General features: G+C 63.3%; 50 protein-coding genes (2 of these 50 cut by a window edge). 23 read left to right on the forward strand and 27 right to left on the reverse strand.

Translation table 11 applies throughout. The annotated features are described in order from the left end of the window. Both Q0J57_RS04580 and Q0J57_RS04585 read right to left on the reverse strand, forming a co-directional pair. Positions 1-932 carry the 5' portion of a glycosyltransferase gene (locus tag Q0J57_RS04580; RefSeq protein WP_297217544.1) on the reverse strand. It extends 532 nt beyond the left edge of the window, so only the first 932 of its 1,464 coding nucleotides appear in the window; it begins with the start codon at positions 930-932; its stop codon lies beyond the left edge, outside the window. Continuing rightward, entirely contained in the window at positions 932-2,998 is a 2,067-nt protein-coding gene (locus tag Q0J57_RS04585) for an amylo-alpha-1,6-glucosidase (RefSeq protein ID WP_297217546.1), read from the reverse strand. Before Q0J57_RS04585 ends, Q0J57_RS04580 begins: the two co-directional genes overlap by 1 nt. A 500-nt stretch (positions 2,999-3,498) precedes the next feature. Between Q0J57_RS04585 and Q0J57_RS04590 the strand changes: the two genes are divergently transcribed. Beyond that, the gene (locus Q0J57_RS04590; RefSeq protein ID WP_297217548.1) at positions 3,499-6,318 is read left to right on the forward strand and encodes an EAL domain-containing protein; all 2,820 of its coding nucleotides are present in this window, start codon (positions 3,499-3,501) and stop codon (positions 6,316-6,318) included. 273 nt (positions 6,319-6,591) lie between these two features. On the opposite strand, the gene Q0J57_RS04595 is transcribed toward Q0J57_RS04590, so the two are convergent. The 3 genes from Q0J57_RS04595 to Q0J57_RS04605 are packed head-to-tail and all read right to left on the reverse strand — an operon-like array spanning position 6,592 to position 9,200. Then, complete coding sequence (locus Q0J57_RS04595; protein WP_297217550.1) at positions 6,592-7,455, reverse strand: metal ABC transporter permease; 864 nt, start codon at positions 7,453-7,455, stop codon at positions 6,592-6,594. Beyond that, positions 7,448-8,278 carry a metal ABC transporter ATP-binding protein gene (locus tag Q0J57_RS04600; RefSeq protein WP_297217552.1) on the reverse strand — a complete coding sequence of 277 codons (831 nt, stop codon included), beginning with the start codon at positions 8,276-8,278 and terminating at the stop codon, positions 7,448-7,450. Before Q0J57_RS04600 ends, Q0J57_RS04595 begins: the two co-directional genes overlap by 8 nt. After that, positions 8,268-9,200 (reverse strand): metal ABC transporter substrate-binding protein, encoded by a 933-nt coding sequence (locus Q0J57_RS04605; protein WP_297217554.1) that lies wholly within the window; start codon positions 9,198-9,200, stop codon positions 8,268-8,270. Before Q0J57_RS04605 ends, Q0J57_RS04600 begins: the two co-directional genes overlap by 11 nt. Positions 9,201-9,319: 119 nt before the next feature. Between Q0J57_RS04605 and Q0J57_RS04610 the strand changes: the two genes are divergently transcribed. Continuing rightward, complete coding sequence (locus tag Q0J57_RS04610; RefSeq protein WP_297217555.1) at positions 9,320-10,066, forward strand: molybdenum cofactor guanylyltransferase; 747 nt, start codon at positions 9,320-9,322, stop codon at positions 10,064-10,066. Here the strand turns inward: Q0J57_RS04610 and Q0J57_RS04615 are convergent. From Q0J57_RS04615 to Q0J57_RS04625, 3 genes are all read right to left on the reverse strand, one after another. After that, a complete protein-coding gene (locus Q0J57_RS04615; RefSeq protein ID WP_297217557.1) occupies positions 10,050-10,505 on the reverse strand; it encodes a YkgJ family cysteine cluster protein in 456 nt (151 codons plus the stop codon). The two genes, Q0J57_RS04610 and Q0J57_RS04615, sit on opposite strands and share 17 nt — an antisense overlap. Before the next feature lies 1 nt (position 10,506). Next, positions 10,507-10,947, reverse strand: a complete 441-nt coding sequence (locus tag Q0J57_RS04620; RefSeq protein WP_297217559.1) for a CoA-binding protein — start codon at positions 10,945-10,947, stop codon at positions 10,507-10,509. Between the two features lie 149 nt (positions 10,948-11,096). Further along, positions 11,097-13,124: a cation:proton antiporter gene (locus tag Q0J57_RS04625; RefSeq protein WP_297217561.1), complete on the reverse strand. Its 2,028-nt coding sequence runs from the start codon at positions 13,122-13,124 to the stop codon at positions 11,097-11,099. A 275-nt stretch (positions 13,125-13,399) separates the two neighbouring features. On the opposite strand from Q0J57_RS04625, the gene Q0J57_RS04630 reads away from it, so the two are divergent. After that, positions 13,400-13,909 carry a nitroreductase family protein gene (locus Q0J57_RS04630; protein ID WP_297217563.1) on the forward strand — a complete coding sequence of 170 codons (510 nt, stop codon included), beginning with the start codon at positions 13,400-13,402 and terminating at the stop codon, positions 13,907-13,909. Between the two features lie 134 nt (positions 13,910-14,043). Here Q0J57_RS04630 and gdhA read toward each other — a convergent pair whose 3' ends face one another. Beyond that, positions 14,044-15,396 (reverse strand): NADP-specific glutamate dehydrogenase, encoded by a 1,353-nt coding sequence (gene gdhA / locus Q0J57_RS04635; RefSeq protein WP_297217564.1) that lies wholly within the window; start codon positions 15,394-15,396, stop codon positions 14,044-14,046. Between the two features lie 548 nt (positions 15,397-15,944). On the opposite strand from gdhA, the gene Q0J57_RS04640 reads away from it, so the two are divergent. The 7 genes from Q0J57_RS04640 to Q0J57_RS04670 all read left to right on the forward strand — a co-directional run bounded on the left by Q0J57_RS04640 (position 15,945) and on the right by Q0J57_RS04670 (position 24,809). Beyond that, entirely contained in the window at positions 15,945-17,426 is a 1,482-nt protein-coding gene (locus tag Q0J57_RS04640; protein WP_297217566.1) for a phosphotransferase, read from the forward strand. After that, positions 17,423-18,763, forward strand: coding sequence for a CDP-glycerol glycerophosphotransferase family protein (locus Q0J57_RS04645; protein ID WP_297217568.1), 1,341 nt, complete (start codon positions 17,423-17,425; stop codon positions 18,761-18,763). Before Q0J57_RS04640 ends, Q0J57_RS04645 begins: the two co-directional genes overlap by 4 nt. Next, complete coding sequence (locus Q0J57_RS04650) at positions 18,760-21,300, forward strand: YidC/Oxa1 family membrane protein insertase (protein WP_297217570.1); 2,541 nt, start codon at positions 18,760-18,762, stop codon at positions 21,298-21,300. Before Q0J57_RS04645 ends, Q0J57_RS04650 begins: the two co-directional genes overlap by 4 nt. 53 nt (positions 21,301-21,353) lie before the next feature. Beyond that, positions 21,354-22,427 carry a hypothetical protein gene (locus tag Q0J57_RS04655; protein WP_297217571.1) on the forward strand — a complete coding sequence of 358 codons (1,074 nt, stop codon included), beginning with the start codon at positions 21,354-21,356 and terminating at the stop codon, positions 22,425-22,427. After that, the gene (locus tag Q0J57_RS04660; RefSeq protein ID WP_297217573.1) at positions 22,428-22,709 is read left to right on the forward strand and encodes a hypothetical protein; all 282 of its coding nucleotides are present in this window, start codon (positions 22,428-22,430) and stop codon (positions 22,707-22,709) included. Between the two features lie 603 nt (positions 22,710-23,312). Next, the gene (locus Q0J57_RS04665) at positions 23,313-24,083 is read left to right on the forward strand and encodes a DUF4198 domain-containing protein (RefSeq protein WP_297217575.1); all 771 of its coding nucleotides are present in this window, start codon (positions 23,313-23,315) and stop codon (positions 24,081-24,083) included. A 69-nt stretch (positions 24,084-24,152) separates the two neighbouring features. Beyond that, positions 24,153-24,809, forward strand: coding sequence for a cobalamin biosynthesis protein CbiL (locus tag Q0J57_RS04670; protein WP_297217576.1), 657 nt, complete (start codon positions 24,153-24,155; stop codon positions 24,807-24,809). A gap of 85 nt (positions 24,810-24,894) precedes the next feature. On the opposite strand, the gene Q0J57_RS04675 is transcribed toward Q0J57_RS04670, so the two are convergent. Both Q0J57_RS04675 and Q0J57_RS04680 read right to left on the reverse strand, forming a co-directional pair. Then, positions 24,895-25,842 (reverse strand): P1 family peptidase, encoded by a 948-nt coding sequence (locus Q0J57_RS04675; RefSeq protein ID WP_297217577.1) that lies wholly within the window; start codon positions 25,840-25,842, stop codon positions 24,895-24,897. After that, positions 25,835-26,281 carry a pentapeptide repeat-containing protein gene (locus tag Q0J57_RS04680; protein WP_297217579.1) on the reverse strand — a complete coding sequence of 149 codons (447 nt, stop codon included), beginning with the start codon at positions 26,279-26,281 and terminating at the stop codon, positions 25,835-25,837. Before Q0J57_RS04680 ends, Q0J57_RS04675 begins: the two co-directional genes overlap by 8 nt. Positions 26,282-26,423: 142 nt before the next feature. Between Q0J57_RS04680 and Q0J57_RS04685 the strand changes: the two genes are divergently transcribed. Both Q0J57_RS04685 and Q0J57_RS04690 read left to right on the forward strand, forming a co-directional pair. Next, positions 26,424-27,722, forward strand: coding sequence for a Na+/H+ antiporter NhaC family protein (locus Q0J57_RS04685; RefSeq protein WP_297217581.1), 1,299 nt, complete (start codon positions 26,424-26,426; stop codon positions 27,720-27,722). Positions 27,723-27,969: 247 nt separating this feature from the next. Then, complete coding sequence (locus Q0J57_RS04690; RefSeq protein ID WP_297217583.1) at positions 27,970-28,710, forward strand: GntR family transcriptional regulator; 741 nt, start codon at positions 27,970-27,972, stop codon at positions 28,708-28,710. A 323-nt stretch (positions 28,711-29,033) separates the two neighbouring features. Here the strand turns inward: Q0J57_RS04690 and Q0J57_RS04695 are convergent, their stop codons facing one another. From Q0J57_RS04695 to Q0J57_RS04715, 5 genes are all read right to left on the reverse strand, one after another. Next, positions 29,034-29,714 (reverse strand): phosphoribosylaminoimidazolesuccinocarboxamide synthase, encoded by a 681-nt coding sequence (locus tag Q0J57_RS04695; protein WP_297217585.1) that lies wholly within the window; start codon positions 29,712-29,714, stop codon positions 29,034-29,036. Positions 29,715-29,909: 195 nt separating this feature from the next. Next, positions 29,910-30,743, reverse strand: coding sequence for a lysophospholipid acyltransferase family protein (locus tag Q0J57_RS04700; protein WP_297217587.1), 834 nt, complete (start codon positions 30,741-30,743; stop codon positions 29,910-29,912). A 2-nt stretch (positions 30,744-30,745) separates the two neighbouring features. Then, on the reverse strand, positions 30,746-32,014 hold the full coding sequence (locus tag Q0J57_RS04705) for a replication-associated recombination protein A (protein ID WP_297217589.1): 1,269 nt from the start codon (positions 32,012-32,014) through the stop codon (positions 30,746-30,748). Beyond that, on the reverse strand, positions 31,978-32,736 hold the full coding sequence (locus Q0J57_RS04710; RefSeq protein WP_297217590.1) for a 16S rRNA (uracil(1498)-N(3))-methyltransferase: 759 nt from the start codon (positions 32,734-32,736) through the stop codon (positions 31,978-31,980). Before Q0J57_RS04710 ends, Q0J57_RS04705 begins: the two co-directional genes overlap by 37 nt. Further along, complete coding sequence (locus Q0J57_RS04715) at positions 32,733-34,454, reverse strand: hypothetical protein (protein WP_297217593.1); 1,722 nt, start codon at positions 34,452-34,454, stop codon at positions 32,733-32,735. The genes Q0J57_RS04710 and Q0J57_RS04715 overlap by 4 nt, the downstream gene beginning before the upstream one ends. Positions 34,455-34,645: 191 nt before the next feature. Between Q0J57_RS04715 and Q0J57_RS04720 the strand changes: the two genes are divergently transcribed. From Q0J57_RS04720 to Q0J57_RS04730, 3 genes are read left to right on the forward strand one after another with little or no spacing between them, the layout of a single operon-like run. Further along, positions 34,646-35,692 (forward strand): GAF domain-containing protein, encoded by a 1,047-nt coding sequence (locus Q0J57_RS04720; protein ID WP_297217594.1) that lies wholly within the window; start codon positions 34,646-34,648, stop codon positions 35,690-35,692. Beyond that, entirely contained in the window at positions 35,692-36,717 is a 1,026-nt protein-coding gene (locus Q0J57_RS04725) for a rod shape-determining protein (protein ID WP_297217596.1), read from the forward strand. The genes Q0J57_RS04720 and Q0J57_RS04725 overlap by 1 nt, the downstream gene beginning before the upstream one ends. Positions 36,718-36,726: 9 nt before the next feature. Beyond that, positions 36,727-37,527 carry an inositol monophosphatase family protein gene (locus tag Q0J57_RS04730; protein ID WP_297217598.1) on the forward strand — a complete coding sequence of 267 codons (801 nt, stop codon included), beginning with the start codon at positions 36,727-36,729 and terminating at the stop codon, positions 37,525-37,527. Between the two features lie 230 nt (positions 37,528-37,757). On the opposite strand, the gene Q0J57_RS04735 is transcribed toward Q0J57_RS04730, so the two are convergent. Then, on the reverse strand, positions 37,758-38,330 hold the full coding sequence (locus Q0J57_RS04735; RefSeq protein WP_297217600.1) for an NUDIX hydrolase: 573 nt from the start codon (positions 38,328-38,330) through the stop codon (positions 37,758-37,760). On the opposite strand from Q0J57_RS04735, the gene rimI reads away from it, so the two are divergent. The 6 genes from rimI to Q0J57_RS04765 all read left to right on the forward strand — a co-directional run bounded on the left by rimI (position 38,329) and on the right by Q0J57_RS04765 (position 42,937). After that, entirely contained in the window at positions 38,329-38,802 is a 474-nt protein-coding gene (gene rimI / locus Q0J57_RS04740; protein ID WP_363315458.1) for a ribosomal protein S18-alanine N-acetyltransferase, read from the forward strand. The two genes, Q0J57_RS04735 and rimI, sit on opposite strands and share 2 nt — an antisense overlap. Before the next feature lie 84 nt (positions 38,803-38,886). Next, complete coding sequence (tpiA, locus tag Q0J57_RS04745; protein ID WP_297217601.1) at positions 38,887-39,648, forward strand: triose-phosphate isomerase; 762 nt, start codon at positions 38,887-38,889, stop codon at positions 39,646-39,648. 188 nt (positions 39,649-39,836) lie between these two features. Then, positions 39,837-40,289: a preprotein translocase subunit SecG gene (secG, locus tag Q0J57_RS04750; protein ID WP_297217604.1), complete on the forward strand. Its 453-nt coding sequence runs from the start codon at positions 39,837-39,839 to the stop codon at positions 40,287-40,289. 68 nt (positions 40,290-40,357) lie between these two features. Next, positions 40,358-41,401, forward strand: coding sequence for a Smr/MutS family protein (locus Q0J57_RS04755; RefSeq protein WP_297217607.1), 1,044 nt, complete (start codon positions 40,358-40,360; stop codon positions 41,399-41,401). A gap of 88 nt (positions 41,402-41,489) precedes the next feature. Continuing rightward, the gene (locus Q0J57_RS04760; RefSeq protein ID WP_297217609.1) at positions 41,490-42,110 is read left to right on the forward strand and encodes an ABC transporter ATP-binding protein; all 621 of its coding nucleotides are present in this window, start codon (positions 41,490-41,492) and stop codon (positions 42,108-42,110) included. Continuing rightward, positions 42,107-42,937, forward strand: coding sequence for an ABC transporter permease (locus Q0J57_RS04765; protein WP_297217611.1), 831 nt, complete (start codon positions 42,107-42,109; stop codon positions 42,935-42,937). The genes Q0J57_RS04760 and Q0J57_RS04765 overlap by 4 nt, the downstream gene beginning before the upstream one ends. A gap of 144 nt (positions 42,938-43,081) precedes the next feature. On the opposite strand, the gene Q0J57_RS04770 is transcribed toward Q0J57_RS04765, so the two are convergent. The 6 genes from Q0J57_RS04770 to xerD all read right to left on the reverse strand — a co-directional run bounded on the left by Q0J57_RS04770 (position 43,082) and on the right by xerD (position 51,300). Then, a complete protein-coding gene (locus tag Q0J57_RS04770; protein ID WP_297217613.1) occupies positions 43,082-43,510 on the reverse strand; it encodes a DnaJ family domain-containing protein in 429 nt (142 codons plus the stop codon). Positions 43,511-43,558: 48 nt separating this feature from the next. Further along, positions 43,559-46,348 (reverse strand): DNA mismatch repair protein MutS, encoded by a 2,790-nt coding sequence (gene mutS / locus Q0J57_RS04775; protein WP_297217615.1) that lies wholly within the window; start codon positions 46,346-46,348, stop codon positions 43,559-43,561. 65 nt (positions 46,349-46,413) lie between these two features. Then, the gene (locus Q0J57_RS04780; RefSeq protein ID WP_297217617.1) at positions 46,414-46,893 is read right to left on the reverse strand and encodes a LapA family protein; all 480 of its coding nucleotides are present in this window, start codon (positions 46,891-46,893) and stop codon (positions 46,414-46,416) included. A gap of 24 nt (positions 46,894-46,917) precedes the next feature. Next, complete coding sequence (locus Q0J57_RS04785) at positions 46,918-47,391, reverse strand: HIT domain-containing protein (RefSeq protein WP_297218132.1); 474 nt, start codon at positions 47,389-47,391, stop codon at positions 46,918-46,920. Positions 47,392-47,575: 184 nt separating this feature from the next. Next, positions 47,576-50,350, reverse strand: coding sequence for a CBS domain-containing protein (locus tag Q0J57_RS04790; RefSeq protein ID WP_297217619.1), 2,775 nt, complete (start codon positions 50,348-50,350; stop codon positions 47,576-47,578). After that, positions 50,347-51,300 (reverse strand): site-specific tyrosine recombinase XerD, encoded by a 954-nt coding sequence (gene xerD, locus Q0J57_RS04795; protein ID WP_297217621.1) that lies wholly within the window; start codon positions 51,298-51,300, stop codon positions 50,347-50,349. The genes Q0J57_RS04790 and xerD overlap by 4 nt, the downstream gene beginning before the upstream one ends. 75 nt (positions 51,301-51,375) lie before the next feature. Between xerD and folK the strand changes: the two genes are divergently transcribed. Beyond that, on the forward strand, positions 51,376-51,894 hold the full coding sequence (folK, locus tag Q0J57_RS04800) for a 2-amino-4-hydroxy-6-hydroxymethyldihydropteridine diphosphokinase (RefSeq protein ID WP_297217624.1): 519 nt from the start codon (positions 51,376-51,378) through the stop codon (positions 51,892-51,894). A 69-nt stretch (positions 51,895-51,963) separates the two neighbouring features. Continuing rightward, complete coding sequence (locus tag Q0J57_RS04805; protein WP_297217626.1) at positions 51,964-52,257, forward strand: transcriptional regulator; 294 nt, start codon at positions 51,964-51,966, stop codon at positions 52,255-52,257. Between the two features lie 169 nt (positions 52,258-52,426). Here Q0J57_RS04805 and Q0J57_RS04810 read toward each other — a convergent pair whose 3' ends face one another. The 4 genes in view from Q0J57_RS04810 to Q0J57_RS04825 are tightly spaced (at most 32 nt apart) and all read right to left on the reverse strand, a layout consistent with a single transcriptional unit that may run on beyond the window. Then, complete coding sequence (locus tag Q0J57_RS04810) at positions 52,427-53,650, reverse strand: aspartate kinase (RefSeq protein WP_297217629.1); 1,224 nt, start codon at positions 53,648-53,650, stop codon at positions 52,427-52,429. A gap of 32 nt (positions 53,651-53,682) precedes the next feature. Continuing rightward, complete coding sequence (tsaE, locus tag Q0J57_RS04815) at positions 53,683-54,183, reverse strand: tRNA (adenosine(37)-N6)-threonylcarbamoyltransferase complex ATPase subunit type 1 TsaE (protein ID WP_297217631.1); 501 nt, start codon at positions 54,181-54,183, stop codon at positions 53,683-53,685. After that, complete coding sequence (locus Q0J57_RS04820) at positions 54,168-55,859, reverse strand: NAD(P)H-hydrate dehydratase (protein WP_297217633.1); 1,692 nt, start codon at positions 55,857-55,859, stop codon at positions 54,168-54,170. Before Q0J57_RS04820 ends, tsaE begins: the two co-directional genes overlap by 16 nt. A 1-nt stretch (position 55,860) precedes the next feature. Continuing rightward, positions 55,861-55,978 carry the final stretch of a holo-[acyl-carrier-protein] synthase gene (locus Q0J57_RS04825; RefSeq protein WP_297217635.1) on the reverse strand. Its footprint extends 260 nt past the window's final position, so 118 of the gene's 378 nt are visible here — the last part of the coding sequence; its start codon lies beyond the right edge, outside the window; it ends in the stop codon at positions 55,861-55,863.

Raw genomic sequence — 55,978 nt, forward strand, 5'->3', positions numbered from 1 at the left:
CGTTTTTCCTGCCGGCAGCGTTCCGGCACCTGATAGTTGCGGCAGAATTCGCTGCGGGAGACGGCATTGTGCACCACCTCGATCTTGCTGCCGGGGATGCCGTACTGCTCCATGATGCGCTGCCGGGTGTAGTGGCTCACGGCAATGACCAGGTCCGCCGCCTCCATGCCGGCCCGTTCCAGGCGGGCGATGGTCTCGTTCTGCTGCTGTTGTCCGCTGCGGTCGCATTCCAGGGCGTGTACGTGGGCCACCAGCGGTCTGCCCGTTACCCGGGCGGCCATCATGCCGGCGGGGTAGGTCATCCAGTCGTGCATGTGGATGACATCGCAGGGGGTCCGCCGGGCGATGACGGCTGCGGCGCAGGCATAGCGGAAAACCTCGCTCATGAGGTCCTGCCCGTAGCCGCCGTGCAGGGTCAGCACGGAGGACGGGGCCTGCCTGAGGGAAGCGGGGGCTGCCGGCGTGTGCCCGGGGGCTGCGGTAGCAGACGGGCAGATGGTCTGCCGGCGAAGCGTTGTACGTTGCTGCGACAGCGCTTCCAGCTCGCGAAACTGGACATGGTACTGTTCCGCATTGAGATAGGGGCGCAGGGGCGAGTCAATGGCGGTCATGTGCAGATGCTCCCGCCAGAGGGTTTCCGTCTCCTGCCATACGTCCGTGACGTCGGTCCGCTGAAGGGTGGCATCTGTCTCCCGGCCGGTGGCCTGCCCGGCATCCCGGGACGGCAGATCGTCATCCAGGCAGGTGCCGGAGGCGGAGAGCAGGTTCAGACCGTCCCGCAGGGACAGCGGCCCGGCCCTGCCCGTCTGCGGCAGCACAAAGAAGACTTCGGTGCCCCTGCGGGCCAGTGCCGTGGCCATACCCTCGCAGGCCGTGCCCAGCCCGCCGCTTTTGAAGGGGGGAAATTCCCAGCCAAACATGAGTACGCGCATCAGCGACCTCCCTGCAGCGTTGCTTCCCACTGGGCATAGACGGCGGGTGCGGCCTTTTCCAGCGTGCGCAGCAGGCGCAGGCATTCAGCCACGCTCCAGGCCTGGGCAATGCAGCCGTCAGGCTGGTGGGGCGGGTCCCCGTCAAAGATTTCCGAAAGGGAGCCGACGCCCGCTTCGCCCAGATGGCGGGAAAAGAGGGGCGTCAGCTGGTGCAGCAGCTCGCGCACGGCATTGTCTTCGTCCCAGGCGGCCCGCAGCAGGGCATCGCCATAGGCCCCCAGCAGCCACGGCCACACGCAGCCCTGGTGGTAGGCGCTGTCGCGTTCATCCGGGCCGCCCTCGTAAACCGGCCGGTAGTCCGGTGCGCTGGGCGCCAGGGTGCGCAGGCCATAGGGCGTCAGCAGGCAGAGGCGCACCCGCGAGACCACGGCAGCCTGCCATTCCTCGCCCAGAAGGGGATTGGGCAGCGAAACGGCAAAGAGCTGATTGGGGCGCACGCGCATGTCGCGTTCTCCGTTGCACCAGACATCGGCCAGATAGTCCCCCTGCGCGGAACTTGTCCAGTGCCGGTGCACAAAGACCGTGCGCATGCGCTGGCGCAGGGCCTGGCTGTTCTGCCAGCCGGCAGCGTCAAAGCGCCGGGCCAGCTCGTCGGCAAAGGTCAGGGCATTGTACCAGAGGGCACTGATCTCCACCGGCTGCCCCCAGCGCGGGGTCACGGGCCGGCCATGCACTGTGGCATCCATCCAGGTGAGCTGGGTCTGGGCATTGCCCACGTCAAGAAAGCCCTCTTCATCAGGATGCACGTGGGGTATGCGGCCGCTGCCATAGGCCCGCACAATTTCCTGAATGGCCGGCCAGCAGTGTTCCCGCACAAAGCCCAGGCGGGAGGCATCCACCCGCAGCAGCATCTGCACGGCCCAGATATACCAGAGGGAGGCGTCCACGCAGTTGTAGGCATGCTGGCCGTCTGCCGAAAAAACATTGGGAATGCGCCCGTCCTTCAGGGCCGCTGCCATGATGGCGAGGATGTGCTCCCCGGCGGTCTGGCGTCCGGCATAGAAGGTCAGCCCCGGCAGGGAAATGAGGGTATCGCGCCCCCAGGCGCCGAACCAGTGATAGCCGGCCACCACGCTGTCCGCCTGCGGCTGGTCCGGGGCCGGGGGAAGCGGCGCCGCGGACACGGAAGGTGCCTTGATGAGAAAGCGCGTGCCCTGGCTGACCAGATGGCCCTGCAGGCCGGGGTGCTCTTCTTCCTCGTGCTGGCGGCGTGCGCATTCCGCATCCCAGAGCGAGGGCAGGCTGTTGCGGCAGAATTCCCGTTGCAGCGTTTCCGTGGAAACGGCCAGAATGACGGCTTTGCCCGGCTCCAGCGTTATGGTGAACACGCCGGGCATGAAGAGATTTTCCAGGCAGGGGAAGCCGCGTTCGCGCTCCACCATATATTCGGCATTGTAGTACCAGTCGGGGGCCGGGGTGTAGGTGGCGCCGGCCATTTGCAGAAAGAGGGGGGGGAGGTCGGGTTCAGGCTGGAGAGAGGCGCCGTAGAGCGTGGCGGAAGAGGCTGTGGAAATGTGGTCGTTCTGGCGGAGGCTGTGCATGTTCCGGAAGGCCAGCAGGGGTTTGAGCCGCAGCGTCATGGGCGGCGTTTCCGGATGTGCTGTCCGGGCCGTGTAGCGGATGAGCAGCACATGGCGCCCGGGCAGCATGAGCAGCTCGCGCAAGAGCAGCACATCACCGAAGCGATAGGAGAAACAGGGCCACGGCAGCGGATCGGCAGACTGCATGTATTCGTGCCCGCGGGGATAATAGACGCCAGGATGCTTGCGGCAGGAGAAGAAAAATTCCTTTCCGGCCATGCACAGGGATTCCTCGATGGTGGAGAGCAGCACATGACGCCCAGGGGGGACGGCTGTTTCCGCCACAAAAAGGCCGTGGTATTTCCGCGTGTTGCAGCAGATGAGCGTGCTGGAGGCATAGTCGCCGAGACCATTGGTTTCCAGCCACTCCCTGCGCAGAATCCTGCGCAGATTCTGGCAGGCGCTTTTGTCAAAATGAAAGCGCATACTCACTCTCCTTTGGCTATGCCGCCCTGTGGTGTCCCGCCTGGGGGCGGCAGGTGCGTGTACGGGGGGTGTCGAGGAGTCCGCAACGGGTTTTCTTTGTGTTTTGTATAGCACAATATACGGTTTTCTGTCGAGTCTGCTTCCTGTCTGTGCGGCGAAAATGAACGCCCATGTCAACATGCTGCAGAAGAAGAGCCGCCCGTCACACCAATCATCACGGCATGCCGGCAGGTGGAACGGCATCTGCCGGTGACGGTGAAAAAACGGGATGGCATCCCCCATGCCGTGGCCGGGGTGCGTCAAATGGCGTTCTGCCTTGCCTGTCAGCCTGTATCTGGTGTAAAGAGGGTATTCATTGGTTGTGCTGGCGTTTCCCGGCCTGCACCCTTTCCCCTGTTGCCGGAGTTTTCGGTGTGTCGGCTGTACGAAGCATACTTGTCGCTTTGTTGATTCCCCTGTTCTGCCTTGCCCTTCCGGGAACGTCCCGCGGCGAGGCCCGGATGTCGATTGCCCAGGGCGGGGACAGTCCCTTTTTCTTCTTTGCCCCGTCAGGGGAAAGGGCGGCGTCGCCCCTGCCCCGCGTGGTCCGCGTGGGCTGGTTTGAGCAGCATGGCGTCTTCATGGAGCAGAAGGGGCAGGTCTATGGCTATGCGCCGTCCCTGCTGGAGGGCATTGCCCAGTATACGCACTGGCGTTTCGAATGGGTGCCCATCCTCTTTGAGGAGCTGGAAGCAAAGCTGGCCAGCGGGGAGATAGACATCTCCTGCGGCATCTCCTGGACGCCGCAGCGTGCCCGGAACATGACCTATTCCCGCCTGTATGCGGGGGTGGAAATCACGACCCTGCATGTCTGCCCCGACAGCAATTTTCATTACATGGATTTTCACGATCTTGACGGCAAGACCTTTGGCTTCTTTGCCGGTGCCTATGAGCAGAGCGTTTTCCGGCGTCTGGCCAAACAGTACGGCTTCCGTTTTTCGATGAAGGAGTTCGAACAAAGTGCCGCCATGCTCCAGGCCCTGAAGGACGGCCAGGTGGACGGCTATGTGGACGGCTGTCCCGCCGGAGATGCACAAACCATGCTTGCCGGCACCTTCAGCATCGAACCCTTCTTTTTTGTCAGTGCCCGGGGGGATACGGTCTTCATGCCGCAGATCAATGAGGCCATGCGGCAGCTGCAAATGCGGAATCCCCAGTTCATGACCTCGCTGTTCAACAGCTTTCTGAATGTGGACAACGAGGTCACCATGGCCCTGTCACGTGATGAGGAGGCCTGGCTGAAGGGACAGCCCGTTTTGCGCATGGCCTACAGCGTGCGCCAGAAGCTCATGCGGAAGCATCTGGGCAATCCCTTTCTGTACCGCATGGCCAGCACACTGGCGCAGCGTGCCGGCATCCGTCTGGAATTTGTGCCGGCGGCCAGTTATGAAGACGCCCTGGCCCTGCTGGAGAGCGGCAAGGCCGATATGATCAGTGATATCTTTCCCGGCATGGACGCGGTGCAGACGTACGGCATACGGGTGGGGCATCCCTTTTATAATGCCCCCATCAGCCTGGCCGTGAAGCGGCACGTGTCTCCCGGAACGGGTCTGCGCATTGCTGCCACGCGGGAGATGGTGGGGGTATCCGAGGCCTACAAGCAGACCTATCCTGCGGATCACTTCATTTTTTTTGAAAGTCTGGAACAATGCCATGATGCCCTGAAGGATGGCAGCGTGGACGGCTATGTGGCGGACTATCCGGGGGTTTCCATAGAAAGCAGCCAGCTCAGCCCCTTTATCATGCAGATCACGCAGGCCTTTTATCCCATGGCCTTCGGTTTTGCCCGCCAGGTTTCGCCCCATGCCATTACGGTGCTCAACAAGCGCATCATGTCGCTTTCCGGCGGCGAGGTGGAAACCATGGTGGCCGAGTATGTGGCGGCCTCCTGGATGGTGATTTTTCTGGACCATGTGCGGCGCAATATCCACTGGTACGGGCTGGCGCTGGTGCTTCTTGGCGGGCTGCTGCTGCATGTGCGGCACCGCCGCGAGATGCAGCACCTCCACGAGCTGGAGCGCGCCGCCTATACGGATGACGTGACGGGCGGCAGTAATCGCCGCGGCTTCTTGCAGCAGGCAGAGGAAGCCCTGAAGCAGAAAGGACCGTGGTATGTCATCAGCATCAACATTCGCAGGCTTGCCCAGATAAATCGTTCGCTGGGCTACAACAGCGGGACGGAAACCATACGGGACTGCTACCGGATACTGTGCTCCCTGTCGGCGTCGGAAGAGCCGACGGCACATGTGGGCGGCGGGCACTATCTGTGCCTCTGGCGCTGTGACGGCCGCGCGGCTGTGGAGCAGCGCATGCAGGAACTCTTCCGCCGCTGTTCGGCCAGAGAGCGGGCGCTGGAACATGCGCTGGTCCTGTCCTGCGGCATTGCCCCGGTGGTGGAGGGGGATTCCGTGGCCTCGCTCATGGGGTGCGCCGAAACCGCCAGAAACAGCATGGCCGCCCAGGACTACCATTCGGGCTTTGTCTTCTTTGATGCGGAAATGGGCGCCATTGTGGCGCGGGTGGCTGCCCTGGAAAATCGCATGCAGGCGGCGCTGGATGCCGGGGAGTTTCAGGTGCTTGCCCAGCCGCAGATACATCTGGCATCGGGGAAGGTCTGTGGTGCGGAAGCGCTGGTGCGCTGGCTGCCCGCCGATGGGACAAAAATCTATCCCGATGAATTCATTCCCCTTTTTGAGAGAAACGGCTTTATCCGCGAGCTGGATATGTATGTGCTGGAGCAGGTCTGCCGCTGGATTCGGCGCAGGCTGGACGGCGGCCTGCCGGTGGTGCCTGTGGCCGTCAATCAATCCCGGTCGCTTTTTCTCATGGAATCTTACAGCGAACATCTGACTGCCCTGCTCAGGCAGTATGCCATCCCGCAGCATTTTCTTGCCGTGGAGATCACCGAATCCCTTGCCGCGCTGGACGAGGAACTGGTCATCGGCAATCTGCGCCGTCTGCGGGAGTTTGGCGTCAAGACCGCCATGGACGACTTTGGCACGGGCTATTCCTCGCTTGCGGTCCTCCAGAAATTTCCCATTGATACCATCAAGCTGGACAGAGCCTTCCTGGCCGACAAGAAGAATGCCCCGCTGGTGCGTTCTCTGGTGCATCTGGGGCATGACATGCACCTGACGGTGCTCTGTGAGGGAGTTGAAACCGAACAGGAATGGCACTTCCTGCTGGAGACGGGCTGCGATCTGGGGCAGGGCTACCTCTTTGGTCGCCCCATGCCGCTGTCGTCCTTTGAGGCATATCTGGAGGAAAAGCCCCTGCTGTAGTTCGGGCGGTGCAGGCGTGTCCGGCACGGGACAAAAGGCCGCGCATGCCCGTTGTCCTGCCCTGGGGGAGGAGGAGCGCGTCTGACCATCCGGGCGTGGTGCGGCAGAGTTGCGGCTCTGCCTTCCTGCCTTGTGGGGGGAGGAGAGGGCTGTGCCGCCTGCGGCCGGGCAGTCATCATATCTGTCCGTATCTGTCCGGTCCGGCGGGGGCTGTCTTGTCGGACGGGAATGAGAACCGGCCCTGTGATCGTGTGACGCTGGCAGCGCGCCGGCCTAGCCGGGACGGTGCCGCTGCCGGCGTGCCACCGGGACGCTGCACAGAAAGCAGAAGCAGGACAGCAGGATGATGGTGGCCCCGCTGGCCGTTCCCAGCCATTCCTGAGCGGAGAGCAGCAGGCCGCCCACGCCGGAGCACAGGGACACGGCCTGCGCCCACCAGAACATGCTGCCCGCTGTCCGGGCCAGATTGCGGGCTGTGGCGGCCGGCACGATGAGCAGCGCCGTTACCAGCAGAACCCCCACCGCCCGCACGGCAAACATGACCACCAGAGCCAGCAGGGCCGCAAAGGCATACTGCCAGGCAGCCACGCGCACGCCATGCGCCCGGGCCATGACCGGATTGAGGGCAATGAAGAGCAGCCGGTTATAGCCCACCCAGGCAAAGACGACCAGCACCCCAAAGAGCAGCAGCAGAAAGCCCAGTTCGGTATTGCTGACAGTGAGAATATCGCCATAGAGGAACTGCTGCATGTTGCGGGCCATGCCGGGCGCCCGGCTGACCACCGCCAGGCCAAAGGCCACCACCGCCGAAAAGACAATGCCTATGGACGTATCGGCCGACAGGGTACTGCCCCGGCGGACGGCCATGATGCCCAGGCCCACCAGTACGCCAAAGGCCGGCATGGTGAACAGGGGATTGAGCGACAGCAGCAGCCCCAGGGCCACGCCGGCAAAGGCCGAGTGGCCGATGGCATCGGAAAAGAAGGCCATGCGAAAACTGATGACGCTGACCCCCAGGGCGGCGGTCATGGGGGCCAGCAGAAGAATGGCCAGCAGGGCCTGCTGCATGAAGGAGAGTTGCAGGCAGTCCAGGGGAATATGGCCCAGCAGGCTGTAGAGAGGGGCAAGATCAGGCATGGTCACGGCGTTCCTTGGGCGAAACGGGGCAGTCCCCCAGGGTGGCATGGCAGTGCGCGCCGCACTGGGCGCAGGTTTCGTCGGGTTCCTCGCACTGGTCGGGGTAGAGGTGGATGGGGATGCCGAAAAGCTGGCGCAGGGTCTGGCGATTCATGGCAACATGGGGCGGCCCCTGGCGCAGCAGGGTCTTGTGCAGGCAGAGCACATGCGTGGCATAGTGCGCCGTCAGGGAAAGATTGTGACTGACCATGATCTGGGTAAAGCCCTGGTAAAGGCGGGCGGCATCCAGCACCTTCCAGAACAGGCGTTCGCCCGTGGCATCCACGCCGGCGGCGGGTTCGTCCAGAATAAGCAGTTCCGGCTGGCGGGCCAGGGCCATGGCCAGCAGCACACGGCGCAGCTCGCCGCCGGAAAGATCGCCCATGCGGCGGTTTTCCAGATGGTCAGCGGCCACCAGCGTCAGAAACCGGCGTGAGGCGGCGCGCACGGCGGAGGAAATTCCCAGCCACAGGGGCCGGCGCTGCTGACCAAGGGCCATGAAGCCGGCCACGGTCAGCGGCAGGCCCGCATCCAGCTGCACATGCTGGGGAACATAGGCCATGCGGGGCGGACGGCCGAAGGCCGGAAAGCTGATGTGCCCGCTGAAGGGCATTTCGCCAATGAGGCAGAGCAGAAGAGTGCTCTTGCCGGCGCCATTGGGGCCGATGAGCACCGTGCTGCCGTGCAGGGGCAGGTCCGCCGTGATGTCGTGCAGGATGGTCAGATTGCCCCGCCGCACGCCGACGGACGAAAAGCGGACAGCCACCTGGGCATCAGTGGTCAAGGGACGCCTCGAGCTGTTGTACATTGTGCTGCATGACCCGCAGGAAATGGTCGGCGGGTACGTCTTCCGGTCCAGAAGCCAGGGTGTCCAGCATGAGCAGCGGCACGCCCGTTTCCCCGGACAGGGTCTGCATGGCCCGCGGCGAAAACTGGGGTTCGCCCAGCAGCAGCACGGGCTTCTGGCTGCGGATGGTCTTCAGCAGCGACAGCAGACGGCTGGCGGACGGTGGTTCGTCATCCGCAGTCTGCACCACGGCAGCAATGCGCAGGCCCGCGTCCAGGGCCAGATAGGCCAGGGAATCGTGCTGGAGCACCACTGCCCGCTGGCCGTTGCTCGCGGCAGACAGCGCCTCCAGGCGGTGGTGCAGGGCCAGGAGAGCCTGTTGCAGCTGTGCGGCATTGGCCGCATAGAGCCGGGCATGCGCCGGATCGCGGCGGGCCAGTGCATCGGCAATACCCGCGGCCAGCTGTGCGGCCAGACGCGGACTGGCAAAGATATGCGGATTGACGGCATCCGCCGGATGGTGGTGCCCGTCAGGCGCCGCCGTCGCATGGGGCAGGCGGTCGGCATAGTCGCGCAGGGGCACGGCCAGCAGCGCTCCCCCGTCCAGCACGTCTTCCCGGCGGTGTTCCAGCGTCTGCCGCAGGGCCGCTTCCATGCCAAGGCCGTTGGCAATGATGCACTGGGCCTTTTCCAGCTTGAGCATGTCGGCCGGTGTGGGGGCATAATCATGCGGGCATCCCGTGCCGGCGGGGATGACCAGACTGACCTGCACGTCAGGCACCTGATGGGTGACGGCCCGGGCAAGCAGCCAGAGCGGATAGGTGGTGGCGGCCACGGAAAGGGAGGCAGCCCCTGCCCGGACAGGCAGAAGCAGCAGGAGCAGCAGAAGCAGAACGATACGGAAACGGGCGGGACGCATGCGATGCCTCCTTGCGGTGCGCAAAAGGGAAGCCATTACTCTTAGAAGCGGGAAGGGCGGGTGTCAAGCCGGCTTCTCCGGGACTTGGCAGGATGACGGGGCGGGACTATGCTGGCGGCATGAGCATACGTGCCGACATCGTTCCTTCCCGCCGTTTTGCGGGCGTGGTGCTGGCCGGCGGGCGTTCCCTGCGCATGGGGCGGGACAAGGCCCTGCTGCCGCTGATCTGTTCCGGCAGGCAGACAAGCCTGCTGGACAATGCCGTCTCCCTGCTGTCGGGCCTTTGTGCCACGGTACTGGTATCCTGTGCGTCCCGCGCCGGCTATGCCGGCCATGACTGCATCCCCGACCTGGTGCTGCCCCGGCAGGATCACCAGGGACCGCGGCCGCCGCACCTCGGGGAGGGGGACACGTCGCCGGGGCCGCTGCTGGGCCTGGTATCGTCCCTGCACTACGCCCGGGCGCGGGGATGGGAAGGCATACTGACCCTGCCCTGTGACATGCCCCTCATGCGCCCGGCATTGCTGGCCGGTCTCTTGAAGGCTGCCCGCGAACATGTCCAGGCGCAGGTGCTGTTTTACCGCACTGCCGGCGGCTGGGAAGAACCGCTGGTGGGCATCTACCGGTGTACGGCCCTGCCCGGTCTTCAGGCCGCCCTGTGCTGCGGCAACCGCCGGGTGCGTGCGGCCCTGCCGGCTGCGCAACGCTGCTGTCTGCCCCTGGCAGAAGCCGACCATGCCTGCTTTGCCGGCTGCAATACCCCGGAGCAGGCGGTGGCACTGGGCGTGCCCCGTTCAGCCGTGGAACAGGGGCGGACGGGAGCGCATGCCGTCGGAGCGGACGGGGGGGTCAGTCCTTCAGAATGAGGGCATTGGCCTCGCAGGAGGGGTCGCTGGCCAGCAGGTTCTGCTCGCGGAGATAGCGCCGCCCCTGGGCGGCAAAGTCCTCGTGGCGGGCATGGCGGTCAATGCCCGGGCAGAAATCCTGCGCCAGTTCCCAGCTGAGGGGGTCTTCCAGATTGCCGCGAAAGAAGGGCCAGGCCCGGCAGATGGCGGGTTTGCCCTCATGCACGGCACAGCCTTTGCCATCGCGGAAGAAGATGCAGCGGCCGTCATCGCCGCAGCGCACCTGCCATTTGCCGCCCATGCGTTCGCAGTAGCGATCCAGCACGGTCTGCGGGGTCAGCCCCATGTGGACGGAAAGGCGCTGGAGGTCCTTGGGGCTGACAATGATGCCCCCTCTGCCGGTGCAGCAGTGGCCGCACATACGGCACGCAAAAACAGTAAGTTGGGATTCGTTGGTCATATCAAAGCAGGGGCTGCAGGGGGCTGTTGATGAGCTGGTGCTCCACCATGATGCAGGCATCCTCCACCACAAGAATGCCTTCCGGTTCCAGCAGACGGCGGGCGGCCTCGTTGCGGATGCCTTCCTGCATCCAGAAGCAGCGGGGGCGCCACGGCAGGGCCAGGGTTTCCCGCGCATGCTCCAGGCAGGCTTCCGATGCGCGGAAAAGATTGATGATATCCACAGGGCCGGGCAGATCGGCCAGCGTCCTGAAGGTGGGCAGCCCCCAGACCTGGCGCCGAACGGGATGCACGGGCAGCACGGTGAAGCCGTGGGCCAGCAGATAGCGGCCGATGCGGTCCACAGGCTGGCCGGCCTTGTCCTTGGCGCCCACGATGGCAATGCGCCGCGCATCGCGCAGCAGGGTGCGGGCGGTTCTTTCCCTGAAGGGGGTGTCTGTCATGCGGTGTTCTCCAGCCATGGCGCCTCCGGTACGGGACCGGGAGCGGCGTGCAAAGATTTCGTATACCGTCTTGCCGCGTGTGCCGCAAGCCATGCAGGCCGCCGGCGCAGGACCGGGGGCCGGTGCGGCAGGGGCTGGCCGGTGCGGCATCAATGCTGCGTTGCCTGTGGCGCGGGGCTGTGCTGATCTTCCTGCTCTGGCAGGCTGCCGGTGAGCAGGGGGGGCAGGCCCAGCAGCTTGTCCGTCTTGCCGAAGAAATAGAGCAGGTCCCCGGCCTGCATGACAAAATCCGGGCCGGGCGAGGCTATGATGCCGTCCTTGCGCAGGGCGGCCACCAGCGTCACGCCATAGCGCTTGCGCAGGGCGCTTTCCTGCAGGCTCTTGTCGCAGAGGCTGGATGCTGCATCCAGGCGCAGAGCCTGTACCCCCATGTCGGGCAGGCGGTGCACCACCTCGTCCAGATTGGTGGCTGTGGCCGCCGCCTTGCGGATCATGCGGTAGTTGTCCTGACGCACGCGGGCCGTGAAGGCATCGATGTCCTGCCGGGGGACAAGATACTGGGTCAGCACCTGATTGAAGACCTCGATGGAAGTTTCGAATTCTTCGGCAATGACGGAATTGGCCCCCAGGCGGCGCAGGGGGGCCACCTCTGTTACAAAGCGGGTGCGGGCCACAATGTAGATATTGGGGTTCATGCGCCGGGCTTCCAGCGTGATGGCGCGCACGGCCGAAGGATCGGAAATGATGATGGCCATGACGCGCGCCTTGGCGATGCCCAGATGCTCCAGAATGATGGGCTGGGTGGCATCGCCGTGCATGATGGGTTCCTTGCCCCGGTAACGGTTGACGGTTTCGGGGTTCATTTCAAGAATATTGTAGGGAATGCCGGAATCCTTGGCCACGCGGGCCAGGTGCTTGCCGCTGATGCCAAAGCCCACAATGATGAGATGGTCCTGCAAGGGACAGGACTCTGCCTGCTTGCGGGCATCGTCCTCGCCGGGGATGCGGTGCTGCCAGCGGGTCAGAAAATCAGCCACGCGCGGCGCCACGGCAATGAGCGAGGGGGTGGCCATCATGGTCAGGATGCTGACAGCCAGAAAGCCCTGGTAGGCATTCTTGGTGAACAGCCCGGCAGAAACGGCCAGAGCAGCCAGAACAAAGGAAAATTCGCCTACCTGGGCCAGGGAAAGACCGGATTCGATGGCCGTGCGCAGGGGAAAGCGCTGGATGAGCACGGCAGGCAGGGTCAATATGGTCTTGATGAGGATGAAGAGCACCGTATTGATGATGGTGAAGACAAAGTGCTCGCTCAAAAAGGTGATGTCCAGCATCATGCCCACGGACATGAAGAAAAGACACATGAAAACATCACGATAGGGCAGAATGCCGGCAATAACGCTCATGCTGTACTGGGAACGTGCCAGCATGAGGCCCGCCAGAAAGGCCCCCAGGGAAAGGGAAAGGCCCAGCTTCTGGGTGAGAAAGGCCATGCCGAAACACAGCCCCAGGGTACTGAGCAGCAGCACTTCGCGGGAGCGGGTGCGTACAACGGCTTCCATGAGGCGGTTCAGCCCGAAATAGGCCAGACCAAGCACGGCCCCCAGAATCACGACTACCTTGCCCACGGCCAGCAGCATTTCCATGCCGCCCACATGCAGGGTGCCGGCCAGCAGGGGAATGCAGAGTACCATGGGCGCCACCATGATGTCCTGAAAGACAAGAATGGCCAGTGAAAGGCGCCCCATGGGCGTGCTGGTGATGCCCTTCTGCTGGAAAATCTGCAAGACGATGGCCGATGAGGACATGGCCACCAGACATCCCCAGATGATGCCCTCGGACCATTCCTTTCCCTGCAGGTACATGAGGCCGGCAATGATGGCTACGGTACAGCCTATTTGCAGGCTTCCCCCCAGAAAAACCGGTTTTTTCAGACGGTTGAGGGCCTCGCCGGACAGTTCCATACCAATGGTGAACAGCAGCATGGCCACCCCCAGCTCCGCAAAGGTGCTGATGGATTCCTGATCGGTAATGACGTTGAGCACCGAGGGGCCGCAGAGAAAGCCGGTAAGCAGAAAGCCCACCGTGGGCGTCAGTTTGACCTTGTTGCAGATGATGCTGACAATGACGGCCAGAAGAAAGAGCAGCACAAGGTCATTGACCTGGGAAAGTTCTATCATGAAGGGTACCACCTTGGCGCCATGACGGCAGAAAGAGCGCAAAATGCCGGCGGGAACGTGCGGACCTTCGGACGGAGTGGCGCGGGGCCAGGCCCATGGAAGGGCACGCGCGGGGCATACGACATCCCAAAGAAAAACAGGCCCCTACCGGCCTGTGTGGCGGAAGTATATGTTATCTTGACCGGGGGTGCAATGAGGGGAAAGGGCCTGCCCGGCCTTCCTTTTGCTTGCCTTGCGGGGGCCATGGTGGGACACTGGAAAAAAAGGAGGTGCCCATGGAATTCTTTGATGTTCTTGATACCCGGCGCAGCATCCGCAAGTTTACAAGCGAGCCTATCAGTGCCGACGAAATCCGGCGCCTGCTGGATGCGGCCATGCAGGCCCCCAGTGCCCACAATCTGCAACTCTGGCATTTTGTGGTGGTGCAGGACCGGGCCGTGCTTGACCGCATTGCGGCCGAGCATCCCTATGCCAAGATGGCGGCACAGGCGCCGCTGGTCATTGCCGTTTGCGGGGACACGTCTGTGGAAAAAACGCCGGGCTTCTGGGTGCAGGATTGTTCGGCTGCCACCCAGAACCTCATGCTGGCCGCCCGTGCGCTGAATATCGGCAGTGTCTGGTGCGGCTGCCATCCCGTGCCGGAGCGTGTGGCCATTGTTCGCCGTATTCTGCAACTCCCTGACCACATCATGCCGCTGAACGTGGTTGTGCTGGGACATACGGAACAGTCCTTCCACAAGGCCGAGCGCTACAAGGAAGACCACGTGCATCACGACCGCTGGTGAGCGCCCGCAGGCATCCCCATCTGGCCCGTCCCCGCATGAGGACGGGCCGTTTGCTTCGGGAAGGGGATGCAACAACATGAAAAAGGGCCTCCCTTCAGCCGAAGGAAGGCCCCGCAAAACAGGACGGCAGAGGACTAGCAGACGCCCTGGGCAATCATGGCATCGGCAACCTTGCGGAAACCGGCGATATTGGCGCCCAGCACCAGATTGTTGGGCTGGCCGAAGTCCTTGGCGGTTTCAAAGGCATTGGCGTAGATATTGCCCATGATGCCCTGCAGCTTGTTGTCCACCGTGGCAAAGTCCCACTTCTGCATGCTGGCATTCTGGGCCATTTCCAGCTGGCTGGTGGCCACGCCGCCGGCATTGGCCGCCTTGGAGGGGCCGTAGCAGATGCCGGACTCCAGGAAGGCATGCACAGCTTCCAGCGTGGAAGGCATGTTGGCGCCTTCGCTCACGCACTTGCAGCCATTGGCCAGCAGGGCCTTGGCATCCTCGAGGTTCAGTTCATTCTGGGTGGCGCAGGGGAAGGCCGCGTCGCAGGGCACATTCCACACGACATTGCGTCCCGCCGGGTACTCGCTCACAGGCGTGTACTTGGCGCCGGGCACCAGCTCGGCATAGCGGGTCAGGGAGGCACGTTCCACTTCCTTCACCTGCTTGAGCACATCGACCTTGATGCCGTCGGCATCGTAGATCATGCCGCGGGAGTCGCTGACAGTGACGGGCTTGGCGCCGATGTGGTACAGCTTTTCGCAGCAGTAGGTGGCCACATTGCCCGCACCGGAAACCACGCAGGTCTTGCCTTCCAGCGAATCGCCGCGTCCCTGCATCATGTGCTGGGCAAAGTAGACATTGCCGTAACCCGTGGCTTCGGTACGGGCCAGGGAGCCGCCAAACAGCACGTTCTTGCCGGTAAGCACGCCTTCATAGCTCTTGGTGAGCTTCTTGTACTGCCCGAAGAGATAGCCCACTTCGCGGCCGCCCACGCCGATGTCGCCGGCGGGCACGTCGATGGTGGCGCCCACGTGGCGGTACAGTTCGTTCATGAATGCCTGGCAGAAGCGCATCACTTCAATGTCGGACTTGCCCTTGGGGTCAAAGTCCGAACCGCCCTTGGCGCCGCCGATGGCCAGGCCGGTGAGGGAATTCTTGAAGATCTGCTCGAAGCCGAGGAACTTCAGGATGCCGAGGTTCACGCTGGGATGGAAGCGCAGGCCGCCCTTGTAGGGGCCGAGAGCCGAATTGTACTGCACCCGGAAGCCGCGGTTGACCTGGATTTCTCCCTTGTCATCCACCCATTCCACGCGGAAGCCGATGATGCGCTCCGGTTCGACAATGCGCTCCAGAATCTTGTGCTGCTGATACTTGGGGTCCTTGTCCAGCGCGGGTTGCAGGGTCATGAGCACTTCCTGCACGGCCTGCAGGAAAACAGGCTCGCTGGCATACTTCTGTTTCAGGTCATCCATGACATGCTGTGCGTAAGACATCCTGTGATCTCCTTGGTAACATGGTTACACGATAGCGAAGCAGAAAAAATCCGGGGAGAGAGTAGCGCAGTTATCCGAGGCTTGCAATGGGAAACATGGCTTGCCATGGTCAATCATTTTCGCGGGTTATGGGAGCGTCCCATCCAGAAGCCGGCTGCGCGGCCGGGAAAGTGGCACAGGATATTGTAACAAGTTGTATCCGCAGGAGGCCGTCACCCTCAGGGCCTGCCCGGCAGAATCATGTAATGTTTCTGCGGTGTCATTGCGGTGGCAGGCCCGCTGCCGTCACGGCCGCACAGGATGGAGCGCCTGCGGAAAGCGTGGGGATGGAAAGGATTGGGATGGACAATCGCCTCAATATATGGGAAAGCTCATGAAACGATACCCGTAAAGTGCAGTGCCGGAAGCAGCGCCGCACGGGTCGGGCAGCGTTCCTGATGTCGAAAACCGTCCGCGGCTCTGCCGCCATCCTTCCGCTACCACCGCTGCCGTGAGCATGCTGGTGGTCATACCTGCGGCAGACGCTTCGTCTGCCTTTCCGGTGAGTTATGCGTGCCAACATCCTGTGTGCTGGTCTCGGGACACGTCTGCGCCCGCTGACCTATATCAAACCCAAACCCCTGCTGAATATTGGCGGATATCCGCTTGTGGAACGCACCATCCGTCAGCTGCATGCCGATGGCGTGACGGATATTGCCCTGGTGGTGGGCTACAAGCACGAGTGCTTTCAATATCTTGTGGAAAAGTACGGTGTACAGCTCATCCTGTCGGACTGCTACGCCACGGCCAACAACTATTCCTCGCTGGCGCTTGTGGCGCATCGTCTGGGGGACAGCCTGGTCATTGACGGCGACCTGTACATCCGCCGGCCGCTGGTTCCCCTGCTGCGTCCCGGGGTCTCGCAGTTTCTTGCACAGGAAACGCAGCGCGGCGAGGAATGGGAACTGCTTACCGATGATACGGACCGCCTTGTCCGGGTGAAGAAGGACTCGCCGGCGGGCTATTCCATGTCCGGCATTTCCTACTGGACGGAAGAAACAGCCGCGCTGCTGCGCGAGGAGCTGGCCCGCTGCACGCCCGACGACTACTGGGAGGATGCCGTCATCCGCCTGCTGGACAGGACGCCCATCTATGTGACGCGCACCCGGCTGCTGCAATCCGAAATAGACAGTCTGGACGATGTGCTGTCCCTGGGGCTGCTGTCTCCCGATGAGCTGGCCGATCAGTGTTCCGAAACCAGCATGGCCGAAAAGCTCAAGGGACTGACCAACGATACCTACCGCATCCGCCTGCATGACAAGAGCCTTGTGCTGCGCATTCCCGGCCGCGGCACGGACCAGATCATCGACCGCAGCGTGGAGGCGGCCATGCTGGACCTGCTCAAGGGGCTGGACATTACGCCATCCTGCGCCTTTTACGCCGGCGGCATCAAGACCACCACCTTTCTGGAAGACTACCATATCCTGACGCCGGACATGCTGGGGGATGGCGTGTGCATTCCCGGTGTGGTGGGCCTCATGAAGCAGCTGCATGCCATTCCCATGCCGGCAGGATTTCGCGAGCAGCACGGCCCCCACGCGGTGCTTTCCGTGCTGTCCGAGGTCAAGCTCTATGAGCGGCAGGGGGGCATCAACGTGCTGACCCCGGAGGAGCGCAAGGCCATGTATGGCTTTGCCGAAGAAATGGACGCTGACGAAAAATGCTTCTGCCACCGGGATTTCGTGCTGGAGAATATCCTGCGCAAGGGCAATGATTTCAAGCTCATTGACTTTGAATATGCCTGTTTCTGCTCTTCCTACTGGGATTATGCCAGCTTTGTGACGGAAACGCGGCTTGCCGGTGCCAATCTGAAGGCATTTCTTGATGCCAGCCAGGCAGACCCCACCCGCCTGCTCCGGGCCATGATCATCGTGGACTACATCTGGGGCCTCTGGGGCTTTTATCGGGACTGCATCGATTACGGCCGCGGCCGCATTGCGGAAATGGACCGCAATCTCAAGCTGCTTCAGGCAGGCAGGATACCGTCATGAGACAGCTGCGCCCCGTCTGGCGCTATCTGACCTGCCTTCTCGTGCTGGAGGCGGTCTTTCCGGCGCCCTCGCATGCCTATCTTGATCCCGGCACCGGCAATATTCTTGTCTATGTGGCCATCAGCCTGGTGGGCACGGTTCTCTATTTTCTGAAAAATCTTGTCTATGCCGTCATGGGCAAGGCGCGCGGCGAAACACGGGCTGCCCGGCTGGATCACGAGCGCATTCTCATCTTTTCCGAAGGGCGCACCTACTACTATACCTTCAAGCCCGTCATCGATGCCTTCCTGCGGCGGGGGGTGCCCTTTTCCTACATTACCATGGACATCGAGGACCCGGCCCTGACCATAGAAAACGATCTCATGGCCTCGCGCTACATCGGATGCGGCGCCGCGGCCTTTGCCCGGGCCGCCGGCCGGCATGCGGACATCATGCTGTCCACCACGCCCAATATCGGTACCCCCGGCTTTCCCATGCCGCGCCCGCGGCGGGTGACCTGCCTGGCCCACATCTGCCACGGGGTAGGGGACATTGCCCTGTATCAGAAAGGCTCGCTGGATCACTACGACAGCGTGCTCATGGTGGGGGACTTCATGCTGCCCAGCATCCGCCGCCTGGAAGCGCTGCGCGGTCTGCCGCCCAAGGAATGCGTTTCACTGGGGCTGCCCTATTTGGATGAACTGGCGGCACGGGTGGTGAAAAAGCAGGGGCAGAGCACGCCGCCCGTGGTGCTGGTGGCTCCCTCGTGGGGCAACAAGGGCTGCCTGAATATCTGCGGCCCGCAGTTCATGGTGGACCTGGCCCGGGCCGGTTACGAGGTTATTTTCCGGCCGCATCCGCAGTCGCTCAAGGTGGAAACGGATATGCTGACCTCGGTGCATGAGCTGCTGCGCGATTTTCCCAATGTGAGCTTTGATACGGACATGGACGCCACGGCCTCCATGCGCCGGGCCGATGTCATGATTTCGGACAAATCCTGCGTGCGCTTCGACTTTGCCTTTCTTTATGAAAAGCCGGTCATCACCCTGGATATCCCGGTGCGCAATCCCGAACTCTACGAGGTGGCCGATCTGGGCGTTGTCTGGGAAGATACGGTGGCCGGGCGGCTGGGCGAGGTGGTTTCGCCGGAAGATTTCAGCAACATTCTGCCCGTGGTGGAACGTGCCCTGGCCACGCCTTCCACCGCCATTGCCGCCTTTCGCGAGGAATCCGTGGCCTGCTGGGGCCACAGCGGCGAGGCCATAGCCCAGTGGACCGTGGATACCCTGGCCCGCATGGATGCCGCGCATGAGGCCGGCACAGCCGGCGCCGCCTCCCTTCAGGAAAATCCGTCATGATGTCGCTTCTCTACGAAATATTCATTCTGCCCATCGAAATCATCTACCGGGCCATCTATCTTGGCAGTGTGGAGCTGACGGGTAATTATGGTCTGAGCATTCTTGTGCTGTCGGCGGTGAGTGCCGTGGCCTTCATCCCGCTGGGGCGGCTGGCCGTGGGCATGCAGGCCGGCGAAAAGAAGGTCCAGCAGATCATGGCGCCGCAGATTGCCAGAATACGCAGCCAGTCCCACGGGGCAGAGCGCCAGCGGCGCATCAACAATCTGTACAAGCGCTACGGCTATCACCCTCTCATGGCCATCCGTTCGGCCTTTGGGGTGGCCCTGCAGATTCCCTTCCTCACCGGGGCCTACTACATGATTCTGGGGCTGAGCCAGCTGCACGGGCAGCCCTGCCTCATGATTGCCGACCTGTCCCAGCCCGACGGCCTGCTGTGGGGCGTCAATGCTCTGCCCATTGTCATGACCGCGGTGAACATCACGGCCACGCTGACCACCCCCGGTCTCAGCCGCAAGGACACCCTGCAGGCCATCATCATTGCCTTTTTCTTTCTGGCTCTGCTCTACAATGCCGCCTCGGCCCTGCTCATCTTCTGGACCATGAACAATGTCTTCTTCCTGCTCCAGAATCTGCGCCTGCCGGTGCACCTGCCGCGCTTCCGCCGGCCGGTCTTTGCCCAGGGCGCCATGAGTACGGCCATGAGCGCCACCCTGCGTTCCGTCTATGGGCTGTCCTGCGCGGGCCTGGCCACGCTCATCTTTCTTTATGTGCCCTTTCAGACCTATGCCTCGGATCCGGCCTTCTTTGCCGTGGGACCGCTGGACGTGCTGCTGGGCATGGTGCGTTATCTTTCCCTGACCTTTTTCATCGTCTTTGTGCTCTGGCTCTGGTTTCCGGCGCGCTGCAAGGCTCTGCCGGCCTTTGTGGCGCTGCTGGCCCTGTGTCTGGCCTTTGTGGATGTTTTTCTGCTGCCCGGCAACTTCGGGGCACTGGACGGAACGCGCTTTCTGCAGGAGGCCCGTATCGGCCGTCCCATGGGCTGGCTGGGGGATGCGCTGCTGCCGCTGCTGGTGGCCGCGGCATTGAGCACGGCCCTCTTTGCCCTGCGCCCTGTGCGCCGGCAACTGCCGCGCGTGCTGTCCATTGCCCTGTTCTCCCTGCTGGTGCTCACCTCCTGGAATGCGCTGCGTGCCGGAGAGGATGTGGCAGAGGACAGCGAATTTGCTCCACCGCCCTATGCCGGGGCCATGCAGGCCTACTCCCGTGACCATGAGAACGTGGTCATTGTTGTCATGGACATGTTCACGGGCGGGCACATCGAAAAGATGCTGGATGACCCCTGGTTTGACAACTTCCGCCGGCAGATGGACGGCTTTGTCTGGTATCCTGACACGGTATCCATGGCGGATGCCACGGTGCTCAGCCTGCCGAGCGTCTATGGTGGCCATGGCTACAGTCCGGCGGCCACCAATGGCCGGGCATCCATGACGCTGGAAGAAAATATCAACAGTGCCTTTGCGCTCATGCCGCGCAATTTTGCGGCCATGGGCTACGATGTCTGCGTCATCAACGGCCTGGAATACTTCAACCGGAAATACTATGAGAAGCATCTGGGGAAAACGGATCGCGTCGTCACCGTGCCCCACGTGCGCCGGACTTTTCTGCGCAAATACTACGATGGCGTGACCCTGCGCGACTTCAGCAGCTTTTTTGCCATGCTGGGGGTTTTTCAGGCGTCGCCCAACATGCTGAAGCAGAAGCTCTATGACGATGGGAACTGGTGCAATGCCGGCGACGGCATTCTTGCCGCCAGCATGGATACCTACCGGGAAGAGGATGCCTATTTCCGCTATGTCTTCACGTCGGGCATCACGGCCGATGCCCCCCACCCCACGGCCAAGATATTCTACACCATGCTGTCCCACTACATGTGGCACTATGCGCCGGACCTCAAGGACGGCGTGCCGCAGATCGTGGCCGATCCCTGCCCGGAAACGCCGGGCCAGCTCATCCACAAGGGCGGCGTGCTGCCCGAGCACTACTATGCGGAACGTCACCTGCTGCGCTATCTCATGCGCTTTTTCGAGCAGCTCAGGGCCGCAGGCATTTATGACAATACGCGCATCATCCTTGTTTCGGACCATGGCGAGCAGGACAGCCAGATGGTGGCCCGCGCCTACAATGACGGCAGGGAATTTGCCGACGGTGTGCCCTATGGCCGCGGCCGCTATGCGCCCGGACGGCCGCATGCCCTGCTCATGGTCAAGGAGCCGGGCGCTCGCGGGCCGTTGCGTGTGGATGATGCTTTCATGTCCAGTGCGGATGTTCCGCTGCTGGCACTCAAGGGCATCGGGCGCTGTGATGCCTTTTCCCTCTATGATCCGACGGCCATTCCCGAACCGCGCGTGCTGACCCATGCCCGGGGCGGGGCGCGCTGGAGCGAGCACAGGAACAAGACCTATATCTTTGAGCAGCACCGCCTGGAGGGGACGCTCTTTGATCCGGCCAGGAATACCCTGGAAGGCATGTACGACTAGGCTGCCGCTGGCAGCGGTTCTGATGGATCGGGGACTGCCCCGAAAGGAGGAGCATGGTGTCTACCAGTACACCGCAGGTGGCGGCGGCCCGTGCCGCACTTTTCCGGAAATTTCGTCTGCATGGCATGACGGTGGCCGTTTTGTCCGGCATGTCCTACGGGCTGTACACGGCCTTCATGACGCTGGGCATGGGCGAGGGCATCTGGGCCACGTGGTACGGTGAGGGGGCAGGGCTGTCGGCCTTTGCCGTCATGTTTCTGCTCAGCGCGCTGGGGGCGGCCGTCACGGACTCGTGCAGCGCGGTCTGGGCCGTGCTGATCGCGCTGTACAAGGGCAAGCTGGGGGATGTCTTCCGCTGCCTGCGCACCCGCCCCGGCGTGGTCATGATGCTGGCCGCCCTGGTGGGCGGCCCCATTGCCAGCACCTGCTACGTGCTGGGCCTGCAGAACGCCGGGTCCATCATTGTTCCCATCAGCGCGCTGTGTCCGGCCATCGGAACGCTGTTCAGCCGCATCCTCTTCGGGCAGCCGCTCAATCTGCGCATCATGACCGGCATTTTCATCTGCTTTGTGGCCAGTGTCATGATCGGCAGCACCGGTCTGGGAGAAGATGCCCCACAGCACCTCATGCTGGGGCTGGGCTTCGGCTTTCTGGCGGCTCTGGGCTGGGGCATCGAGGGCTGCGTCTGCGGTTACGGCACGGCGCTCATTGACGCCGAGGTGGGCATTACCATCCGGCAGCTCACGTCCGGTCTGTCCAACCTTGTGATTCTGGTGCCCCTGTTTGGCTGGATCGGCGGGGCAGATTCCCTGAACATGGTGCTGACCGCCTTTGGGGATACCACGGCCATGCCCTGGTTTGTGGTGGCCGGCTTCTGTGCCTATTTTGCCTTCATGCTCTGGTACCGGGGCAATGCCATGTGCGGTGCGGCGCTGGGCATGGCCTGCAACGGGGCCTATTCCTTCTGGGGACCGTTCTTCATCTGGCTGGTACTGGGCATTGGCTGCGGCATGGACGGCAAGAGCATGCCTCCCATTGCCTGGGTTGCCTCCCTTGTCATGGTGCTGGGGATTTTCATCATTGCCATGAATCCTCTGCACTGTTTCCAGAATCAGGAGGAACGCTAGATGCTGCCGCTCAACTATGCCATTCTGCGCTATATGACCACAGTGCCCGAAGCCTGCGCCGAGGATGTGGTAACGGCCCTTGCGCCCCGGTACGGAAGATTCAAGGCCCTGCGGCCCCTGCACGTGCGCAATGCCCTGCTGACGGCCGTGGTCAATGGCCTGCTGGAAGAATCCCGCTGCGAACTTGGCCCGGACGGGGAGCTGCGCCTCTATTTCCGTGCCCATGACGAGGGGGCGGCCACCATTCGCAAGTACATACGCGACGATGACCTCTTCGCCTAGCAGGCCTTTCCGGGAGGCAGGCAGGGCATCCGCCAGCACAACGGGGAAAACGCCTTCTGCCGGGCTGTCATATCCGTCCTGATACGCTTTTTGGGGGGAGCGATACGTGGCGCTGCCGGATACGCCGGTGTATTTCCTCCGGCAGGCGCCTGCCGGCAGCATGCCCGCGAACAGCAAATATATCATGCCATAATATATATCATGCCATGCTGATGGCCGCAGCTGTCAGGGGGAGCAGGCCCCGTGTGCACGGTCTTGTGTGCGTTACGGCGGAGGAAAAGGCTAATGAGCCTTTCCTCCGCCGTATTGTTTGTCCCATGGTGTTCTGGGGCATGCTCCGCCTCGGGATCGGCTCCTGAACGGCAACAACGCCTGGGGGGGACTGACAGCGCCATGCCTGCCCTCAGACGGCCTTCCTGCCCGGAAAACAGCGGGCGCAGGAGAGGAGGGCGAAAGGGCATCGACAGGCTGCCTGCGGGCAGAGCATTCCTGTGTTGCTATTTTTTTAAAAAACGTGTTATCAAGGACGGGCACGTGCACAGGACGGACGGGCAGGTTCCTGCCCGTTTTTCAGAAAGATTTCAACGCAGAGGATACACCATCATGTGGAAGCAGTGCTGCGCCACCCTGGCGCTGGTATGTTGCCTTGCTGTGCCTGCCCAGGCACATTTTGGCATGGTCATTCCGTCCAGTGCCACGGTGACGGACAAGAAGGCCGCGGACCTTGGCCTGGAGATTTCCTTTTCCCATCCCATGGACATGCAGGGCATGGACATGGCCGCTCCCAGGGCCTTTACCGTGACGGCCAATGGCAAGACGGAAAATCTGACGGCACGCCTTGCGCCGGGCAGCGTTATGGGACACAAGGCCTGGAAGGCCGCCTACCGGCTGAACCGTCCCGGGGTATATCAGTTTGCCCTGGAGCCTGCGCCCTATTTTGAGCCGGCGGAGGACTGCTTCATCATTCATTATACCAAGACCGTGGTGGCTGCCTTTGGCGACGAGGAAGGCTGGGACCAGCCGCTGGGCCTGAAGACGGAAATCGTGCCGCTGACGCGCCCCTTCGGCAATTATGCGGGCAATGTCTTTCAGGGGCAGGTTCTGCTGAACGGCAAGCCCGTGCCCGGCGCCCTGGTGGAAGTGGAGTGCTATAACCGGGACAAGGCGCATGCGGCGCCTGATGCCTATTTTGTGACGCAGACCGTCAGGGCCGATGCCAACGGCGTCTTTGCCTATGGTGTGCCGTGGGCCGGCTGGTGGGGCTTTGCCGCGCTGAATACGGCCGAGGAAAAGCTGCCGCATGAGGGACAGCCCAAGGATGTGGAACTGGGGGCAGTGCTCTGGGTGGAATTTGTGGCGCCGCGCGGCCGCTAGCCGCTGGTCGTCACGGCAAGCAATGCCGGGCAGGCCGCTGGAGTGTCTGCCCGGCCGGAGGAAATGGTCATGCCGTATGCGTTCCGTTGGGCATCCCGTCTGCTGGCGGGCTGCTGTGTGCTGCTGTGGGGGCTGGTCTGCGCGCTGCCGACCCAGGCCCACCGGGTCAACATCTTTGCCTGGCTGGAAGGGGAAAGCGTTGTGGTGGAGTGCGGCTTCAGCCGTTCTTCTCCCGTGAAGAACGGGCAGATTACGGTTGTTGATGCCGTGAGCGGCGCCGAGCTGCTGCAAGGCAGAACGGATGACCAGGGCATGTTCCGCTTTCCCGTACCACAGGCGGCCCGGCAGGGGCATGGGCTGCGCCTCGTGCTGGCAGCCGGCGAAGGGCACGCCAATACGTGGACCATGGATGCGGAAGAATTTGCCCCTCTCCGGGGGGCGCCCGCCGTTTCTCAGGCCGCGCCTGCGGCACAGGCCGTTGCGGCGGGGGACGGAGCGTCCCTTTCCCCGGAATCGTCCGGGGCGGCGCATTCGTCAGCGGCGGGCATGGTGCCGCTGGAGGCTGTGCGCCAGGTGGTGGACAGCGCGCTGGAAGCCCGGCTTGCTCCCATCCGTCGTGAGCTGGCGGCCCTCAACACGTCGGAACCGACGGTGCGGGATATTGTGGGCGGCATCGGCTGGATACTGGGCCTGGTAGGCATTGCCTGCTATTTCCGCCGCCGCTGATGGCCGCAGAATGATGACCAGAGGGGGCGCAAGCGCCCCTTTTTTTGTGTGATGGCGCAGGGCAGGCTGTCCTGCGCAGCGGGCTTCAGGCGGTGGTGGCGGCGGCCACCGTGGCACGCGCCACGGCCTCTGCCCCCAGAGCGCCCAGCAGATTTTCCGTCCACGGTCCGGCCTGGGCCGGCAGGGGCTGCTGCGAGGCCAGGGCAAACACCATGTCCCCGTCCAGCGTCAGATGCGCAGGGCGGAGGCAGCGGGCCAGCCCCGTGGCGGCCATGCGGGCCAGGCGGCTGGTCTGGGCCTTGTTCAGGGGAACATTGGTTGCCACCACGGTAAGCACGGTATTGGACGGCGGGAGGGCGTCCCCGGCCAGCGCCGCGAGCATGGCCGCCTGTCCCAGGGGGGCGCCGTGTTCATCCCGGCCGCCGGCCAGAAAGGTACCGTCCTGCGGGTCTACCACATTGCCCAGCGCATTGAGTACCACCAGCGCCGCCACCAGAATGCCCCCGTGGCTGGCCAGGGCTGACCCCAGCCCCGCTTTCTGGGAGGCATCCCGCCCGGCGTAGCAGGAGAACAGGCGCCCGCAGCGCGCTCCGGTGCCGGCGCCCACGGCGCCCTGTTCCACCGGATCCGAAGAGGCGGCAGCGGCCGCAGCCTGGCCCATGGCGGCATCGGGCAGTGCTCCCCGGCTGGTGTTTCTGTCCAGATCATAGATGACGGCGCCGGGAACAATGGGCACCACGCCGTGAGGCACCGGAAAACCGTGCCCCAGCTGTTGCAGATGGCGCATGATGCCGTCGGCGGCAGCAAGCCCGAAGGCACTGCCGCCGGAAAGGGCAATGCCGTGCACACAGTCCACCAGGGATTCCGGGCGCATGAGTTCCGTTTCGCGCGAGCCGGGGGCAAAGCCGGGAACGGCAAGGCCGGGCGTGAAGCCCTGGGGACAGAGAATGGCCGTGCAGCCTGTATGCAGATCGGTGCGGGTGGCGTGCCCCACCAGCAGGCCGGGAATGGCCGTCAGGGTCTGGTTAGTCATGGCAGGTTTTGTCCGTAGTGTAGGGTGGCAGGCCGCTGGCGCCGTCCAGCCAGGCGCGGTCAAGGCAGGCCGCATGCAGGTCCGCGTGGTGCAGGTCTGCGCCGCGCAGATTGGCGCCGGAAAGGTCCGCATGAGAGAGCAGGGCATCCTCGAGAACGGCTCCCGCCAGCCGGGCTTCCGCCAGGCAGGCATGGCGCAGGTCAGCGCCGTTGAGGCTGGCTCCGGAAAGGATGGCACCGCTCAGGTTGGCATTTTGCAGGTCGGCGTTGACCAGATTGGCGCCGGAAAGGTCAGCCAGGGAAAGATCGGCCCCGCACAGGTCGGCGCCGGCAAGATTGGCTCCCCGCAGATCATGGCCCCGGAAATCCTTGCCGGAAAGTCCCTGACGGGCCAGATTGGCGCCGGCCATGCCGGGAGGGGATGCGTGCGCATGTGCCATGAAGCTCTCCTTGATAGCGGTTCGCCGTCTATGGTAGCCAAGGAGGGCCGGCGAGACAAGATGCCCCCGCGTTTCCGGGCGGCGGCCCGTGTGACAGGCACTTTCTTGACACGCACTGCCGCCGGTGACAGGAATCCCCCTCATGAATGCCCTCATCCTCACCTTGTTTCTGGGCGGGCTGGCAGCCTGCATAGCCAGCGGCACCAGCGTGCTGGCGGCGCTGCTCTTCGGCTTGGTCTGTTTTGCGGGGCAGGCGCTGCTGCAAGGGCACGGACTGCATGCCCTGGCCGGCATGATGTGGTCTGGCGTGCGCACCATCGGCCATATTCTCTGCCTTTTTGCCCTGATCGGCCTGCTGACGGGCGTCTGGCGGGCGGCGGGCACCATTCCCTGCATCATTCATCTGGCCCTGCCGCTGGTGGACCCGTCGTATTTTCTGCTCTGGGCATTCGTGCTGTGCAGCGGCATGAGTCTGCTGCTGGGAACTTCCTTCGGCACGGTCAGCACCCTGGGCGTGATCTGCATGCTGCTGGCGCGGGCGGCCGGGCTTGACGAGGGGCCGGTGGCCGGAGCCATTCTCAGCGGCATCTATGTAGGGGACCGCTGTTCGCCGCTGTCGTCCAGTGCTGCGCTGGTCAGCGCCCTGACAAGGACGTCGCTGTATGACAATATCCGCCTCATGTGGCGAACGGCGGCACTTCCTCTTGGGTTGAGCTGTCTGGCGTATGGGCTGTTGTCCCCATCAGGGAATGCCCCTGTGACCTCTGCCATAAGCGATACCCTGGAGCAGCATTTTGTGCTGAACGGCTGGACCCTGCTGCCGGCCCTGTGCGTCATTGCGCTGAGTCTGCTGCGCGTGGCGGTGAAAAAGGTCATGCTTGTCAGCATTGTGCTGGGGGTGCTGATCTGTCTGCTGGTGCAGCGCCTGCCGCTGGAGGAGGTCCTGCGCTGTCTTGTGCTGGGCTATGCGTCCCGGCCGGGAACGGAAATGCTGGCCGGCGGCGGGCTGGTTTCCATGGCGTCGGTGGGCGGCATTGTGCTGCTGGCCTCGTCCTATGCGGGCATTCTGGAAGCAACAGGGCTGCTGCGGGGCTTGCGGCAGGCCCACGCCTGGCTGGCAAATCGTCTGGGCAGGGTGCGGGCCACGGTGCTGGCCAGCATTCCCCTGTCGGCCATCAGCTGCAATCAGACCCTGGCCATCATTCTGGTGCATCAGCTGTGCTCCCCGGCCCACAGCAACCGCAGCGAAATGGCCATGGTGCTGGAAAACAGCGCGGTCCTGGTGTCGGTGCTCATCCCCTGGAGCATTGCCGGCAGCGTGCCCTGCGCCGCTCTGGGGGTGGATGCCTCCTGCCTGCCCTATGCCTGGTATCTCTACCTTGTGCCGCTGCTGACCGTTCTTTGGCCGGCCTGGATGACAGGTCGGCGGCAGGGCATATGAGGGGATATATCGACGCTTGTGAAAAAAGAAATTTTATGCAAGATTTCCCAGCGGATTAGCGGTGCTGCCGACAGTGCTCTGCAAGCGCCCCCTCGCGGGCCGGGCGGAGACTGGACGAAAGGCCCGCGTCGGGCTAGAACAAAAGAGGCATCCTGCGCAGCGCGCGTGCCGGCCTGCCGTCCTGCCTGTTCCGCATGGCACGGGCCATGGGCAGAGGGCCTTCGCAACCTACAGTCAGCGAGCGTTTATGAGTCAGGCGAATTACAGAAAGTATCTTCCCAAGTATATTCACATTTATGACTGGCTGCTGAGCGAGATCAGGCAGGGTAATATCGCCATCGGCCAGAAGCTGCCCACGGAACTGGAACTGATGGAACTTTTCAAGGTCAATCGTTCCACGGTGCGGGCCGCCTTTGCCAAGCTGGAGCGAGGCCAGATGGTGAAACGCCAGCAGGGCAAGGGCACCTTTCTCATTTCCAGTGCGCCGCCGGTTTTTGTGCGCTCCCTCCAGAATTTCAGCACGGTCCAGGACGAAACGGTGGATGACGAGGGCGTGGTGTGGGAAGTGCATGAATCTGGCGAGGTGCTGGCCTCTCCCCTGCATGCCGTCAAGCTCAATGTACGGGAAAACGATCCCATCTTCCGGGTTCTGCGTGTGGGCAGTGTGGACGATACGTCCTTTGTGGCCGAATATATCTATGTGGCCAGTCCCTTTCTGGCGGCCTACAAGGAGCATGTGGACTTTACGGAAGTGTACTACCCCTTGCTCGAAAAAAGTTGCGGTATCAAGCCCACGCGCATGCCCATCTTTCTGCGGGCCGTTCGGCCGGACGAGGATGTGCAGCGCCATCTGCACATTGACGAAAACATGCCCTGCATGGAAGTGACCAGCTATATGTACGATCAGAACGATACCCCTGTGGAGCTGACCAGAGCCATCTACCGCGGCGACTGCTACGTCTTTTCAGGAGAATCTTCCATAGGCTAGGGGGAGTGACGTCCGCCGTACGGTGTGTTCAGGGGAGAGGGAAGCTCCCCAACGCTTCTCCTGTGCGCGTTTTTTTCAAGGGCGTGGCGCACCCGGCAAGCATGCTGTACACAAGCAGCGGCTATGCGTTCCTTGTCTGCACCAGCGGGCAGCATGGGGAGGATGCCCGCGTCTGTCCTGCGACGGACGGCCCGTGATGTGCTTTTTTTTGTGTGGCCTCGGCGGCACACGAGACAGCAGGCGCCCCGGCGGTGTATCCGCCGGGGCGCCTGCGCGTTATACGACGAGAGCTGTATGTCTGTTCCGCCGTGCGGAACGACGCATCAGGCAAAGAAGAGTTTGGACAGGGTCATGGGGTCGATATACGTGCCATCCTTGTAGACGCGCATATTGCCCGAGGCGATTTCATCAATGAGCATGATGTTCCCGTCCGCGTCGTAGCCGTATTCAAACTTGATGTCGTAGAGCACCAGGCCCTTTTCCTTGAGATCGTCGGCCACGATCTGGGTGATTTTCTGGGTCATGTCCTTGATGGTATCGTACTGTTCCGCGGTCATGACGCCCAGCACCACCAGGCCGTCCTTGGTTACCAGCGGATCGCCCAGGGCATCGTTCTTGAAGGTGGTTTCCACATAGGCGGGCAGGTCGTCCCCTTCACTGACATAGTCGCGGTAACGGCGCAGGAAGCTGCCCACGGCCTTGTGCCGGCAGATGACTTCCAGCCCCTTGCCGAAGGTTTTGGCCGGCAGCACTTCCATGGTGGTATCTGCAAGGTTGGCCTTGACATAGTGGGTGCGGATACCGGCGGCATTGATCTTTTCAAAGAAATAGATGGACATGCGCAGGTTCACATCGCCCACGCCCGCAATGGTCAGCCCCACGCTGTTTTCGCCCGGATCAAAGACACCGTCCTTGCCGGTGCAGTCATCCTTGAATTGCAGCAGATAGTTGCCGTTTTCCAGTGCAAAGACATTCTTGGTCTTGCCGGTGTAGACGAGCTTCATGAGCATACCTCCGGGGTGTTACAGGGATGTGTGGCGCGAAGGGGCATGACGCCGCCCCCTGGAGGGGCTGTACCCGCGCCTGGCCGCGATATCCGCCATGAGCGGCAGTGGCAGGGAATAGCAGGCTTTCGGCGTGAAGGCAAGCTGCCTGCCCGGCAGGGAACGGCCGTCCGGCAGGGGAGTCTCCGGGCGGAATCAGGCTTCGCCGTTGACGCCATCCTCCTGTTCCCAGCGTTGCAGATGACTGCGGATGAAATGGCAGATGGCGGCATGCTCTTCCTTGCCGTTGCCGGTAATGGGCATCGGCTGGCCAAACTGGAAGCGCACGGGCATGCCGGGACGGATGGGGCCCAGTTCCTTCACGTATTTTCCCTTGCCCCAGGCATCGGTCTTGAGGGCAATGGGCACCACGGGCACCCCAGCCTTGCGGGCCAGCTTGATGCCGATGGAATTGAAGTGATGCTCGTCAAAGATGCGCGAGCGCGTGCTCTGGGGGAAGACAATGAGGGATATGCCTTCCTGGAGCAGACTGTTGCCGCCGTTGAGCACATCCGCCAGGTCTTCGCGGGGATTGGTGCGTGTGACGGTGATGGGGCGGCGGGAGCGCATGACCGCCCCGAAGAAGGGCATGGTGGTCAGGCTTTTCTTGACCACAAAGGTGACCTGACGCCTGGGCCGGATGATGCCGGGCAGCAGAAAGGTTTCCAGGGTGCTCATGTGGTTGGCCACAAAGACGCAGGGGCCTTCCACGGCTTCGATGGCATCCATGCCGTCGATGAAGAGGGGGCAGCCGGCCTGCTCCATGAGGTCCGCTACCCGTGTGCTGGCATAGACCCAGGCGGCGTCCGTGCATTCCCCCTTGGCGGCCTTGGCACAGAGCCAGCGTACCGGCCCCAGAAAGAGACGACCGTAAAACTGTATGGAGCACAGCAGACCGGACCGGGCTGTAGGGCTGACAGCGGCACTGTGGTAGCTGTCACCCACGAGAAATTTGCGCGAGAAGAAACTGTTGTCAAAGGCGGTTGGCATGATCAGGCATTGTCCTTGTAGATTTTGTGAATCTTGCGCCACCACTGGCTGAGGCGGCTCTCGTCGCCGCAGTCCTTCGGCTGGTAGAAGCGCCGCCCGCGAACGTCCTCGGGCAGATAGTCCTGCTCCACGTAGCCGTCGGGGTAGTTGTGGGGGTAGCGGTAATCCTTGCCATAGCCCCAGTCTTTCTGCAACTGCGTGGTGGCATTGCGCAGGTGCAGGGGAACGGGGGGCACACCGTTATGGCGCACTTCCCGCAGGGCATTGAGATAGGCCGCATAGGTACTGTTGCTCTTGCGGGCCAGCGACAGGTAGACCACGGTTTCGGCCAGGGGAATGAAGCCTTCGGGCATGCCCACGAATTCCACGGCCTGCTGGCAGGCCACGGCCATGGGCAGCGCCTGCGGATCGGCCAGGCCCACGTCTTCCGAGGCGGACAGGATGAGACGGCGGCAGATGAAGCGCGGGTCCTCGCCGCCTTCCAGCAGGCAGGCCAGGTAGAAGAGGGCGGCGTCCGCATCGCTGCCGCGAATGGACTTGATGAGCGCCGAGGCCAGCTCGTAGTGATTGTCCCCGTCCTTGTCGTGGCGGGCCAGCAGCTCCGGCAGGGCGGCCTTGAGTGCCTCTCCCCGGCGGTTTTCCTCTGGCAGGGTGGCGGCGTATTCCACCAGGTTGAGCAGGGTGCGCGCATCGCCGTTGGCCGCACCGGCCAGCAGCTCCCGTGCGTCCTCCTCCAGGGTGATGCCCAGGCGTTCCGCCCCGCGCCGGGCCAGCTCCGTCAGTTCGCTGCGCCCCAGAGGACGCAGGCGCAGCACATGCAGGCGCGACAGCAGCTGCCGGGTGACGCTGAAGGAGGGATTTTCCGTGGTGGTGGCCAGCAGGGTCAGTTCGCCCGATTCCAGCAGCGGCAGAAAAAAGTCCTGCTGGGCTTTGGAAAAGCGGTGCAGCTCGTCCAGCACCAGCACATCCACACCGGCCAGGGAACGGCGCAGATGCTGGAGGCCGGCCTCCGGCGCGCTGATGCGCACAAAGCGTCTGCCGCTGGCCCGGGCCAGCAGCAGGGCCAGCGTGGACTTGCCGCATCCCGGCGGGCCGAAGAACAGCAGGCTCGGCAGACGAGGCGCCTGCATGAACGAGCGTATCTTGGCGGCCAGGTGCGGCTGCCCCAGAAAAAGGTCCAGACTGTCCGGGCGCAGGCGTTCGGGCAAAGGCCGCGACGAGGCGTCCTTGTCGGTCAGGAGCGACGATTGTTCGGCAGTTGGGAAGCCCACCAGTGTATCCCCAGGCAAAGCGTTGCCGCGGTTTCGCAGCGCAGGATGCGCTGCCCCAGGCTGACGGCAAGAAAGCCGGCGCCCCGGAGGGCTTCCAGTTCCCGCGGGGAAAAGCCCCCTTCAGGGCCGATGACATACAGGCTTGTGCCCGGCTGTCCGGTCAGTTCCGGCGTCAGCATGCGGGAACCGTCCTGAAGCTCCCAGGGCAGAATGCGCCGGTCCACCCCGTCCGCTTCCGCCTGGCGGATCACCTCGTCAATGCCACCGGCCAGGGTGCGAATTTCTGGCAGCCAGGGATTGCCGCACTGCTTGGCACCGGCCACCAGCTGGGCCTGCCAGGAATCGCGGATATCGGCGGGCAGGCGGCCCTGGCTGTGGTCCCCCTGCCAGAGCCAGATGCCCCAGGCGCCCAGTTCCACGGCCTTTTCCAGAAAAAAGCCGCGTCTGGCGGCCTTGCTGAAGGCCAGGGCAATGACGGCCCGCGAGGCCGGGGCCGGTTCATGCCGCTCGTCCAGGGCGCGCAGGCGCACTTTTTTCTTGCGGCTTTCCACAATTTCAAATTCCCCGCTGCGCCCTTTGCCGTCCAGCAGGGTAACGCGCTGGCCAGGGCCAAGGCGGAGGGACTGGGCCAGGTGCAGGGCTTCCTGCCCTTCCAGCAGCGCCTCGTCCTGCGGGGCCTGCGGCCAGTGCTGTGGGGGAAGATAGAATCGGTGTTCGCTCATGGATGCGCCTCTTCTCGCGGTGCACGAATCTTGCGGACAGCCTTGAAGCTGTCCAGCAGGTGCACCAGTTTGCCATAGTTGCGCCGGATTTCAAGACCGCCCTTGGTCAGGCGTTCTTCGGGAGGATCGATATAGCTTCGCAGCATGTAGCGGTCGGACAGAATACCTTCCACGCAGTCCATGATGTCGTCCACCAGATCGGGGAAGAAGGTGGCGATTTCAAATTTGAGGTCCGTAAGCTGTGTCAGCGCCTCGCGCATCATCTGGCGATAGGTGATGCGTGCTCCCTTGAACATGCGCATGCGCAGGTCTTCCAGAATGCGCACGCGCCGCGCCTGCTGAATGTAGCTGAAGCGGGAGCAGACCTCGCGGTGCAATTCCCGCATGGTTTCAAAAACGTCGTCATTGTCAGGGGAATAGAGATAACCGGAAAGCACCCTGCTCACATTGGAGAAAAATTCGTCGCTGTAGCTGATCATGCGGCGCTGGTGCTTGCTCAGCCAGGCATAGAGAAACTTGAGTTTCTTTTCGTCCGTATCGGTATTTTCCACCACCTCGGTACGTTTGTAGACAATGCGCCCCGTATATTCGCCGCGCACAATATCGTTGAGGCGCAGGAACATATTGGTGGTATCCTTGATGATGTTGAGACCGGTCAGGGCCTTTCCCGTGAGGGGGTGCAGCACCTCCTGAAAGGCCACGGACAGGGCGCGGTCCTGGCGGACGTTGCTCTGGTCAAAGCTGTGCTGCCGGTAGGTGATACGGATGATGATGACGCGCCGGGCCGGGTCCAGGAAATAGCCGTCCTGGCTGATGCGCTGTATGGCTTCTTCCTGGTCCTCGTCAACAGCCACAAGGGCAATCTTTTCCAGCAGGGGATAGCGGCGGTTTTCGCCATCCGCCGTATAGGTGGTGATGGTCCGGTCGGTCTGGCCCAGCACACGCAGCAGAAAGCGTTCGCCCATCTTGTGCAGCTTGCGTGCGAACAGGGCGGACGAGGTGCGCCGTTCGGAAACGATGGGAAAGCCGTACAGCTCCATGAGATACTGGTAGACGAACATGCGGTTGCGTTCGTACAGCTCGTTGTCGCCATAGACGAACTTGCCGATGCGTATGCCGAAGCGCTTGAGTTCGCTGTCGATATCGGAGGGAAAGGAGGCAAAGATACCGGCCAGATGAAACTGGCGTCCGCTGTTCAGGGCCAGAACCTGCGCCCGGTCCATGCTGTTGAGGTAGGGAACCAGCGCCGGATAGGCATCCAGAACGGAGGTGTCGGTGGAGCGGAACTGCTGGCGGAAGACATCCTGGTGCATGCGGGGCAGGCGCGAGGCCAGGGTTTCCAGATTCTGGCGGTATACCTGGTTTTCCAGCGGGCAGCAGGGCAGGCCTTCCTCTTCCATGGTGACGGAGTGCAGCTTGTCGTACTGGAAAATCTCGGCAAAGTAGTGCAGCTGGCGCGCAAAGGCCACCAGGGCAAAGCCGGGCAGGTCCTTGTGCTCGAACATGTCGTTGTCAAAGGAGGGCAGCAGCTCGCGGGCTTCCACCAGGGGGTAGTTCTTGGTTTCCTGATAGGGCTTGACCAGGCAGAAGCGGATGTGCACGGCATCCAGAAAGGCCTTGAGCTGGGGAAGCGTGCTGCACGAAATGGGTTCGGCAAGAGTCTCGGCCCCCTGCCAGGGCAGACCGTTTTTGCTGAAAACCTCTTGCCATTTGATCATGCAGCATCCCTCTGGACCAGATTCTGAAAGTATGTATAGGCTATTTCGTCGATGATTTCCAGCCCCCGCCGGCAACGGAAGGACCGCTGCCCGGCACGGATGCTTGCGGGAGGGCCGCAGCTTTGCTACGGTAAGGCGGTTCGCTTGGAGGCAGGCGGCCCCTCCCTTAACCCTTTCATCTGCACTTCGTGATGAACAATACCCTTGAAAAGCATGTTCTGGGCATTCTCTGTAGCGTGTTTGACGCCTATTCCGCTGTTCTTTTTCTTCCTGACGGGGAAGAAGGCAGCGAAAATCACCGCCTGGCGGCCTCGTTCAGCCTGGGGGACGGCATTGCGGAAGAAAGCGTCATCCAGCCCGGCAAGGGGCTGGTAGGCTGGATCATTCGCAATCGCCAGCCGCTGGTCGTGCCCAATTTTGACCAGCACCAGAGCACCCTGGGCTACTACCGCAAGGGAGAGGAATTCGGGGTCAAGGCCTTCATGGGCTGCCCTGTGCCCACGGGCGGGGCGCTGTGCGTGGACAGCAAGCGCCAGTATTCCTTTACGGACAAGGACTACAAAATCCTCCAGATGTTTGCCGAGCTGGTGACCCGCCAGCAGAATGCCTGCACGGGGCAGAGCGTCTATCCTGCTGACATTCCGCGCTATTTTGCCCAGCTGGGCGTCATACAGGACCTGCGCTTCAGTCATAAGCGCTGGCCGGATTTCATCCAGAACTTTCTGCGCACCATGGTCGAGGCCACGGGCTTTGACTACTGCGCTTTTGCCTCGGTGGTGCAGCCCGGCGAAAGCTACTGCGTGGAATGTGAATCGGCCCGCCTGCTGCTGGATGGCGGGCAGCCCCTGCAGCTCGGCATGGGCAGCGGTATTGCCGGCTGGGTGTTCAGCAACGGGCAGCCCGTTTTTGCCGAAAGCGCCACCGGCGCTCCGTCCACCCTGCTGTTCGGCAAGCTGCCGGACATGCCCGATTTCCAGGCCGTGGTCTGCATGCCGGTGGTCATCAACAAAAGCACGCGCTGTGTGCTCTGTCTTGCTCATACGGCCGCCCGGCCCATGGACGAGGCGCTGCGCAGCTTTGTGCGTCAGGCCGTGGACCATCTGGCGCTCTTTCTGGAAAATCTCTATCTCAAGACCCGTCTGCGCAATATGCTGCCCCGTGCCCGGGTGCATACGGACGGGCCGCATGTTTATGACCCTGACGCTTCCTCCGCCTCAGGCACCCCGGATGACGAATAATGCTGCCACGTCTGCTTCGCCGCTATTTTGCCGAGGATATTGCCATGGACCTCGGAACGGCCAATACCCTGCTGTATACCCGCCGGCAGGGTATCGTCATCAACGAGCCGTCCGTGGTGGCGCTGGATACACAGAAAAATACGGTTCTGGCCGTGGGCGCCGAGGCGCGGGCCTGCCTGGGGCGCACGCCCCGGCGTATCCGGGCGGTACGCCCCATGAAGGACGGCGTCATTGCCGATTTTGACGTGACGCAGGCCATGATTGCCCATTTTGTGCGCAAGGTCATCACGGGGCTGCGCCTCATCCGGCCGTCCATGGTCATCTGCATTCCGTCGGGCATTACCCAGGTGGAAAAGCGGGCGGTCATTGATGCGGCCCATCTTGCCGGGGCGCACGATGTTTCGCTGGTGGAAGAACCCATGGGCGCGGCCCTGGGGGCGGACATGCCCGTGCGCGAACCCCTGGGCAATATGGTGCTGGATATCGGCGGCGGCACCAGCGAGGTGGCGGTCATCACCCTGTCCGCCATTGCGGTTTCCCAGTCCGTGCGGGTGGCCGGCGATGCCATGAATCTGGCCGTGCAGCGCTATCTGCGCGATGTCTTTCGCCTGGAAGTGGGCGAGGTGACGGCAGAAAATGTCAAAAAGGTGCTGGGCAGCGCCGTTCCGCAGCCGGGGGCGCCGCGCCTGGAAGTGTCGGGCAAGGACCTGGTGGGCGGTGCGCCGCGCACCGTGACCATTACGGAAGGCCATGTGCGCGAGGCCCTCAGCGACTGCGTGCAGACCATTGTGGGCGCCGTGATGAGCACTCTGGAACGCACCCCGCCGGAACTGGCGGCCGATATCTATACCAACGGTCTGCTCATGGCCGGTGGCGGTTCGCTGCTCAAGGGGCTGGGGCAGCGCATTGCCCACGAAACCAAGCTCAAGGTCTTTGTGGACAAGGCTCCCCTCACAACCGTTTTGCGCGGCACGGCCCGCGCCATGCTGGACAGGGACCTCTACGCGCCCGTCTTCATCAACTAGGCTTTTGCCATGCCTGCTCTTCCTTCTTTGTCGCTGCTTGCAGAACCTCTTGTGGATATTGTGCGCCGCAGCGGGCGCATCATCAGGGAACACTGGCGGATGCCGAGTCATGCGCGCCACAAGGGGCGCATTGATCTGGTGACCGAAACGGACCTGGCGGTGGAGGCCTTTCTTGTGCAGGAGCTGGAACAGCTGCTGCCGCAGGCCCTGTTCATGGCCGAGGAAAGCGCACGGCCCGGGCAGCAGCCCGGAGAACTGTGCTGGATCATTGATCCTGTGGACGGCACCACCAACTTTGTGCACCGTCTGCCGCATGTGGGGACATCGGTGGCGCTCTGGCAGAAGGGCGCGCCCGTGCTGGGCGTGGTCAATGTGCCCATGCTGGAGGAATGCTACTGGGCCGTGGCCGGAGAAGGGGCCTTCTGCAATGGTGCGCCCCTGCGGGTGAGCGATGCCCAGACACTGGAGGATACCCTGGTGGCCACGGGAATTCCCTATACCATCCGGCAGGACCTGCCGGACGTGCTGGACAAGCTGCGTGCCGTGCTGCCGGCAACGCAGAATTTGCGCCGCCTGGGGGCGGCCTCGGTGGATCTGGCCTATGTGGCTTCCGGGCATCTGGATGCCTATTACGAAATGGGTCTCAGGCCGTGGGATGTGGCGGCCGGCATGCTGCTGGTGCAGGAGGCCGGCGGCAGGGTGACGCGCAGTGACGGCGGCCCCTTTGCCTTTGGGGACGAAATCCTGGCCACCAATGGTCACGTGCATGACGCCATGGTGGCTGTGCTGCGGCAGGCTATCCGGCACTGAGCGCATGCGGCCCCCGGCTGCCGGCAGACAGCGTCATCCCTGATGCGGACGTGTGCCGTGTGCCCCGGCCGGGGCAGAAGCCGGGAAGGCGCCCTGGGGACGGGGCAGCGCTTCTGCCGGGGGAGCCTGCCGGCGGAAGGCATGGGGCTGTCCGTACAGGTGACGTCGTATGGGGCCGGATGGATGGCAGGGAGCTGCCGTTTCCCGTGCGGGCACACAGGATAAGATTTTCAGCCATGGTGCGGCTCGTCTGGTTCCGGCGCAGGCAGGTCTTCCGCGGCTGCTGCGGGGCAGCTGACCTGTGGCAGGAGACAGCCCATCTGGAGCGCATGGCGCAGCAGGGGAGAAAGCAGGGCGCCATTGTGCCGGGCGATGCCGGAAAGTTCATCGGCATCCAGCAGCAGCTGCCTGTCGGGATCAACGGCCAGGGCACGCAGGCGGGCGGTGCTGATCCTGACCGCATACAGACAGGTAAAGGCCGGATGCTCAGCCGCCGGAGCCGGGGGCAGGATGCGGATTTCCCGCAGGGGCAGGCGGCCCAGCCCATGCTGCCGGGCCAGGCGCTCCGCCGTGTCCAGCATGGCCGTGCCGGCAGGCACCACGCCACGGGCAAAAAGGTCCCAGCCCTGGCTGCCGCGTACCAGCAGGGCCTGGTCGGACGAGCAGACAAAGAGCGCCACAGCGCGATGGACAAGGTGCTGCTTCAGTACGGCAGATTGCGGCATGCAGCAGACAGGCCGGTTGTGGCGGTCCACCACATCCAGCAGAAGGCGGCTTCCTGAGGAGAGGGAACGGGGAATCATGATGCAGAGCAGGTCCCGCACGCTGGAGTTTCGGGCATTGGAAAAAGAGGATGCCGTGGCCATGCAGGAGCTGGAAGCCCGCTGCTTTTCGCTGCCCTGGACAGAAGAGCAGTGCCGCACCGCCTTTGGTCAGAGCGCCTTTGCGGCCTTTGGCCTGTGGAACGGGCGGGAGCTGGTGGCCTATGTTTCCTTGTATCACAGCCTGGATGAACTGGAAATACTCAATCTGGCTGTCAGCCCGGAGCGGCGTCGGCAAGGCCTTGGGCGCCATCTGCTGCAAATGGCCTTGCAAGCGGCGCATAAAATGGGTATCAGAAAGAGTTTGCTGGAGGTACGCGAAAGCAATGCGCCTGCCATTGGCCTGTATGAAGGCGCCGGTTTCCGGCTGGCAGGGCGGCGGCGTGCCTATTATCATGATCCTGACGAGGACGCCCTGATCTATACGCGCCCCGCTCCGTCTGACGAAGCATAAGGGGAGCAATGCAGGGGGCGTCGCGCCGGTATGGGCCGAGACTGCGGCGCCGGTGAAACTTCGCTGATCGAGCGGGTGAACGCTATGCAGAAAATCATTGCCGCCAATTGGAAGATGTTCAAAACCAGGGCGGAAGCCCGGGAAACGGCTGCGGCACTGGTGTCGCTTCTTGCCGCCAGACAGGAAGACGCTGCCGGGCGGCTGGTCATCGTGTATCCGCCGTTTACCGCCATTGCCGAGGTGGCGGACGTATTTGCCGGCATGGCCGGCACGGCCACGGGCGCTCAGGATGTGTATCCGGCGGAAGAGGGGGCCTTTACCGGGGAAATCTCGCCGCGCATGCTGGCGGATGCCGGGGCCACCTGGGTGCTGACCGGACATTCCGAACGCCGGCACGTGCTGGGCGAAAGCGACGAGCTGGTGGGGCGCAAGACGGCCTTTGCCCTGGAGCAGGGGCTGTCCGTCATGCTCTGTGTGGGAGAAACGCTGGCAGAGCGTGAGGCCGGTCAGCTGGCCGCGGTGCTGGAACGGCAACTGGCCGCCGGTGTGGCCAATGTGGCTTCGGAACGGCTGGCCGGGCGCTTTGCCGTGGCCTATGAGCCTGTCTGGGCCATCGGGACGGGCAAGGTGGCCGGTCCCGAAGAGGCCGGCGAAGCGCATGCCCTGGTGCGGCAGATTCTGCGTTCCTGCGTGGGGCCTGTGGCGGACGAAACGCCGCTGCTCTACGGCGGCAGCGTCAAGCCGGCCAATGCCGCCGGGCTGCTGGCACTTGACAATGTGGATGGTCTTCTGGTAGGAGGCGCATCTTTGGACGCGAATTCCTTCGCGCAGATTATTTTTGCCTGACAGGCGCATCTGCCGCCCAGCGCGGGAGGCAGATGGCGCTGCTTGTATCTTTTTGGGGGATGGGCCGCCGCAGGCTGCGCCATCCGGGCAAACGCGGTACAGGGGCACGTACGGGGGCTTCCGTGCGGGCCGTGCACCTTATTTGACATGGCAGCATTTCTCAGGGGAGATGCTTCAGGGAGGCTTCGGTGGAAACCCTCATTTTGACGCTTCATATCATTGTCTGCGTTCTTCTTGTTATCCTCATCCTGCTTCAGGCAGGCAAGGAAGGCATGGGTGTCATCTTTGGCGGTGGCGGTAATACGTCCGTCTTCGGCAGCAGCGGCGCCGGCGGCATTCTGGCCAAGCTTACGGCCTTCATGGCTGTGGTCTTTGTCATCACCTCGCTGAGCTATACCTATGTGAGCAGCCCCAGGGCAGCTTCCGAAGAATCCCAGATTCTTTCCACGCCGGCCGTGAACATTGAGGACAGCATCCCCGCGCAGCCGGCCGCGCCTGCGGCTCCCGCCGGTACCGACAGTGCCGCGTCCGCTCCCGCCGTCGAAAAGGCCCCGGCCGCCCAGCCGGCCGCCCCTGCGCCGTCCGGCGATGCGCCTGCTCCGGCGGCTGCGGCTCCCGAAGCGCCAGCCACAGCGCAGTAGTCCTCCCCTGTCCCGATTCTGGAAAAGCCGCGGCCTGCCGCGGCTTTTTCGTGCAAGGAGCGTGCGTCATGAGCAGGCAGCCCAAGGAAAAGCACCCTGACAGACTGTGGTGCGATGAGGACCGACCGGGTGACAATCCCTTTGCGGCCCTGGACCAGAACCTCTTTCCCCGTGCGAACGGAGCGCCCGGCCGTAGCGGTACGGCAGGACGGGGAGCGCATTCCTCTAACAGGCCGCGTGCCAGGCGGGCCGTGACGGAAGAGGATGCCGAGGCCCGGCTCTTTCTGGAGGCCATGTCGCAGACATGTGTACGGCCGGAAGCCGGGACAACGGCGTCAGGCGGCTTCGGTCTGGACGAACAGAGCAATCTTTCCCAAAAGGTGGCGGCCCGCCGGAAGGCGCAGACGGCCAGGGCAGCGCGAACAGCCGCTCCTGCCGCAGCAACGGCCGCCGCGCCAGTGTCGCCTTCCCGGACGTCCGGCCCGGCGACGGTGGCCGCCACATCCGGTGACGGACCGGTCCAGGGACAGGTGGCGGCAGACAGCGAGGCAGATGCCTTTCTGCTGGCCATGCGTCAGGTGCGTCCGCTGCCGGGCAGGGGACGTGCCGTGGCGCCGCCCGTGGTAGCGCAGACGCCCCCGCCGGCGGCGGATACCTCCTTGCAGGATTTTCTGGAAGGCAAGCTGGAATTTGCCCTGTCCTTTACCGATGAGTATCTGGAAGGCTATGTGGTGGGCCTGGACCCCCTGATCATGGGCAAACTGCGGGCCGGGTCCCTCAGCCCGGAAGCCCATATGGACCTGCATGGCCTCAATGTTCAGCAGGCCTTTGAAAGCCTGCGCGGTTTCTTGCGCGGTTCCTGGTACAAGGGGCTGCGGACGGTGCTGGTTGTGCCCGGTCGCGGCCGCAATTCGCCGGACGGGGTAAGCGTGTTGCGCGGCAAGTTGCAGACCTGGCTCACGCAGGACCCCTTCAAGCGGGTGGTGCTGGCCTTCTGTACGGCACAGCCGCACGATGGCGGACCGGGCAGCATCTATGTGCTGCTGCGCAAGTTCCGTAAAAAGGGGCGTATCTGCTGGGAGCGCATGCCGGCGGATGCCGATCTGTTCTAGTGCCGGCTGATGCGGCGGCAGGCTGCGAGGCAGGCACGACAGTATACCCGCGGTTCATGCCGTACGCTGCGGACGGGGGAGGGCTGTCATGGGCATTCTTTCCACACATGGTGTTTCCTTTGCCGGCATAACCTATCCTGACCTGACCTTTCCGCAGGGTGGGGTGCATGTCATCTGCGGCCCCAGCGGCTGCGGCAAGACAAGCCTGCTGCGCCTCTGCAATCGTACCCTGGAACCGGCCACGGGCTGCGTGTGCTTCATGGACCGCGATGTGCGGGACATTCCGCCCCTTGCGCTCAGAAAGGACGTTTTGCTGGCCGGCCAGGAGGTTTTTCTCTTTCCCGGCAGTATTGCAGAAAATTTCCGCCAGTTCCATGTGCTGCGGGAAAGCCCGGTCCCGCCGGCGGAACGCATGGCGGCCTTTCTGCGGCTGTGCGCCTTTGACGCTCCGCTGGGAAGCCCCTGTGAACAGCTTTCGGGCGGGGAGCGTCAGCGAGTATTTCTGGCAATCCATCTGTCCTTTGTGCCGCGCGTGCTGCTGCTGGATGAGCCCACGTCGGCTCTGGATGCCGCCACGGCCCGATGTTTCATGGAGCATCTGTGCCGCTTTGGCCGGGAACAGGACATGACCGTTGTGATGGTCAGCCATGACAGGGCGCTGGCAGCGGCCTGGGCCGACAGCCTGACGGAACTGGGGGGACGGGCATGACGACATGTCTGACAGCACTACGGGAAGTGTTCATGGCCGGTACGCCCGGGGCACAGGCCGTGCCCTTTCTGCTGGCCTATGCGCTGTTGCTGGTGGTGGGGCTGATCATGCGGCTGTGCCACATCAATCGTCTGCGGATGCTGTTCATGGCCGGCCTGCGCATGACACTACAGCTGATTCTGGCGGGATTCCTGCTGACCTATGTGTTTGCGCATCCGCATCCGCTGCTCACGGCGGCCTATCTGGGTGTCATGACCCTTTTCACCATCCGGACGGTGCTGGGCCGTCATCCCCGGCTCAACAGCCGTTTCCGGCGCTGTGTGGCCGTGAGTCTGGCTGTGTGCGGTCTGTTGTCCACGGCCTTCTTTGTGGCCTGTATTGCCCGGCAGAATGTTTTTGATCCGCAGTATGCCATTCCCCTGGCCGGCATGCTCATGGGCAATGCCATGACGGGACTGAGCCTGGCCCTCAAGAGCTTTGAAGAGGCCCTTGGCGCGCAGCAGGTGCGCATTCATACCCTGGTGGATCTGGGCGTGCGCCCGCAGCGCATTCTCTTTCCCCTGGTGCGGACAGCACTGGAAACAGCCCTGCTGCCCACGCTCAATTCCATGCTTGGCATGGGCATTGTCTTTTTGCCGGGCATGATGACCGGGCAGATTCTTGCCGGTGCTGCGCCCACAACAGCCATTCTGTACCAGGGCAGCATCATGATGGCCATTTGTGCCACGGTCTGCCTTGCCGTGCTGGGGGCACTGCTCTGGGGATACCGCAGCCTCTGGGATGCGGCGCTGTGCATACGGTTGCCCGCGCCGCCGCAACAGGGCTGACACGCCGGCCCGTGCCGTCGGGCATCGTTTCGCAGCTGTTTTGCGCCGTTTCGTGACCGGTCAGCGGGCGGCATGGGCGGTGTGATGCGGCCTTGCCCAGGGCAGGCCGCCGGCACCGTGTCCTCCCGTGCCGCTGCCGTCAGCCTAGGCCGGACGCCGCTTGCCGGGTGCGGCTGCCGTGCCCTCGTGGTGCCGCGACAGCCTGTCCAGCAGGCGTTCATAGTAGCTTTCGTCATCCAGTTGCAGATGGCGCTGGTGGCGCATGCGGGCGCGGGTGATCATGAAGCGCAGCTTCTGCATCTGGCGCACCCGTTCCTGTTCGTCCTCGCAATGTTCCAGCATATCGGCCAGCGTGGCAATGTCCTTGCGTTCCTGCACTTCCGGGGGCAGGCAGCCGGCGTTGCGCAGCACCTTGTAGGCCATGCGCAGTTCCGGGGGAATATGGCTGTCATCTTCCAGCCGGAGGGGCCTGCCGGCCCCGGGCAGATGGTCGAATTCTCCCCGGGACTGGGCTTCTTCAATGCGTTTTTCGGCAATGGACTGAATGACGGACCAGGGATTGGCTTGCGACATAATGACCTGCCTTGCGGTATGTGCGGACGATGCCTCGTGTGGGCTGGATCAGAAGGGCGGTTCCTGCGGACGTTCGCCGGCAGAATCAGAATCGGACGCAGCGGCTGCCGGCTGCCCCCAGAGCTGCTTCCACTCCGTCAGCAGGCGCAGCGCGGCCAGGGGGGTGAGGTTTTCCGGCTCAAGGTCGCGCAGCAGCTGCACAAGGGGATGTTCCGCCGGGGCGGACGGCGTATCCAGGGTCTCCTGCGGGTTGACGGTATGCGTGCGTGGAGACCGGCGCTCCTGCGGGGCGGGCGGCAGTTCCAGACCGGGCAGGGCAATGGCCGTGCCCGCCGGCGGTGCCTGCCGGGGAGATTTCTGGCGCTCCAGATCGGCCAGAATGGCTCTGGCGCGCTGCACCACATGCTGCGGCACCCCGGCCAGACGGGCCACCTCCACGCCATAGCTGCGGTCCGAGGGACCGGGAACCAGCTTGTGCAGAAAGAGAATCTCGTGATTGTATTCCCGTATGGCGATATTCATGGTGAAGACGCCGGGAATGCGTCCTTCCAGGGCCGTCAGCTCGTGATAGTGGGTGGCAAAGAGGGTGCGCACCTCGCCATGCTGCCGGGAGGCCAGGTCTTCCACCACAGCCCAGGCCAGGGCCACGCCGTCATAGGTGCTGGTGCCCCGCCCGATTTCATCCAGAATCACCAGGCTGCGCCGTGTGGCCTGGCGCAGGATGCGGGCGGTTTCCATCATTTCCACCATGAAGGTGCTCTGCCCCTGGGCCAGATTGTCCGAGGCCCCCACACGGGAAAAGAGGCGATCCACCATGCCCAGCCGGGCTTCCGTGGCAGGGACCATGCTGCCCATCTGGGCCAGCAGGCAGATGAGGGCCACCTGGCGCAGGACGGTGGACTTGCCGGCCATATTGGGGCCGGTAAGCAGGCAGAGCCGCCGTCGCTCATCCAGAATGACGGTATTGGGCACAAAGTTGGCACTGCCCAGCATGGCTTCCACAACGGGGTGGCGCCCGTCACGGATGCAGAGGTGAGGGCTGTCGTCCAGCCGGGGGCGGCACCAGCCATTGCGGCGCCCCACGTGGGCCAGTGACTGCCAGTAGTCCAGATGGGCCAGCATGTCCGCCATGTGCAGCAGGCGTTCGCGCTGGGCGGCCATGTGGCTGCGCAGCTCCACATACAGCGAGTATTCCAGGCTCTTGCGCGAGTCGGCGGCGGAAAGCAGCTGTTCTTCCAGTTCCTTGAGGGCCGGTGTGGTGAAGCGTTCCGCATTGGCCAGGGTCTGCCGGCGGATGAAGTGATCAGGCAGGGGACCGCTGTAAGCCGCCTTGCTCACCTCGTAATAGTAGCCAAAGACACGGTTGTTGCCCAGCTTGAGCTTGGCAATGCCCGTGGCCTGCTGCTCCTTTTCCAGCATTGCGTGCAGTTTCTGTTCGCCATGCTCCATCAGGTCCATGAGGCTGTCCAGCCTGTCATGGTAGCCGGGCCGGAACAGGCCGCCCTCCGTGATGAGAGCGGGCGGGCTGTCCACCAGTGCCCGGTTCAGTATGTCGGCGCAGTCGTCCAGCGCATCCCAGTGCGAGCAGATTTCATGCAGGGCCGCGGGCAGATCGGTGCCCAGCGCCTGTGCCTCGGTGGCATAGCTGCCGTCGGTGGGGGTGGTCAGGGCGGCAAGGACAGCGGGCAGGGCATTGAGGCTGTTGCGCAGGGCAATGAAGTCGCGCGGGCTTGCCCGCTCAAGGGTAATGCGCGTGGACAGGCGCTCCAGATCATATACCGCAGACAAGGCCTCACGCAGGGCCTCCCGGCGGGTGTCATCATCATGCAGGAAGGCCACGGCATCCTGTATGCGGAGGATGGGGGCAGCGTCGCGCCAGGGGTGGCGCAGCATGTCTTCCAGCAGGCGCCCGCCCATGGGCGTCATGGTTTCATCCAGCACATGACGCAGGGTGCCCTTGCCCTTGCGGCCGTTGAGACGGCAGAAAATTTCCAGGTTGCGTTCGGTCACGTCATCCACCAGCAGATGACGGCCCAGGTCCAGCGGCTGAAAGGGGAGCAGATGCTTCGGGCTGCGCTTCTGGGTCTGCTCCAGATAGTGCAGCAGCGCACCGCAGGCCTGAAGCAGTTCCGGCTTGTTGTGCAGCCCGAGGGCCTGGGTTTCGCGGACGCCCTGCGCCTCGAGAACCCGCCGTTCAGCCCGCTTGAGATCAAAGACGCTGCGCGGCAGGCGCACCAGGCGGATGCCTTCCAGCAGACAGTGCGGTGGCGGCGACATGGTTTCGGGCAGGATGAGTTCCGCCGGCGCCAGCTTCTGCACCCATTGCCAGAGTTCGCTGGGGCGGCGCAGGGCAATGCCCGACCACTGGCCGGTGGAAATGTCGGCCCAGGCAAAGCCGCCGCTGCCGTTTTCCGCCAGCATGAGCGCGCCCAGATAGTTGTGGCTTTTGCTGTGCAGATTGGCATCATCCAGCACAGTGCCCGGCGTGACCACGCGCGTAACGGCGCGCTGGACCAGCCCCTTGGCCTGGCGGGGGTCCTCTATCTGATCGCAGATGGCCACATGGTAGCCCTTGTCCACCAGCTGGGCCAGATAGCTCTGGGCCGCATGCCATGGCACGCCGCACATGGGCACGGGATTTTCGCTGTCGCGGCTGCGGCTGGTCAGGGCGATCTGAAGCTCGCGCGCTGCCGTGACCGCATCGTCGAAAAACAGCTCGTAAAAGTCGCCCATGCGGTAGAAGAGCAGGGCGTCAGGGTATTCGGCCTTGATGCGCATGTACTGCTCAAACATGGGCGTGAGCTTGGCGGACGGGGCGGAGGGCGGTGTCTGGCTCATGGGCTAATGAAAACGGCGCCATCCATGGATGGCGCCGTCAGAAAATGTTGCAGAAAAAGGGGGGCCTACTGCTGCTTGTCCGGGTCAGGCGCCACCACATCTTCGGGAAGGGGCGCCGGCTGGGACTTGGCCGGGGCATTTTCCTCGGCAGGGCGGGTTTCCGGCGCTTCCTTGGCGGCATCCTTGGCATCGCGGGTGTGCTTCATGCGCTGGAAGAAGGAGGTCTTCTTGCCATCGCTGTTGAGCTGCTTATGCAGGCTGGCCACTTCGCGTTCCAGCTGGCCGATGCGCCAGCGCGCCTTCATGAGGCGGGCGGAATTGTGAACCTTGTCCCAGACCAGGAAACAGATGGAAAGCAGCGCGCCCAGCACAAAACCGGCAATGATCAGGAAGTAGAAGGGCAGCGGGATGGAAGACATGGGCGGCACAAAAAAGAGATTGAGCGTCAACACCATATCCTGTGACAGGGCGGTCTGGTTCTGGAACAGAAAAACCAGCGCCAAAAAGATGGCCACAACCAGTATCAGGACTTTCAGAAAGCGCATAGCTCCTCCTCTCGGCGCTTTTCGTTAGAAATAGCCCTTCAGGGCCGTATAGGTTTCTTCAAGGTACTGCGGCATGGTGCGCACATCGTCCATGACGGCAATGAAGGACGAATCGCCGTTCCAGCGCGGTACAAGATGAAAGTGCAGATGCTCGCGAATGCCGGCTCCGGCTGCCTTGCCGAGGTTGAGTCCCACATTGATGCCTTCACAGTGGAAGTGCTCGTAGAGAATGCCGCTGCAGCGCTGCACCAGGTCCATGGTTTCATGGGCTTCGTCCTGCTCAAGATCGGTGAGGGACGAAAGGTGGCGGTAGGGGCAGACCATGATGTGCCCGTTATTGTACGGATAGCGGTTCATGATGACAAAGGCACGCCTGCCCCGGTACAGGACAAGACGCTCTGCATCCCTGTCCGTATCATCGGACAGGCAGAACACGCAGGTGTCGGGTTTGGGTCCCAGAATGTACTGTATGCGCCATGGCGCCCAGAGATGCTTCATGATTTGACGAGCATACACTGCCTCCGCATCAAGAGCAAGCCTGTCCGCGGGCTTTGGGGGCATATTCGGACATTTTTACGTTGCCGGGCACAACAGCAGCGGCAGAAAAACAGTGAAGTATTACATTAACTTTCAGAAAAGGGGGTTTGCAAAACATTTATAACCCATTGAGATAAAATTATTTTTATGATGCAATATCGTCCCCGTTCTTTTCTTCATGTTTTCCATGAATTTTTTTCCGGGCCGATCCGGCAGGGCCGCTGCCGGCAGGCGCCGCCTTCTGCGGCATGTTGCCGGACAGGGCATCCTGCACCAGACCTTTGGCCAGTGCCCACTGCGCTTCCGGTGTGGCAGCCGTGCCGTTGAGCTTGGCGGCCAGGATTTCCCGCAGAATGGCGGTGAAGAAGGGGCCGGGCTGCAAGCCCAGGGCAATGAGGTCCGCCCCGCCGATATCGGCCTTTTCCCGGCGCCATTGCGTGATGTAGCGCGAAAGGTTTTTTTGCAGCTTTTCGTCGCTGATGGCAGCCATGAGATAGAGCAGAAATTCCAGCCCCAGCCCTTCCAGCATTTTCCAGAGGCCGAAAACGTCTGTCTGCCGGCCGGCCTGCTTGCGCTGCCAGCCTTCCAGACGGTTGCAGAGGTAGCGGGCCTTCTCCCGCAGGCGGAAGGTGGCTGTGCGCCGTGTGGCGGGCAGCCCCAGCCGGTTGTAGACCTCGCTGGCATCCTCGTAGCTGAGGTTGTGGCACAGGGCCAGAAAGTAGGCCAGCCAGTGCTGCACCGGTTCATCCAGATAGAGCAGGTGGTACCAGCTGATTTTTTCCCGCAGGCTGATCAGCACCTCGCGCCGGGTGGGGGTCAGGCAGAGGGCGGGGGAGATGGCATGCAGCAGGTCCAGCTCATCCAGGCGGTCAAAGCAGGCCGGCGGGTTGGGTTCGGTGCAGATGTGGCTGTATTCGTGGAAGATGCGCGCGCTGCTCAGCTTGCCCAGCAGGTTCAGGGCCAGCACGTTCTTGATGAGCTTTTCCGCTGCCGGGTCCAGATGAAAGCCGTAGCGCTGCTCAAAGCGGACGGCCCGCAGGCAGCGGGTGGGGTCTTCCACAAAGCTCAGGGTATGCAGCACGCGGATGGCGCCGTTCTTGATGTCGCGCTGTCCGCCAAAGAAGTCCACAAGCTGCCCGTAGGAGGTGCTGTCCAGACGGATGGCCAGCGCATTGATGGTGAAGTCCCGGCGGAAAAGGTCCATCTTGATGGAAGACAGTTCCACCGTGGGCAGGGCAGCGGGATATTCGTAATATTCCAGACGGGCCGTGGCCACGTCGATGCGCAGTTCCTCGCCCTCCGGGCCGGTATAGATGACCACGGAGGTCATGAATTTCTGATGCTCGCGCACGCGGCCGTCCAGGGCCTCGGCCAGGGCCTTGGCCAGGCAGATGCCGTTGCCCTCCACCACCAGGTCGATGTCTTCATTATCGCGGTCCAGCAGCAGGTCCCGCACAAAGCCGCCCACCACATAGACCGGCAGGCCGAGCTTGCGGCCCAGATTGCCGGCCAGTTCCAGGATGGAGCGGGTATGGGCGGACAGGCGGTCGCGCATGAGCTTGGCCACATTGCGCGGCTTGGCTGCGGGAAATTCGCTTTCCTGGAGCTGGCCCGGCTCATGGGCAAAGACGTTGATGAGGTCCGTGCGCGTCACCACGCCGACTACCTGGTCATTTTCCACAATGGGCACCAGCCGCTGCCGCGCCCCCACGATGGTGGCGGAAAGATCGCTCAGGGGGGCATCGGGCGCAAGCAGCACGGGATTGCGCTGCATGTAGTTTTCCACCGAAAAGTCCTCAAGGCCGTGCAGGCGGGCACGGGAGGCCGTCTGTGCATCCAGGATGCCGCAGCAGCGCCGTGTGCCCGGCAGGAAGACCGGAACGGCCTTGAGGCCGAAGTGCAGCATGAGTTCATCGGCCGCACGGATGGGCTTGTCCGATTCGATGCCCACGGCCGGGGTGGACATGTAGTCGCGGGCGGTCTTGTCCTGCCCCAGCTGGGCACGCAGGCTGCGCACAATGGTATCGTGCACTTCGTGCAGCATCATGTTGCGCACAGAGGCCGAGGCGGCATAGGCATGGCCGCCGCCGCCCAGATCGGCACAGACGGCCCCCACGTTGACGGCCTCGCTGCGGCTGCGGGCCACCACCTGGATGCGGTCCTCCATGCGGCCGATGGCAAAGAGCACCGGGAATTTTTCCATTTCCATGAGGCGGTGAGCCAGGTAGGCGAAGTCCCCCAGATAGTGCATCATGGAGGCTTCGGCAATGACGATGGAAATGCCGCCGATGACATAGGTGCGGGCCGATTCCAGCAGGCTGTTGAGCGCGCGCACATGGGCACTGGTCAGCTCGTGCGAGGCCATGTCGTCAATGTCCGTCACCTTCATGCCCTGTTGCAGCAGCCAGGCGGCGCTTTCAAAATCCCTGGTGGTGGTGGAGGAATAGGTAAAGGACCCCGTGTCCCCGTAGATGCCCAGCCCCAGCAGGGTGGCTTCGTCCGCATCCAGGCAGACATGCGCCTTGCGCAGCGCCTCCACAATAAGGGCCGTTACCGATCCCACGGCCTCCCAGTGGCTGATGTCGGCATTGATGTCGTCGCCGGAGCTGGGGTGGTGATCCCAGCATTCCACGTGTACATCGGCGCGTTGCAGCAGGCGTTCCACATGGTGCAGCCGGTCCCGCTGGCGCGTGTCCACCACCACCAGGCGGGAGAGCGCGTCCCAGTCCAGGGCGTCGCTGTCCACCAGACCGTAACGTTCCTTGTCCAGGGAGGCATAGATTTTTTGCAGGCCGCGTTCCTGCGTGCCGGGAAAGAGCAGCCGGCAGGGGGCGTAAAGGTGGCGGACAGCCAGCATGGCCGCAAAGGCGTCAAAGTCCGCATTGGCATGACAGGTCACAAGGGTGAGGACGGAATTCATCGGGCTTGGCTCCGGGGATGGTAGGCGCGGTGTATGCTGCGCAGGCGCTCGGCCTGGACATGGGTGTAGATTTCCGTGGCGCCGATATCGGCGTGCCCCAGCAGAACCTGCACGGAGCGCAGGTCCGCGCCGCCTTCCAGCAGGTGGGTGGCAAAGGTGTGACGGAAGGTATGCGGCGAAATGTCGCGGCGTATGCCGGCGCTCAGGGCATATTTCTTGATGGCCTTCCAGACGTACTGGCGGGTGAGGCCATTGCCGGAACGGTTCACGAAAAGCAGCCGGCTGCCGGGAGCGAACTGCGGACGGCAGTGCGCCATGTAGTCCTGAAGGCGGGCCTGCGCCTCGGCATGCAGGGGCACAAAGCGTTCCTTGGCGCCCTTGCCGAAAACACGCAGCAGGCCGCGTTGCAGGTCCACATCATCCAGCGTCAGGCCGCAGACTTCGGAAACGCGCAGCCCGGCAGCGTAGAGCAGCTCCATGAGGCAGCGATCCCGGCGGCCGGACTTGTTGCGGCAGTCCGGCTGCTCCAGCAGGGTCTGCATTTCGGCGCGGCTGAGGACTTCGGGCAGATACTGCGGCAGGCGGGGGCTGTCCAGCAGGGCCGCCGGATTGGCCGGCAGGACGGCATGTTCCACGGCAAAGTCAAAAAAGTTGCGCAGGGCGGAAAGGCGGCGGGCCAGACTGCGCCCCGTGTTCTGCCGCGAGCGCAGCCAGGCCAGAAACAGCAGAATGTCGCCTTCGGCAAGCTGTTGCCGGGCGGGGGCAGGGGGGGCAGCGCGCAATTCGTCCAGAAAAAGGAGAAACAGGCCCACGTCCTGCCCGTAGGCTTCCACCGTGCGGGGGGAAAGGCCGCGCTCTGCCAGCAGGGCGTCACTCCAGGCTGGCAAAAGATGCGCCAGGGCCGTGTGCATATCCGCCTCGGGGGGGGCGGCAAGTGTCGTATCCGTCATACAACAATGGTAGCCTGCCCGGGCCGGCGGGGCAAGGTCTTTGCGTTTTGCCGCGCGTGATGCTATGGCCTGGGCATGACATGCGCATGTTCTTCTGCATTGCTGGCCTATATTGGCCTTGGTTCCAACACGCCGGATGCCCCCCAGCGTCTCACGACGGCCAGCGAGGCCCTGGACAGACTGGAAGGGCTGCATGTGCTGCGGGCCTCGTCCCGCTATAGCACCGAGCCGCAAGGCTATGCCGGGCAGCCCTGGTTCGAGAATGCCGTGCTGGAAGTGGCGGTGGACAGCCGGCGCTGGCAGCCGCGCGAGCTGCTGGCCGCCCTGCTGGGCATGGAGGTCGCGCTGGGGCGCCGCCGGAATCCTGCGCTGCGCTTCGGTCCGCGAAGCATCGACATGGACCTGCTGCTTTTTGGGCAGGTGCAGAGTGACGACCCCTGGTGTCTGCTGCCGCATCCGCGCATGTGCGAGCGGGCCTTTGTGCTTGTACCCCTGGCCGAGCTGGCCCCGGGGCTGCTGGTGAAGGGGCGCAGCGTGACGCAGTGGCTTGCCGGCCTGTCCTGGCGCAGAGAAGGGCGGGCAATTTTTCAGTGACCTTTGCTCCTGCTTGTGCTAGGAATCTTTCATTGACCTGCGCCGGGCGGCGCTGCCAAAGGAGTATGTATGATCAAATGGCTTATTCTGGCCGTGGCGATATATCTGCTGTATCGCATGTTTGCCAATGACCTGCTCAAAAAGAAGAAGCAGGACAAGGAAGAGGACGCCGCAGAGATGGAGCGCAAGGTGGCGGCCGGGGAAATGGTGAAGGACCCGGAATGCGGGGCCTATGTTTCCGTGGACGACAGCATCACCGTGCGGGACGGGGAACAGGTCTACCGTTTCTGCAGCTATGAATGCCGCGACAAGTTTCTGAAGCGTCTGCAGGAGGGCGGCCGGCAGCTGCCCCCGCAGGACTAGGTCCGACAGGGCTGTGGCGGCACGGGCTGCTGCATGCCAGGCATGATAAAGGGTGCCCCGCCATGGCGGGGCACCCTTTTGCTTGCTGCGAAGGGCGCTCTCGGGAAGAACGCCGGCTGCCCGCTGCGGCACCGGAGCGGAGGCGGGCAGAAGAGAGGAAGGGACGCGGCTAGTTGATGTCCCAGTCCAGGCCGAAGGTATCGTGCAGAATGCGCACGGCCAGCTCCACGTACTTTTCCTGAATCAGGATGGTGATCTTGATTTCGGAGGTGCTGATCATGAGGATATTGATGCCTTCCTGCGTCAGGGCGGCAAAGGCCCGGGCCGCAACGCCGGAGTGGTTGCGCATGCCCACGCCGATGGCAGAGACCTTGGCCACATTGACATCATGCACCACTTCGCTGGCGCCGATCTTGCGGGTCACCTCTTCCATGATGGCAAGCGTCTGGGCGAGTTCCTTGCGGGAAATGGTAAAGGTGATGTCCGTATGGCCGTCAAGGCTGGTGTTCTGCACGATCATGTCCACCAGCACACCCTTTTCGGAGAGCGGGCCGAAGACGGCCGCAGCCACGCCGGGCACGTCCGGCACATCATGCAGCGTCACGCGGGCCTGGTCCTTATCATAGGCGATGCCCGAAACAAGCAGGGCTTCCATGCTCGAATCCTCCTGAGTAACAAGGGTACCGGGGTCGTCGGTAAAGGTCGAGCGCACCCGTACCGGGACTTTGTATTTCTTGGCGAATTCCACAGAACGGATATGCAGGACCTTGGCGCCCATGCTCGCCATTTCGAGCATTTCCTCATAGGCCACGCGATCCATCTTGCGGGCCGTGGAGCAGATATTGGGGTCGGTGGTATAGACCCCGTCCACATCGGTATAGATTTCGCACTCCACGGAACCCAGTGCCGCCGCCAGCGCCACGGCCGAAGTATCGGAGCCGCCGCGCCCCAGGGTAGTGATGCGCCCATCCTGGGTGCAGCCCTGGAAACCGGCCACCACCAGCACGTCGTATTCCTCAAGGTAGGCGCGCAGCCTGTTGCTGTCGATATCCGTAATGCGCGCCCGACCGAAGTCTTCATCCGTATGCATGGGGATCTGCCAGCCCAGAAGCGAGCGCGCGCTCACCCCGGCATCCTTCAGCAGCATGGTGAACAGGGCAATGGAAACCTGTTCGCCCGTGGAGACCAGCACATCGCTTTCCGCCTTGTCCGGCGTACCGGACCACTCGTCGGCCAGGGCAAGCAGGCGGTTGGTCTCGCCAGCACGGGCCGAGAGCACCACCACCATCTTGTAGCCTTTCGCCAGACCGGCAAGGACCTTTTCGCGAACCTTCTTCATGCACTCCAGATTCGCCACTGAAGTGCCGCCAAATTTTTGCACGAGAATCTTCATGCCAAACTACGCCACCTGACTGCAACAATGAATCACAGGGCAACGGGACTGGTCCCTTGCAGGATGGACCATCCCTTTTGCAGCCGTTCCACCAGACGCCGGGAAGCCGCACCATGGGTCCGCAGCGTTACAAGGTGTTTTTTGTCGCACGACTTCAGGCGGATGTCCAGATATTCCTCAGGCAAATCTGCCGCGGAAAGATTTTCTCCCCATTCCACAAAGCACAGGGTGGCATCGTCATCCAGCGCATCCCACAGCTCGTCGGGAACGCCCAGGGGCGAGCGGTACAGGTCTGCATGCAGTACGGGCGGCCTGGTGGGATAGCTGTTGCAGAAGGTGAAGGTGGGGCTGGATATTTCCGCCTGGCTGCCGCCGGGCAGGTGCTCCACCACGGCACGGGTCAGGGTGGTCTTGCCGCTGCCCAGATCGCCGTGCAGCAGACAGAGGCGCACGGCAGGCTCCCGCAGCAGTTCGCTGGCCAGCAGGCTTCCCAGCGCCATGGTGGCTTCCAGGGATGTCAGTTCCACGTCCATGCCGTTTCCTCCCCGGCAGGGCCGGTGCTGTGGGGTGCGTCGTTGTCAGGGCAGGGTGCCGGCTGCGCGTTCTGCGGCTGGCGGACCAGGGGCAGCTGGTCCGCCAGTTCATGGGCCAGGGTACCGCGTGCCGGAAAGCGGGCGGACAGCCGCTGCCCGGCACGAACGTGCCAGACTACGGCGCAGCAGGCCGCGTACAGGGCGTTTTCCTGTCCGGGCAGGTCCTGTCGGGCCAGCAGGGCGCCCAGACAGCCAGCCAGCACATCGCCGCTGCCGCCGGCGGAAAGGGCGGGCACATCCCGCGGGCAGAGGCAGATCGGGGCCGCGCCCGTTGTCGTGCGGCAGGCAACCAGCGTGCCGGCCCCCTTGAGCACCACGCAGGCCGGCGTCAGGGCACAGAGGCGGCGCAGCGCCGCGCAGCGGTCCGCCTGCACCGCCGCACTGGTGCTGCCCAGCAGGGCCGCCGCTTCGCCGGGATGCGGTGTCAGCACATCATGGGGGCGGAGATCACGCAAAAGCTCCGTATGCCCGGCCAGCAGGGAAAGGGCATCGGCATCCAGTACGGCCGGCGGGCGCTGCGGCGTGCGCAGCACGGCAGCCAGCAGGGTCAGGGCGGCCTCGCTCCGTCCCATTCCCGGTCCCAGGACCAGGGCCGAGCAGCGTGCCAGAAGGGAGCGCAGTTCCTGCGGCAGGCCGTGTCCCGACACGACGGGCCAGTGCCGGGAATCGGTCTGGTCGGCAGCGTCCAGTCCCAGGACCATGATTTCCGCCAGACCGTTCTTGACGGCGGCCAGATTGGCCGACGGGGTGACGGCTGTCACCAGACCCGCCCCGGCCCGCAGGGCCGCACGGGCCGCCAGGTGGGCCGCGCCGGAAAGACCTTCTGCCCCTCCCAGCACCAGCACATGCCCATAGCCGCCCTTGTATCCCCGGGCGTGCGGGCCGGGCAGGGTGTCGGGCAGGGTGTCGGGCAGCAGACGGGCGGAACAGGGGGCGCTGCGGCGCACAGCGGCCGGAATGCCTATGGGCAGCACCAGGAGTCTGCCGGTGAAGGAAGCACTTTCCGGCAGGACCAGGCCCCACTTGGCAGCCTCAAAGGTGACGGTGGCATGGGCGCGCACCGCGTCCGGGCAGGGAAGGCCCCTGGAGGTATCCAGCCCGGAGGGCACATCCAGCGCAAACAGAAAGGCATGCGGGCGCAGCTCGTTGATGCGGCGGATCAGGTCCAGCATATCCGGCCGCAGTTCACCGTGAAAGCCCGTTCCCAGCAGGCCGTCCACCACGATGTGCGGCAGTTCCCGGACCGGCGCTTGCCAGGGGCAGCGGCTCACCGGCAGAAAGGGCACGCCGCAGGCGCGGGCCATGCGCACGTGCCTGCCGCAGGCGCCGCCATAGTGCCGCAGGGGCCGGGTATGCCAGACCGTGGGGCAGGCGCCCGCATCCAGCAGGTGCCGGGCCAGGGCGGCGGCATCGCCCCCGTTGTTACCGCTGCCCATGAACAGCCAGATGCGCTTGTGGCGCAGGGGGGCACAGCAGCTGGCAAGCGCCTCCAGGGCTGCGCGCGAGGCATTTTCCATGAGCATGATTTCCGGCAGCCCCAGCGCAAAGGCCGCCAGGTCCCACTGCCGCATTTCATCAGGCAGGGGCAGAGGAGGCAGACAGAGAGGAAAGGACATTTCAGGACTCCAGAATGACGACAGCCACCGCGGCATGCCGTTCATGACTGATGGAGACGTGAGCATGGCGGGCGCCCAGCTCCTCCATGCGCTGCCGCGCTGCCGCGTGCAGATGCAGG

The organism is uncultured Desulfovibrio sp. (assembly GCF_944324505.1).
Classification (GTDB): Bacteria; Desulfobacterota; Desulfovibrionia; order Desulfovibrionales; family Desulfovibrionaceae; genus Desulfovibrio.

Bases quoted from the DNA above. Each gene is read 5' to 3' on its own strand.
- Q0J57_RS04585 (WP_297217546.1), bottom strand. From the start codon at position 2,998: ATGCGCTTTCATTTTGACAAAAGCGCCTGCCAGAATCTGCGCAGGATT.
- Q0J57_RS04590 (WP_297217548.1), top strand. From the start codon at position 3,499: ATGTCGATTGCCCAGGGCGGGGACAGTCCCTTTTTCTTCTTTGCCCCG.
- Q0J57_RS04595 (WP_297217550.1), bottom strand. From the start codon at position 7,455: ATGCCTGATCTTGCCCCTCTCTACAGCCTGCTGGGCCATATTCCCCTG.
- Q0J57_RS04605 (WP_297217554.1), bottom strand. From the start codon at position 9,200: ATGCGTCCCGCCCGTTTCCGTATCGTTCTGCTTCTGCTGCTCCTGCTG.
- Q0J57_RS04610 (WP_297217555.1), top strand. From the start codon at position 9,320: ATGAGCATACGTGCCGACATCGTTCCTTCCCGCCGTTTTGCGGGCGTG.
- Q0J57_RS04615 (WP_297217557.1), bottom strand. From the start codon at position 10,505: ATGACCAACGAATCCCAACTTACTGTTTTTGCGTGCCGTATGTGCGGC.
- Q0J57_RS04620 (WP_297217559.1), bottom strand. From the start codon at position 10,947: ATGACAGACACCCCCTTCAGGGAAAGAACCGCCCGCACCCTGCTGCGC.
- Q0J57_RS04625 (WP_297217561.1), bottom strand. From the start codon at position 13,124: ATGATAGAACTTTCCCAGGTCAATGACCTTGTGCTGCTCTTTCTTCTG.
- Q0J57_RS04630 (WP_297217563.1), top strand. From the start codon at position 13,400: ATGGAATTCTTTGATGTTCTTGATACCCGGCGCAGCATCCGCAAGTTT.
- gdhA (WP_297217564.1), bottom strand. From the start codon at position 15,396: ATGTCTTACGCACAGCATGTCATGGATGACCTGAAACAGAAGTATGCC.
- Q0J57_RS04640 (WP_297217566.1), top strand. From the start codon at position 15,945: ATGCGTGCCAACATCCTGTGTGCTGGTCTCGGGACACGTCTGCGCCCG.
- Q0J57_RS04645 (WP_297217568.1), top strand. From the start codon at position 17,423: ATGAGACAGCTGCGCCCCGTCTGGCGCTATCTGACCTGCCTTCTCGTG.
- Q0J57_RS04650 (WP_297217570.1), top strand. From the start codon at position 18,760: ATGATGTCGCTTCTCTACGAAATATTCATTCTGCCCATCGAAATCATC.
- Q0J57_RS04655 (WP_297217571.1), top strand. From the start codon at position 21,354: ATGGTGTCTACCAGTACACCGCAGGTGGCGGCGGCCCGTGCCGCACTT.
- Q0J57_RS04660 (WP_297217573.1), top strand. From the start codon at position 22,428: ATGCTGCCGCTCAACTATGCCATTCTGCGCTATATGACCACAGTGCCC.
- Q0J57_RS04665 (WP_297217575.1), top strand. From the start codon at position 23,313: ATGTGGAAGCAGTGCTGCGCCACCCTGGCGCTGGTATGTTGCCTTGCT.
- Q0J57_RS04670 (WP_297217576.1), top strand. From the start codon at position 24,153: ATGCCGTATGCGTTCCGTTGGGCATCCCGTCTGCTGGCGGGCTGCTGT.
- Q0J57_RS04675 (WP_297217577.1), bottom strand. From the start codon at position 25,842: ATGACTAACCAGACCCTGACGGCCATTCCCGGCCTGCTGGTGGGGCAC.
- Q0J57_RS04680 (WP_297217579.1), bottom strand. From the start codon at position 26,281: ATGGCACATGCGCACGCATCCCCTCCCGGCATGGCCGGCGCCAATCTG.
- Q0J57_RS04685 (WP_297217581.1), top strand. From the start codon at position 26,424: ATGAATGCCCTCATCCTCACCTTGTTTCTGGGCGGGCTGGCAGCCTGC.
- Q0J57_RS04690 (WP_297217583.1), top strand. From the start codon at position 27,970: ATGAGTCAGGCGAATTACAGAAAGTATCTTCCCAAGTATATTCACATT.
- Q0J57_RS04695 (WP_297217585.1), bottom strand. From the start codon at position 29,714: ATGAAGCTCGTCTACACCGGCAAGACCAAGAATGTCTTTGCACTGGAA.
- Q0J57_RS04700 (WP_297217587.1), bottom strand. From the start codon at position 30,743: ATGCCAACCGCCTTTGACAACAGTTTCTTCTCGCGCAAATTTCTCGTG.
- Q0J57_RS04710 (WP_297217590.1), bottom strand. From the start codon at position 32,736: ATGAGCGAACACCGATTCTATCTTCCCCCACAGCACTGGCCGCAGGCC.
- Q0J57_RS04715 (WP_297217593.1), bottom strand. From the start codon at position 34,454: ATGATCAAATGGCAAGAGGTTTTCAGCAAAAACGGTCTGCCCTGGCAG.
- Q0J57_RS04720 (WP_297217594.1), top strand. From the start codon at position 34,646: ATGAACAATACCCTTGAAAAGCATGTTCTGGGCATTCTCTGTAGCGTG.
- Q0J57_RS04725 (WP_297217596.1), top strand. From the start codon at position 35,692: ATGCTGCCACGTCTGCTTCGCCGCTATTTTGCCGAGGATATTGCCATG.
- Q0J57_RS04730 (WP_297217598.1), top strand. From the start codon at position 36,727: ATGCCTGCTCTTCCTTCTTTGTCGCTGCTTGCAGAACCTCTTGTGGAT.
- rimI (WP_363315458.1), top strand. From the start codon at position 38,329: ATGATGCAGAGCAGGTCCCGCACGCTGGAGTTTCGGGCATTGGAAAAA.
- Q0J57_RS04735 (WP_297217600.1), bottom strand. From the start codon at position 38,330: ATGATTCCCCGTTCCCTCTCCTCAGGAAGCCGCCTTCTGCTGGATGTG.
- tpiA (WP_297217601.1), top strand. From the start codon at position 38,887: ATGCAGAAAATCATTGCCGCCAATTGGAAGATGTTCAAAACCAGGGCG.
- Q0J57_RS04755 (WP_297217607.1), top strand. From the start codon at position 40,358: ATGAGCAGGCAGCCCAAGGAAAAGCACCCTGACAGACTGTGGTGCGAT.
- Q0J57_RS04760 (WP_297217609.1), top strand. From the start codon at position 41,490: ATGGGCATTCTTTCCACACATGGTGTTTCCTTTGCCGGCATAACCTAT.
- Q0J57_RS04765 (WP_297217611.1), top strand. From the start codon at position 42,107: ATGACGACATGTCTGACAGCACTACGGGAAGTGTTCATGGCCGGTACG.
- Q0J57_RS04770 (WP_297217613.1), bottom strand. From the start codon at position 43,510: ATGTCGCAAGCCAATCCCTGGTCCGTCATTCAGTCCATTGCCGAAAAA.
- mutS (WP_297217615.1), bottom strand. From the start codon at position 46,348: ATGAGCCAGACACCGCCCTCCGCCCCGTCCGCCAAGCTCACGCCCATG.
- Q0J57_RS04780 (WP_297217617.1), bottom strand. From the start codon at position 46,893: ATGCGCTTTCTGAAAGTCCTGATACTGGTTGTGGCCATCTTTTTGGCG.
- Q0J57_RS04785 (WP_297218132.1), bottom strand. From the start codon at position 47,391: ATGAAGCATCTCTGGGCGCCATGGCGCATACAGTACATTCTGGGACCC.
- Q0J57_RS04790 (WP_297217619.1), bottom strand. From the start codon at position 50,350: ATGAATTCCGTCCTCACCCTTGTGACCTGTCATGCCAATGCGGACTTT.
- xerD (WP_297217621.1), bottom strand. From the start codon at position 51,300: ATGACGGATACGACACTTGCCGCCCCCCCCGAGGCGGATATGCACACG.
- folK (WP_297217624.1), top strand. From the start codon at position 51,376: ATGACATGCGCATGTTCTTCTGCATTGCTGGCCTATATTGGCCTTGGT.
- Q0J57_RS04805 (WP_297217626.1), top strand. From the start codon at position 51,964: ATGATCAAATGGCTTATTCTGGCCGTGGCGATATATCTGCTGTATCGC.
- Q0J57_RS04810 (WP_297217629.1), bottom strand. From the start codon at position 53,650: ATGAAGATTCTCGTGCAAAAATTTGGCGGCACTTCAGTGGCGAATCTG.
- tsaE (WP_297217631.1), bottom strand. From the start codon at position 54,183: ATGGACGTGGAACTGACATCCCTGGAAGCCACCATGGCGCTGGGAAGC.
- Q0J57_RS04820 (WP_297217633.1), bottom strand. From the start codon at position 55,859: ATGTCCTTTCCTCTCTGTCTGCCTCCTCTGCCCCTGCCTGATGAAATG.